This window comes from Trichocoleus sp. FACHB-591, from assembly GCF_014695845.1.
GTDB lineage: Bacteria > Cyanobacteriota > Cyanobacteriia > FACHB-46 > FACHB-46 > Trichocoleus.
This window is the reverse complement of record NZ_JACJPA010000119.1, coordinates 115,343-173,013: the sequence shown is the minus strand read 5'-3', so window position 1 is coordinate 173,013 and position 57,671 is coordinate 115,343. Positions and strand designations below refer to the sequence as shown.

51 protein-coding genes (2 of these 51 running past the window's edge) are annotated in these 57,671 nt (G+C 48.1%); 37 read left to right on the top strand and 14 right to left on the bottom strand.

What is annotated here, in order from left to right:
- The 11 genes from H6F90_RS27720 to H6F90_RS27670 form a co-directional block, all read left to right on the top strand.
- Positions 1 to 1,098: the 3' portion of a hypothetical protein gene (locus H6F90_RS27720; RefSeq protein WP_190555209.1), read on the top strand. The gene continues 669 nt to the left of window position 1, outside the view; 1,098 of the gene's 1,767 nt are visible here — the last part of the coding sequence; its start codon lies beyond the left edge, outside the window; the stop codon is at positions 1,096 to 1,098.
- Between the two features lie 410 nt (positions 1,099 to 1,508).
- Positions 1,509 to 2,969, top strand: a complete 1,461-nt coding sequence (locus H6F90_RS27715) for an FAD-dependent oxidoreductase (protein WP_190555208.1) — start codon at positions 1,509 to 1,511, stop codon at positions 2,967 to 2,969.
- Positions 2,970 to 2,983: 14 nt separating this feature from the next.
- Positions 2,984 to 4,042: a glycosyltransferase family A protein gene (locus H6F90_RS27710; protein WP_190555207.1), complete on the top strand. Its 1,059-nt coding sequence runs from the start codon at positions 2,984 to 2,986 to the stop codon at positions 4,040 to 4,042.
- Positions 4,032 to 5,189, top strand: a complete 1,158-nt coding sequence (locus H6F90_RS27705; RefSeq protein WP_199296222.1) for a glycosyltransferase family 2 protein — start codon at positions 4,032 to 4,034, stop codon at positions 5,187 to 5,189. The genes H6F90_RS27710 and H6F90_RS27705 overlap by 11 nt, the downstream gene beginning before the upstream one ends.
- An 82-nt stretch (positions 5,190 to 5,271) precedes the next feature.
- Positions 5,272 to 6,444: a glycosyltransferase family 2 protein gene (locus H6F90_RS27700; RefSeq protein WP_190555206.1), complete on the top strand. Its 1,173-nt coding sequence runs from the start codon at positions 5,272 to 5,274 to the stop codon at positions 6,442 to 6,444.
- Positions 6,445 to 6,467: 23 nt separating this feature from the next.
- Positions 6,468 to 7,772, top strand: coding sequence for a glycosyltransferase family 2 protein (locus H6F90_RS27695; RefSeq protein ID WP_190555205.1), 1,305 nt, complete (start codon positions 6,468 to 6,470; stop codon positions 7,770 to 7,772).
- Positions 7,762 to 9,027 (top strand): glycosyltransferase family 2 protein, encoded by a 1,266-nt coding sequence (locus H6F90_RS27690; protein WP_190555204.1) that lies wholly within the window; start codon positions 7,762 to 7,764, stop codon positions 9,025 to 9,027. Before H6F90_RS27695 ends, H6F90_RS27690 begins: the two co-directional genes overlap by 11 nt.
- Before the next feature lie 35 nt (positions 9,028 to 9,062).
- Complete coding sequence (locus H6F90_RS27685) at positions 9,063 to 9,815, top strand: ABC transporter permease (RefSeq protein WP_190555225.1); 753 nt, start codon at positions 9,063 to 9,065, stop codon at positions 9,813 to 9,815.
- A complete protein-coding gene (locus H6F90_RS27680; RefSeq protein ID WP_190555203.1) occupies positions 9,816 to 11,069 on the top strand; it encodes an ABC transporter ATP-binding protein in 1,254 nt (417 codons plus the stop codon).
- Between the two features lie 88 nt (positions 11,070 to 11,157).
- Positions 11,158 to 13,470, top strand: coding sequence for a phospholipid carrier-dependent glycosyltransferase (locus H6F90_RS27675; RefSeq protein ID WP_190555202.1), 2,313 nt, complete (start codon positions 11,158 to 11,160; stop codon positions 13,468 to 13,470).
- A gap of 131 nt (positions 13,471 to 13,601) precedes the next feature.
- Positions 13,602 to 13,817 (top strand): hypothetical protein, encoded by a 216-nt coding sequence (locus H6F90_RS27670; RefSeq protein ID WP_190555201.1) that lies wholly within the window; start codon positions 13,602 to 13,604, stop codon positions 13,815 to 13,817.
- 32 nt (positions 13,818 to 13,849) lie between these two features.
- On the opposite strand, the gene H6F90_RS31665 is transcribed toward H6F90_RS27670, so the two are convergent.
- The 5 genes from H6F90_RS31665 to H6F90_RS27645 form a co-directional block, all read right to left on the bottom strand.
- Positions 13,850 to 16,276, bottom strand: a complete 2,427-nt coding sequence (locus H6F90_RS31665; RefSeq protein WP_190555200.1) for a tetratricopeptide repeat protein — start codon at positions 16,274 to 16,276, stop codon at positions 13,850 to 13,852.
- 321 nt (positions 16,277 to 16,597) lie between these two features.
- On the bottom strand, positions 16,598 to 17,977 hold the full coding sequence (locus tag H6F90_RS27660) for a serine/threonine-protein kinase (protein ID WP_190555199.1): 1,380 nt from the start codon (positions 17,975 to 17,977) through the stop codon (positions 16,598 to 16,600).
- 48 nt (positions 17,978 to 18,025) lie between these two features.
- Entirely contained in the window at positions 18,026 to 18,997 is a 972-nt protein-coding gene (locus tag H6F90_RS27655) for a DUF4349 domain-containing protein (RefSeq protein WP_199296221.1), read from the bottom strand.
- Between the two features lie 93 nt (positions 18,998 to 19,090).
- The gene (locus tag H6F90_RS27650; protein WP_190555198.1) at positions 19,091 to 19,474 is read right to left on the bottom strand and encodes a hypothetical protein; all 384 of its coding nucleotides are present in this window, start codon (positions 19,472 to 19,474) and stop codon (positions 19,091 to 19,093) included.
- A gap of 166 nt (positions 19,475 to 19,640) precedes the next feature.
- Positions 19,641 to 20,222, bottom strand: a complete 582-nt coding sequence (locus H6F90_RS27645) for a metal-dependent hydrolase (protein ID WP_190555197.1) — start codon at positions 20,220 to 20,222, stop codon at positions 19,641 to 19,643.
- 49 nt (positions 20,223 to 20,271) lie between these two features.
- Here H6F90_RS27645 and H6F90_RS27640 point away from each other — a divergent pair, with 49 nt between their 5' ends.
- Complete coding sequence (locus tag H6F90_RS27640) at positions 20,272 to 21,279, top strand: aldo/keto reductase (RefSeq protein ID WP_370588112.1); 1,008 nt, start codon at positions 20,272 to 20,274, stop codon at positions 21,277 to 21,279.
- Positions 21,280 to 21,285: 6 nt separating this feature from the next.
- On the opposite strand, the gene H6F90_RS27635 is transcribed toward H6F90_RS27640, so the two are convergent.
- Entirely contained in the window at positions 21,286 to 22,596 is a 1,311-nt protein-coding gene (locus H6F90_RS27635; protein WP_242024653.1) for an FAD-dependent oxidoreductase, read from the bottom strand.
- A gap of 313 nt (positions 22,597 to 22,909) precedes the next feature.
- Between H6F90_RS27635 and H6F90_RS27630 the strand changes: the two genes are divergently transcribed.
- On the top strand, positions 22,910 to 23,599 hold the full coding sequence (locus tag H6F90_RS27630) for a WGxxGxxG-CTERM domain-containing protein (protein WP_190434727.1): 690 nt from the start codon (positions 22,910 to 22,912) through the stop codon (positions 23,597 to 23,599).
- Positions 23,600 to 23,683: 84 nt separating this feature from the next.
- Here the strand turns inward: H6F90_RS27630 and H6F90_RS31260 are convergent, their stop codons facing one another.
- Positions 23,684 to 23,809, bottom strand: coding sequence for a hypothetical protein (locus H6F90_RS31260; RefSeq protein ID WP_255525079.1), 126 nt, complete (start codon positions 23,807 to 23,809; stop codon positions 23,684 to 23,686).
- On the opposite strand from H6F90_RS31260, the gene H6F90_RS27625 reads away from it, so the two are divergent.
- The 4 genes from H6F90_RS27625 to H6F90_RS27610 all read left to right on the top strand — a co-directional run bounded on the left by H6F90_RS27625 (position 23,808) and on the right by H6F90_RS27610 (position 27,156).
- A complete protein-coding gene (locus tag H6F90_RS27625) occupies positions 23,808 to 24,668 on the top strand; it encodes a hypothetical protein (RefSeq protein WP_190555196.1) in 861 nt (286 codons plus the stop codon). The genes H6F90_RS31260 and H6F90_RS27625 overlap by 2 nt on opposite strands.
- A gap of 126 nt (positions 24,669 to 24,794) precedes the next feature.
- On the top strand, positions 24,795 to 25,061 hold the full coding sequence (locus H6F90_RS27620) for a DUF2584 family protein (RefSeq protein ID WP_190555195.1): 267 nt from the start codon (positions 24,795 to 24,797) through the stop codon (positions 25,059 to 25,061).
- 9 nt (positions 25,062 to 25,070) lie between these two features.
- Positions 25,071 to 26,123: a dipeptide epimerase gene (locus H6F90_RS27615; RefSeq protein ID WP_190555194.1), complete on the top strand. Its 1,053-nt coding sequence runs from the start codon at positions 25,071 to 25,073 to the stop codon at positions 26,121 to 26,123.
- The gene (locus tag H6F90_RS27610) at positions 26,107 to 27,156 is read left to right on the top strand and encodes a DUF1611 domain-containing protein (RefSeq protein ID WP_190555193.1); all 1,050 of its coding nucleotides are present in this window, start codon (positions 26,107 to 26,109) and stop codon (positions 27,154 to 27,156) included. Before H6F90_RS27615 ends, H6F90_RS27610 begins: the two co-directional genes overlap by 17 nt.
- Before the next feature lie 16 nt (positions 27,157 to 27,172).
- Here H6F90_RS27610 and H6F90_RS27605 read toward each other — a convergent pair whose 3' ends face one another.
- On the bottom strand, positions 27,173 to 27,355 hold the full coding sequence (locus tag H6F90_RS27605; protein WP_190555228.1) for a hypothetical protein: 183 nt from the start codon (positions 27,353 to 27,355) through the stop codon (positions 27,173 to 27,175).
- 373 nt (positions 27,356 to 27,728) lie between these two features.
- Between H6F90_RS27605 and H6F90_RS27600 the strand changes: the two genes are divergently transcribed.
- From H6F90_RS27600 to H6F90_RS27590, 3 genes are all read left to right on the top strand, one after another.
- Positions 27,729 to 28,628, top strand: coding sequence for an alpha/beta fold hydrolase (locus H6F90_RS27600; RefSeq protein ID WP_190555192.1), 900 nt, complete (start codon positions 27,729 to 27,731; stop codon positions 28,626 to 28,628).
- A 166-nt stretch (positions 28,629 to 28,794) separates the two neighbouring features.
- Complete coding sequence (locus H6F90_RS27595; protein WP_190555191.1) at positions 28,795 to 29,967, top strand: PEP-CTERM sorting domain-containing protein; 1,173 nt, start codon at positions 28,795 to 28,797, stop codon at positions 29,965 to 29,967.
- A 220-nt stretch (positions 29,968 to 30,187) separates the two neighbouring features.
- A complete protein-coding gene (locus tag H6F90_RS27590) occupies positions 30,188 to 31,018 on the top strand; it encodes a hypothetical protein (RefSeq protein ID WP_190555190.1) in 831 nt (276 codons plus the stop codon).
- On the opposite strand, the gene H6F90_RS31255 is transcribed toward H6F90_RS27590, so the two are convergent.
- On the bottom strand, positions 31,015 to 31,137 hold the full coding sequence (locus H6F90_RS31255) for a hypothetical protein (protein WP_255525078.1): 123 nt from the start codon (positions 31,135 to 31,137) through the stop codon (positions 31,015 to 31,017). The two genes, H6F90_RS27590 and H6F90_RS31255, sit on opposite strands and share 4 nt — an antisense overlap.
- 166 nt (positions 31,138 to 31,303) lie before the next feature.
- On the opposite strand from H6F90_RS31255, the gene H6F90_RS27585 reads away from it, so the two are divergent.
- The 5 genes from H6F90_RS27585 to H6F90_RS27565 all read left to right on the top strand — a co-directional run bounded on the left by H6F90_RS27585 (position 31,304) and on the right by H6F90_RS27565 (position 39,664).
- Positions 31,304 to 33,199: a potassium transporter TrkA gene (locus H6F90_RS27585; RefSeq protein ID WP_190555189.1), complete on the top strand. Its 1,896-nt coding sequence runs from the start codon at positions 31,304 to 31,306 to the stop codon at positions 33,197 to 33,199.
- 5 nt (positions 33,200 to 33,204) lie between these two features.
- Positions 33,205 to 33,366 (top strand): hypothetical protein, encoded by a 162-nt coding sequence (locus tag H6F90_RS27580; protein WP_190555188.1) that lies wholly within the window; start codon positions 33,205 to 33,207, stop codon positions 33,364 to 33,366.
- A 5-nt stretch (positions 33,367 to 33,371) separates the two neighbouring features.
- Positions 33,372 to 34,916 (top strand): hypothetical protein, encoded by a 1,545-nt coding sequence (locus tag H6F90_RS27575; RefSeq protein WP_190555187.1) that lies wholly within the window; start codon positions 33,372 to 33,374, stop codon positions 34,914 to 34,916.
- 114 nt (positions 34,917 to 35,030) lie between these two features.
- Positions 35,031 to 38,648, top strand: coding sequence for a chromosome segregation protein SMC (gene smc / locus H6F90_RS27570; RefSeq protein WP_199296220.1), 3,618 nt, complete (start codon positions 35,031 to 35,033; stop codon positions 38,646 to 38,648).
- A 53-nt stretch (positions 38,649 to 38,701) separates the two neighbouring features.
- The gene (locus H6F90_RS27565; RefSeq protein ID WP_190555186.1) at positions 38,702 to 39,664 is read left to right on the top strand and encodes a PRC-barrel domain-containing protein; all 963 of its coding nucleotides are present in this window, start codon (positions 38,702 to 38,704) and stop codon (positions 39,662 to 39,664) included.
- A 48-nt stretch (positions 39,665 to 39,712) separates the two neighbouring features.
- Here the strand turns inward: H6F90_RS27565 and H6F90_RS27560 are convergent, their stop codons facing one another.
- Positions 39,713 to 40,009 carry a peptidase gene (locus H6F90_RS27560; RefSeq protein ID WP_190555185.1) on the bottom strand — a complete coding sequence of 99 codons (297 nt, stop codon included), beginning with the start codon at positions 40,007 to 40,009 and terminating at the stop codon, positions 39,713 to 39,715.
- A 126-nt stretch (positions 40,010 to 40,135) separates the two neighbouring features.
- Here H6F90_RS27560 and H6F90_RS27555 point away from each other — a divergent pair, with 126 nt between their 5' ends.
- Positions 40,136 to 40,885 carry a DUF561 domain-containing protein gene (locus H6F90_RS27555; RefSeq protein WP_190555184.1) on the top strand — a complete coding sequence of 250 codons (750 nt, stop codon included), beginning with the start codon at positions 40,136 to 40,138 and terminating at the stop codon, positions 40,883 to 40,885.
- A gap of 123 nt (positions 40,886 to 41,008) precedes the next feature.
- Here H6F90_RS27555 and H6F90_RS27550 read toward each other — a convergent pair whose 3' ends face one another.
- Positions 41,009 to 41,224 carry a hypothetical protein gene (locus H6F90_RS27550; protein ID WP_190555183.1) on the bottom strand — a complete coding sequence of 72 codons (216 nt, stop codon included), beginning with the start codon at positions 41,222 to 41,224 and terminating at the stop codon, positions 41,009 to 41,011.
- A gap of 160 nt (positions 41,225 to 41,384) precedes the next feature.
- Here H6F90_RS27550 and H6F90_RS30930 point away from each other — a divergent pair, with 160 nt between their 5' ends.
- A complete protein-coding gene (locus tag H6F90_RS30930) occupies positions 41,385 to 43,820 on the top strand; it encodes an NACHT domain-containing NTPase (protein WP_190555182.1) in 2,436 nt (811 codons plus the stop codon).
- Between the two features lie 49 nt (positions 43,821 to 43,869).
- Here H6F90_RS30930 and H6F90_RS27540 read toward each other — a convergent pair whose 3' ends face one another.
- Positions 43,870 to 44,745 carry an NAD(P)-dependent oxidoreductase gene (locus H6F90_RS27540; RefSeq protein ID WP_190555181.1) on the bottom strand — a complete coding sequence of 292 codons (876 nt, stop codon included), beginning with the start codon at positions 44,743 to 44,745 and terminating at the stop codon, positions 43,870 to 43,872.
- Between the two features lie 351 nt (positions 44,746 to 45,096).
- On the opposite strand from H6F90_RS27540, the gene H6F90_RS27535 reads away from it, so the two are divergent.
- Entirely contained in the window at positions 45,097 to 45,582 is a 486-nt protein-coding gene (locus H6F90_RS27535) for a DUF4112 domain-containing protein (protein WP_190555180.1), read from the top strand.
- Positions 45,583 to 45,708: 126 nt separating this feature from the next.
- A complete protein-coding gene (locus tag H6F90_RS27530; protein ID WP_190555179.1) occupies positions 45,709 to 46,785 on the top strand; it encodes a hypothetical protein in 1,077 nt (358 codons plus the stop codon).
- A 123-nt stretch (positions 46,786 to 46,908) separates the two neighbouring features.
- Here H6F90_RS27530 and H6F90_RS27525 read toward each other — a convergent pair whose 3' ends face one another.
- Positions 46,909 to 47,175: a transporter suffix domain-containing protein gene (locus tag H6F90_RS27525; protein WP_190555178.1), complete on the bottom strand. Its 267-nt coding sequence runs from the start codon at positions 47,173 to 47,175 to the stop codon at positions 46,909 to 46,911.
- Between the two features lie 86 nt (positions 47,176 to 47,261).
- Positions 47,262 to 48,143, bottom strand: coding sequence for a carbohydrate ABC transporter permease (locus H6F90_RS27520; protein ID WP_370588111.1), 882 nt, complete (start codon positions 48,141 to 48,143; stop codon positions 47,262 to 47,264).
- Positions 48,144 to 48,470: 327 nt separating this feature from the next.
- On the opposite strand from H6F90_RS27520, the gene H6F90_RS27515 reads away from it, so the two are divergent.
- From H6F90_RS27515 to H6F90_RS27480, 8 genes are all read left to right on the top strand, one after another.
- Complete coding sequence (locus H6F90_RS27515) at positions 48,471 to 49,166, top strand: aldehyde oxygenase (deformylating) (RefSeq protein WP_190555177.1); 696 nt, start codon at positions 48,471 to 48,473, stop codon at positions 49,164 to 49,166.
- Positions 49,167 to 49,408: 242 nt separating this feature from the next.
- The gene (locus H6F90_RS27510) at positions 49,409 to 50,428 is read left to right on the top strand and encodes a long-chain acyl-[acyl-carrier-protein] reductase (protein WP_190555176.1); all 1,020 of its coding nucleotides are present in this window, start codon (positions 49,409 to 49,411) and stop codon (positions 50,426 to 50,428) included.
- Between the two features lie 89 nt (positions 50,429 to 50,517).
- Complete coding sequence (locus H6F90_RS27505) at positions 50,518 to 51,090, top strand: class I SAM-dependent methyltransferase (protein WP_242024652.1); 573 nt, start codon at positions 50,518 to 50,520, stop codon at positions 51,088 to 51,090.
- 12 nt (positions 51,091 to 51,102) lie between these two features.
- Positions 51,103 to 51,792, top strand: coding sequence for a glycosyltransferase family 2 protein (locus H6F90_RS27500; protein WP_190555175.1), 690 nt, complete (start codon positions 51,103 to 51,105; stop codon positions 51,790 to 51,792).
- Between the two features lie 24 nt (positions 51,793 to 51,816).
- Positions 51,817 to 53,706, top strand: coding sequence for a hypothetical protein (locus H6F90_RS27495; protein ID WP_190555174.1), 1,890 nt, complete (start codon positions 51,817 to 51,819; stop codon positions 53,704 to 53,706).
- A gap of 36 nt (positions 53,707 to 53,742) precedes the next feature.
- The gene (locus tag H6F90_RS27490; RefSeq protein ID WP_190555173.1) at positions 53,743 to 55,818 is read left to right on the top strand and encodes a hypothetical protein; all 2,076 of its coding nucleotides are present in this window, start codon (positions 53,743 to 53,745) and stop codon (positions 55,816 to 55,818) included.
- A 287-nt stretch (positions 55,819 to 56,105) separates the two neighbouring features.
- Complete coding sequence (accA, locus tag H6F90_RS27485) at positions 56,106 to 57,086, top strand: acetyl-CoA carboxylase carboxyl transferase subunit alpha (protein ID WP_190434653.1); 981 nt, start codon at positions 56,106 to 56,108, stop codon at positions 57,084 to 57,086.
- A gap of 420 nt (positions 57,087 to 57,506) precedes the next feature.
- Positions 57,507 to 57,671 carry the start of an SDR family oxidoreductase gene (locus H6F90_RS27480; RefSeq protein WP_190555172.1) on the top strand. The gene runs 561 nt beyond the window's last position, so the window shows 165 of its 726 coding nt (coding positions 1-165); it begins with the start codon at positions 57,507 to 57,509; its stop codon lies off the right edge, out of view.

Below are 57,671 nucleotides of genomic sequence, written 5' to 3'. Positions count from 1 at the left end.
CACTTGCTGTCAGTCATTTTGGTATCTCCCTCGCCAGACATCCCCGTCATTTTTTTAACGGGAGTCGTAGCTTGGAGTATTTTAGTGATTTCTGAGCAACGAACCGATTCTGTGAATGCAGGGCCAAAAAGTATTTTAGAGCCTGAACTAATTCCGCTAATTTTGGCAGCTGGAGCCGTCACGATTAAGCTGACTGCGTTGCCAATTTTATTAATTGCTAGCTTATTTTATCTAGTAGCTAAGCGCCCAAGCTTCAAGCGGTTACTAGTGGGTGGTGCGGTTTTGGCAGGTTTGCTGCTACCCATGTTGCTATTTAGCCTTGTGACTTCTGGATGTCCGCTTTATCCCTCTACTTTCCTCTGCCTTGATTTGCCCTGGTCCCAAACGGTGCAAGAGGCAAAGCAACTGGCCGAAGTGACGCGTGGGTGGGGGACTTGGTTTGGTTCAGCTCCTACCGGAGTTTCTGCGACTTTGTGGCTGTTTTGGCAGTGGTTCAATGCGATCGGCTCTAGCAAATTAATTGTTTTATTAATTGGGCTTTCGATCGTTTCCATGATTTATGTCTTTCGGACTGTCATCTCGCAACAAAATCAGGGACAGCTTTGGGTGTTGGGGTTAGCTGTAGTTGGCACCAGCTTCATGATGTTGCAGTCTCCCCTCTTAAGATTTGGGATTGGCTACGTTGTGCTTTTACCTGTCTTGTCCGTTGCCATTTTGTTTCATGCCAAGCTGCAAAACCGTTGTATTGAGCTGAACAAACGATTTACGGCTAATCCCCACCGCCAAAAATATCGATGGCAATCTTGGGTGTTGTTGTGTTCGGGCACCTTAGTACTCGTGGCTTTGAGTCAGCCCCCAGTGCGATCGCGTCTTGTCTTACCACCTGCACTGCCTAAGACCAAATTGACACAACAACAAGTTAACAATGTTGTTTATTTCTCGCCTCAAAACTCCAAGGGAGCTTGTTGGGCCGCAGAGATACCTTGCTCTCCCCAACCTGCTAAGAATATATGGCTACGTGATCCGGTCCGTGGTCTTCCTGCAGGATTCGTACGCAAGCCTGAAGTGCTTCCTAGCTCAGTAAATACCGTGCCTTAAGCATTTAATCGCAACTTTACATACTGAAAAAATATTCCAAAGAGCTTGAAGCTATGAATCAGTAAGAGCCTAAGCAATTTTTCCCCTCAGTATGTATGGCTAGGCATATTTCCTTTTAATAAACTTTCAGTAGCAGCCCTGTGAAACTCTAGAGCTTAGTGCCAAAGTTATTTCTATCAGCCCTGATAGGACTACAGAGCCTCACCCTATCGGTAGATTTATACCGAGGTCGGAGATTCAGTGATTAAGTCCCAGAATTCCTAAAAATTTAACGCGAGAACTCTACCCCTTAATGGAAGTTTCGGAGCAGGGTTGGCCTGTGCCAGAATTTCTGATGCTTTCGGGTTTAGCTACAGTCTCAGCGTGGACAAGTTGACTGTGAACACTGACTTTGCTGGAGTATTACCTGGATGATCGCCGCGAAAGTTTTGAGAGATGCCATAGATTCTGAAACCGTCTGCTTCGGAACGAGAGCTAGGCAAAATTTTGTGATTTTAGGGAGTGGTCTTGCAGGTCTGGCCGCAGCTCAGGAACTCTTAAAGCGAGGCTGCAAAGTCACGCTGATTGAGCAAGGCGCTGAAGTGGGAGGACTCGCACGAACCTTCGAGCAAGATGGCTTTCGCTTCGATATCGGTGGGCATCGATTTCACAGCAACAATCCCACGGTTGTGCAATGGCTCAAAGATTTATTAGGTAAGGATTTACGAGTAGTACCTCGCACTAGCCACATCTATTTAAACCAGCAATTTGTTAACTATCCCATTCAACTGCCGGGAGCGTTATCCATCTTTTCGCCGCTTAAAGCAGCCCAGATGGTGTTTAGTTACCTAGTAGCTAAATTTACTGAAAAGACTCGTCAGGATATTTCTTTTGAAGATTGGGTAATTAAACGCTACGGTCGGGCACTGTACGAAGTATTTTTTCAACCCTACACCGAGAAAGTTTGGGGTATTGCCTGCGACCAGCTCTCTGCAACTTGGGCTTCTCAACGGATTGGCATTCCTAGCCTATGGCGAATGGTGAAGCAGGCGATCGCTCCAGCTAAAGAAACGCCTGCCACTGCCATCTCTGAGTTCTACTACCCACGCGCTGGGTTTGGCATGATTCCAGATGCCTTGCGTGAGAACATCTTGGCAATGGGGGGTACAATTCATACCCATACTGCTTTGCTGAGCTGCACACCCCTCACTCAAGGTTTTGAAGTTAATGTTCGTCATCAAGACGGCACTACGCTGACCTTGAAAGCAGATCAAATTGTTTCTACGATTCCACTGAACTCTCTACTGCAAGCGATTCCCGAAAAGCTTGGTAGCCAGGAGATTTTGCAGAGTTATAACTTGGAATACCGAGACATCATCTGCTTGTTTGTAGCGCTCAAACGCCCACAAGTCAGCCAGGATAGCTGGACCTACTTTCCCATGAAAGACCTGATTTTTGGTCGCACTCATGAACCTAAAAATTGGTCGCCAGAAATGGTTCCTAGCAATGACTACACCTCTCTGGCGATCGAAATTTTCTCCAGCCGAGGTGAGCCGACGTGGGAAATGTCGGACGATGCCATCTTGGACCAGGTGATTGAGCAAATGCATCAGATTGGCTGGGTCAGCAAAGCAGATGTTCACAAAAGTTGGGTGATGCGCGTTCCCTATGCCTACCCAGTTTACCGAGTGGGTTACGAACCTACCCTTCGCAATGTAAAGGACTATCTCAATCAGTGGGATAACCTTCATTTGGTAGGTAGAACCGGATCGTTTCACTACATGAATAGTGACGGTGTCATTGAAGATGTATTCAACCTGATCGAAAAATTGTTTCCGGAAGGGGCTTTGGAAGTACAGCCCTTGGCTACTGCTGCGGGTCGCTGGATGTAGGAGTGCAAATAATCATGCGAAAACCAGCACCACTCAAAGGCATTTCTCACCCGTTTCTCTCCATCGTGGTTCCGGTCTACAACGGCGGTGAAGCTTTCCAGGCTTGCTTAAGCGCCATTACACACTCGCCCTTCCGAGATTGGGAACTGATTGTAGTTGATGACGGCTCTAGCGATCGCTCCGCTCAAGTGGCTCACCAATTTGGAGCCAAAGTTCTAAGGACTCATCGACCTAAAAGTGGCCCAGGGGTAGCGCGTAATTTAGGTGCGCAGGCTGCTCAGGGGCAATATCTGTGCTTCATTGATGCTGACTGCGAAGCGAATCTGAATACTTTAAGTCGTCTCGCTGAAGCTTTAAAGAGCCACCCAGATTTAGACGCTGTATTTGGCTCCTACGATGACGCTCCTAAAGCCCCTAACTTTGTAGCCCAGTATAAAAACTTACTGCATCACTATACTCATCAAACGGGATGTGAAGATGCTTCCACTTTTTGGGCAGGCTGCGGTGCGGTGAAGCGTTCTACCTTTTTGGCTGTAGGTGGATTTGACACTAAACGCTATCCTCGCCCCAGCATTGAAGATATTGATTTGGGCTACCGAATCAAGCAAGCAGGCGGCAGAATCCTTCTCGCTAAACAGGTACAGGTGAAACATCACAAAGCCTGGAAGCTCAACAGCTTAATTAAGACGGACTTGTTTGATCGCGGTATTCCTTGGACGCAACTATTGCTCAATAGTCGCTCTGGGATGGCTAACGATCTCAATCTTCAAGTTTCTAGCCGTCTTAGTGTTGTGGCAGTTTATTTACTTCTGTTGCTAGGGCTGAGCAGTTTTTATAGTCCTCAGGCTGTATGGGGACTTTTGCTGGTGACGATCGCCCTTCTCATTCTGAATCAAGACGTATATCGCTTTTTCAGACAAAAGCGGGACTTGAGTTTCACACTAAAAGCAATTTTGATGCACTGGCTCTATTACATCTATAGCGGCCTTGCTTTTCTAATAGGAAATTATCTGCATTGGCAAGAGCAACTCGGTAAGGACCGAGCTGTGACTAAAACACTTTTTGATCATTAATCAATCTTTTAATCAGGCTGCAAAGATGAGTCGCTGCCAGGAGACTGATACTCCTTTAGTGTCTGTAATTATTCCGGCTTATAATGCTGAACATTTTATCGCTAAAACGCTTGAGTCTGTAATCAACCAAACTTACAAAAGTATTGAAGTGTTAGTGGTTGATGATGGCTCTAGCGATCGCACTGCTGAGATCGTTAATCAAATCAGCCAAAACGACAGCCGCATTGTATTACTACAGCAATCCAATTTAGGAGTGGCAGCAGCTCGTAATCTAGCGATTCAAACAGCTAAGGGAGAATTTATCGCTCCCATTGATGCTGATGATATTTGGTATCGCACTAATTTAGAAAAACAGGTGTGCTGTCTTTTGCAGGCCCCTGCGTCAGTAGGTCTCGTTTATTCTTGGTCAGCAGATATTGATGAGGCTGACTGGCAAACTGGGGAATATCGAGCTTCTCTGATCGAAGGTTCTGTTTTTAGAACCCTACTTTGCCACTATTTTTTAGGGAATGCTAGCTCAACCTTGATTCGGCGCAGCTGTTTAGAGAGGGTGGGCAATTACAACTGCAATTTCAAGCAGCAAAATGCTCAGGGCTGTGAAGACTGGGATTTATATCTGCGAATTGCTGAACATTACCAATTTCGAGTTGTTCCAGAATTTCTAGTTGGATATCGCAAGCTTCCAGCTAGCATGTCCCGTGATTTTACTTCAATGGCCAAATCTCATGCCTTGATGCTACGGGCAATCCGTCAAAAATATTCTGATATCCCTGCTTTAATCTACCGCTTGTCGAGCAGTAGCTTCTATCTGTACTTAGCTCGTCAAAGCTACCAAGGTAAAAATTATCTAGCTTCGCTGTTCTGGTTGACAGCAGCTTTCAAGATAGACTTTACAACTTCTTTACTAAGACCAGGATTTTATATTTTACTGATGATGAATTTTTTCGGGATGATTACTGATTCACTTGCTACTAAGTGCTTCCGAGGAGCTAGATTAACAAGTTCACTTAGGCTTAACAGAAAAGTAGTCAGTACTTCACCAGAGTTTATTAATTCGAAGGCTGATATCAGGATAAAACTACTAATAGAGAGATCACTCCATCGGTGGATGCAAGGAAATCAATTCAATACGTCTTTAGATGGCTGAAGAATAAGTGAAATTTTTTAACTATTATCCGGATTTTTTGAAAACAGAATCTACTATTTTTGACTGCACTTTGGGGGAAATAATGGCGACCGCAGTCCTAGACATTGACTTAAAACAGTTACCCGCTGAGATTACAAATTTAGAACGATACAATCAAGCATTAGTTTTGATTCGCTTTAATGGCAAACCGCTAGGCAAAGCGCTCCTGCCTGTGGCAGAAGGACACATTAGTGGTCTGGAGTTGCGAGAACGGTTGGTCAATGCTGTTGGGTCTCAACTTTGGGAACAGTGGCTGCGGGAGTATCTAGACTGGGATGAAGTGCAGAGTAAAATTTCTGCTTTGCCTCTAGCTACAGTGGCCATCTGTACCCGCGATCGCCCAGATGACTTAAAGCGATGTCTGGATGCTCTGATGCAGTTGCCAGACGACGGTCAAGAGATTTTAGTTATTGATAACTGCCCTGCCACTAATGCCACTCAGGAGTTAGTTACCCATTACCCCACAGTTCGGTATGTGCGTGAAGATCGCCCAGGACTGAACAACGCCCGCAACCGAGCTTTACGAGAAGCTCGCCACGAGATTGTGGCTTTTACCGATGATGATGCGGCTCCAGACCCAAATTGGTTGCGATCGCTTTTAGTTAATTTTGACGACCCCCTCGTTATCTGCACCACAGGTTTAACCATGCCTCTGGAGCTAGAAACGGAAGCTCAAGAGTGGTTTGAAACTTATAGTCCCTTTGGCAAAGGCTTCCACCGAGTTGTGTTTGAGAGTGCTAAACAGAACCCATTGGCAACAGGCAGAGTGGGTGCTGGGGCTAACATGGCGGTACGCCGCAGCTTACTTGAACAAGTAGGTGAATTTGATCCCTATCTGGATGCAGGCACTGCTACGTGCTCTGGCGGTGACCATGAAATGTTTGCTCGCATCCTGCTGGCAGGTTACCGCATTGTCTACGAACCTACAGCACTGAGTTGGCATCGCCATCGTCGCACTTGGGAAGAACTGCGTCGAGCGCTGTATGGCTATGGTGTAGGCGTTTACGCCTTCTGGACTCGCACCTTGCTTGTGGAAAAAGAATGGGTGATGGTGCAGCCTGCGATCGCATGGTTTCTTCACGACCAACTCCCTAATCTATTTCGCGCTATCTTCCGACTGCCAAATAGCTTGCCCTTAGATCTCGCCCTTGCCGAACTCCAAGGTTGTCTCGCTGGTCCCAAAGCTTATTTAACTGCTCGCAAACAATCTGCCTAAGTTCTCCTTAAGCCGTTAAAACCATGCCGACTGTTAGTGTAATTATTCCCACCCATAACCGCAGTGCTGTTCTGAAACGGACCCTTGATGCCCTAGCTCAGCAAAACTATCCTTTGTCCGATATGGAAGTGATCGTTGCTGCGGATGGTTGTACCGACGACACCAGCGAGATGCTCAAGGCTTATCAAGCGCCTTATACGCTTAAGGTGATTGAGCAACCGAGCCAGGGACCTGCGGTTGCCCGCAATCAAGGGGCAGCCTTGGCATTAGCTCCGTTACTCATCTTTCTAGATGATGATATTGAGGCTTCTCCAGGGTTTGTCGCAGCTCATGTGAAAACTCACCAGAAACAAGCTAATCAAGTGGTATTGGGTTACCTACCCACTATCCTAAAAACTCAAACAGGCTTCTTCCGAATTACCTTACGGGGTTGGTGGGAAGCTATGTTTCAGAGAATGCGTCAGCCTGGATATCGCTTCGCTTACTGCGATTTGCTCAGTGGCAACTTCTCAGTCAGTGCAGATTTGTTTGCCGCAGTTGGCAAATTTGACCCTCAGTTCCGCTGCCATGAGGACTATGAGCTAGGCATGAGGTTATTGCAAGCTAAGGCAAAATTTACGTTTGCTGAAGCAGCGATGGGCTATCACCACGAGTTAACTGATCTCGATCGCTCGTTACGGCGCAAATATCAAGAAGGCAAGGCAGATGTTCAGCTGGGACAGAAATATCCAGAGCTAAAGCCCACCTTATTAGTGTCAACCATGATCGCTCGGTGCTCTTGGGTTGACCGAATGGCCCTGATTGTAATATTCAAAATGCCAGCCCTTGGCGATCTGCTGGCCAAAGGACTACGGCGATCGCTCGATCTTTTAGAGTGGATGCGCTTACGGAGCTACTGGCGCACTTTGCTCGATCGCCTCTTAGGCTACTGGTATTTGCGTGGCATCGCTGAAGCTTCTAGCACTCAACAGGCTCTAACTACCTTTTTACAAGGTTCTCGCCCTGTTTCCAGTCCCAACCTCTTAGATATCGAAATCGATCTCAAGGCAGGGTTAGCTCAGGCTGAGTGCAGATTAGAGCAAGAGCGCCCTACTGGAGTTCGTCTCCGCTATGGCAAACAAATCATCGGTCGCATTCCAGCCATCCCTGGAACAGAAAGGTTACATGCCGCTCACCTACGTCCGACATTAGCTACGACTTTGGCTCCAGCGTTGATCCCAGCATTGGTCCTAGACAAGGCTGTTAATGTCACTAACTCCTCGCCTCAAGTTACTTACGAACTTCCAGCTCAACCTTCTCAGTCTCCGGAGCTTGTTTATGTCAACTAAGGTACTTGATTTAGACTTTAGCCAACCGCTTTCTTCTGTTTGGAATCTGGAAGATTTTCATCAACTGCAAGTTTTGGTGCGTTACCACCAAAAACCGCTGGGTTGGATCTACTTACCTGTGCGTCATCAGATTGCTGTGACAGCTGAGCAATTGCAGCAAGCTGCGACCGAACAGTTGGGCTGGGAGTTGATGGCAGCGACAGTTGAGCAACAATTCCTAGAGCTTGAGCCACAAGCAACTATGGCTGAGCCAATTAGCATCATCGTTTGCACCCGCGATCGCGCCTCTGCCTTAAGCCAATGTTTACAATCCTTGCTGGCACTGGACTATCCCAGCTACGAAATCATTGTGGTCGATAGAACCCCTAGTAATGATGACACAGCACAACTCGTTGCTCAGTTGCCAGTACGCTATGTCCGCGAAAGCCAGCCCGGATTGGCATGGGCGCGCAATCGCGGCATTGCGGCTGCACGTCATGGCCTCGTCGCTTTTATTGATGACGATGTAACAGTGGATAAATTCTGGTTGCAAGCGATCGCGAGAGCTTTTGCTGATAGCAAAGTTATGGCAGTTACCGGATTGGCTGCACCTGCTGAACTACAAACTCAAGCACAATACCTGTATGAGCTGCACTATGGTGGCATGAAGCAACGCTTGCAGCGCCGTACTGTTTGCAAGACGGTGTTTTCAGAATCACGGATTGTGAATGCAGAGGTGCCAAACCGGAATTTGTTATGGACAAATTTGCTGGGTACAAGCGCCAATATGGCTTTCCGCCGTTCTATCTTTAGCGAGCTGGGCGGTTTTGATGGAGCTCTAGGAGATGGCACTCCTAGCCGTGGTGGCGATGAGTTGGAAATGTTCCACCGTCTTTTAGCCCAAGGGCATACTTTGGTATATGAACCTGCTGCGATCGCTTGGCATACGGCTGAACCGAGCCTAGCTCAATTGCGACGAGAGATTTTCAGGGATAACTGCGGTTTTGGTGCTCATTTAGTCGCTTCTACTAGTAAGGGTAGAGTGCATTGGTTGGCTGTTGGGCATGTCATGCTGTACCAATGGTTCTTACAATCAGTGCTGCGGCGCTTCCTGCGTCCCAATCGGCTCTCTCGTTCTCTGATTGCTTTAGAAGTTTTAGGTCTGTTAGTAGGAGCATTTTCCTACAGCTTTGATCGACTTCGCAGTCAACGCATCGAGAACATAGATGTTGAAGTACTGCTTGACTCAGCTAGCGCTCCAGAGGCAGTGTCGTGAGAACAGCTAGCCTATCACGCCGTCAGGGGAAGTTGATGCAGCGATTAGATCTCCTCCGCGAATTAGTAATTCGTGATATCCAAATTCTTTACAAGCGATCGGCTTTGGGTCTGGCTTGGACGCTCATTAACCCCTTGTTACAACTGGCTGTTTTTGCCTTTGTTTTCCAGCTTGTCTTGCCAGTTAATGTTCCTAAGTATTCCTCATTTGTGTTCAGCGGCTTATTGGTGTGGAACTGGTTCCAAAGCTCTCTCTTTCAAGCTACAGGTGTGATCACTAATAACCGGGCACTAATTCGACAACCTGGTTTTCCCGCAGCAATCTTGCCCGCAGTCACTGTCACGACTGGGCTGATTCACTTTACTTTAGCGCTGCCCATCTTGCTAGTGTTTATGAGTATTGATGGCATCGAACTCAAGCCAATTATCTTGGCGATGCCGCTGCTACTAGCGTTGCAGTTTGTACTCACAGTCAGCCTCACCTATCCTTTAGCCGCGGTCAATGTCACGTTTCGGGATACTCAGCACATTCTTGGGGTGATTCTGCAACTGTTGTTTTATCTCACACCCTTGTTTTACGACCTGAAAAGTGTACCGGAAAATCTACGTTTGGTTTATCACCTCAATCCGATTGTGCTTTTGGTGGAATCCTACCGAGATATTTTGATCCAGGGCGTACAACCAGACTGGATGGCGCTAGGAATTTTGAGTGCGTTGAGTGTGGTGCTGCTTCCCATTGGACACCAGATTTTCAGACGGCAGAGCGATCGCTTTGTGGAGGAGTTGTAAATGCGTTACGCAGTCTCGGTCCAGGGTTTAGGCAAGCAGTTCTCCCGATATCATGGCGATCGCCCACTAACCCTTCAAGAAGCAGTTCTATCTGGCTTGCGCCGCATGCAACCCGTTGAGAAGTTCTGGGCTTTACGGGATATCAGTTTTACCGTTCTGCCTGGACAAATGCTGGGAATTATTGGCAGAAATGGAGCTGGAAAATCTACCCTGCTCCAGCTAATTGGGGGGGTGGGCCGACCGGATGAAGGCAAAGTAAAAATCAATGGTCGGATTGGAGCCTTGCTCGACTTGGGAGCGGGCTTTCACTCGGATCTAACGGGACGCGAGAATGTTTTTGTCAGTGGGGTAGTCGCAGGATTAACTCGGCGGGAAGTGGCGCGTCGCTTCGATGCCATTGTTGAGTTTGCCGAACTAGCTCCCTTTATTGACAGTCCCCTCAGAACCTACAGTACTGGTATGCAGATGCGGCTTGCCTTTGCAGTTGCGGTGCATACTGACCCCCAAGTTTTACTAGTAGATGAATTTTTATCGGTTGGGGATATCTCCTTTCAAGCAAAATGCTTGGATCGCATTGCTCAGTTGAAAGAGCAGGGCTGTGCTATTATCCTAATTTCGCATAGCGCAGAACAAATTCAAGAACTGTGTGACCAAGCAATCTGGCTACGCGATGGCCAAATTATCGCCTATGGCGAGCCAGGAATTGTTGCAGGCCAGTACGTGGCTGAAATGCGATCCGAAACCCAGCGTCGAACTCCTACACGTCCTCCCAAACTCACTGATTCAGGCATTGAGTTGCGAGTCAACGAAAACCGTTTCGGTTCTTTAGAAGCTGAGATTACCAATGTACGCTTGCTACCTAAAGGTGAAATTGAGAGTGGAGCTCCCTTAGCTATCGAGATTCATTACCAAGCTGAGCAGCCAGTAGAATCTCCAATTATTAGCGTGACGATCAGCCGAGAAGACGGCCAAGCTTGTTTTGATATCAGTACCGAAACTTTAGGGCGATCGCTACCTCTGCTCGACGGCAAAAACCAAATCACATTACATCTCGATCGCCTTGATTTAGTAGGAGGAGACTACTTTGTGGATGTGGGCATCTATGAGCAGAACTGGGCTTATGCCTACGACTACCATTGGCATGCCTATCCTTTATCGGTTCGTTCACCCATTCAGCAAAAGGGAATTCTGTCTTCTCCTCATCGCTGGCGGCTTAGCCCTGCCCAAGTGCCAGCTTTAGGGACACGCTACTAGGCGATCGCGACTCGGCAACCTAAATCTAGCTCTTCTTTTATTCTCTCAGACTAAGCCAGCCGAGCATCCTAAGAGGAGCAAATCAGCTATGAGAATCCAAAGAGGGTCGCAGTACTGCCTACTTGCTCTATGGTTAGCTTGGACGGTGGGGCTACTTCTGATTTATTACCGCCAAGTCTGGTTGTCACCCACAGAAAATTTAGCCTTAGTTTGGTCCAATCTAGTCGATCTACTGCCACTGCTGGGGATCGGCTTGGGAGCAGCATTACTACTGTTTTTAGCGCAGCGAGTTGGCAGAAAAATTAGTCAACTGCTACGACAGGAAAAATTCACCCAGCCATCCCAACTGCTTTATGGCACTTTGCTTGAATTTGGTGGACTGACAATTTATGTGGCTCTCTCTTATCTCTTGATCCGCCGGGTTTTATTACCAGGTTTACCTTACTTTCATGAAGCCGTTGGGCGTAGTGTCCTAGGAATCGTAGGAGCTGGCTTGACGGTGGTAGCGGCTCAATTTCTGGGACTAGGAGTTTGTCGATTGCTGTTGCGTTGGCAGTTTCAGGACTGGCGCGATCGCTGGCTCTACCACAGTGCAATTGGCTTAGGTGCGCTGGCTTATCTCTCTCTAGGACTCGCGTTCCTAGGGATTTACTATCGTTTGAGTATTCAAATTTTAGTCGCAACTGTCTTGGCAGCAGGTAGTTTGTGGCTGGGCTACTGTTTCAAGTCTGACAATTCATTGCAACCTCGCTCAGCCGCTCAACCCCGCCTCACTCCCACCGTGACCCCTGCTGATCGAATTTGGCAAGGAGTTACTCTGATCGCGATCGCCATTGCATTTGTGTGTGCTTTGGCTCCAGAGCAGGAGTTTGATGCGCTCAGTTACCACCTCAGTTTTCCAGAAATGTGGCTGGAGGCAGGATATTTAGTAGACCTGCCAGCTCAGTATGTTTCGCTTTACCCAATGACTTGGGAGTTGATTTTTGGGGCAGGTTTGGCCCTAGGCGGACCGATCACTGCCAAATTACTCCATTTTGTTTCTTTGCCCCTGACCGTTCTTCTGACTTACCAGCTCACACGCCGCTTTGTTGCTGGAGTTTCTCCGTGGCTCGCTAGTGCTTTCTTAGTAACTGTTCCAATTGTTTTGTGGGAGGCCACCAGCGCTTATGTTGATTTAGCCTTAGCGTTGCATGTAGGACTCGTGTTATATGCTCTGTGGCAATATGTACAAGAGCGACATTGGCAGTGGTTAGTCTTAGCAGCACTGAACCTAGGCTTGGCATTGGCTAGTAAACACTTGGCGCTCTTTGTGCTGGCACTAGCCGCGATAGGGCTATTTCTACAGCTTTGGTTCCAGACGAAAAACTTTCGACAAGCTGTCATCCCCGCGATCGCTCTTAGTGTAGGCAGCCTAGTGTTACCGTTTCCTTGGTATCTCCGCAGCTGGCTCGCTTCAGGAAATCCAGTTTTTCCAGAACTGTTCAGTCTGTTTGGTGCCCCTGCCGATCGCTGGGATGCAGTTTCCGAAAGAGGATTAGATCATTTCTTAGAGCAATTTGGGCGTCCCGACTCTGTCTTAAATCTGCTCACCTTGCCTTGGGATATGACGGTGAATGCGGCTGATTACGGTGGTACCCTCGGCCCTTTGTTTCTCTTGTTTCTACCTGGATGGGTTTTTATCCGTCGCTACTCTTCAGCTGCGTCCTGGTTTGCAGGCTTCGTCTTGTTGTACGTTGTCCTTTGGGCTTCTCCTTTTTGCAGCTTCCAAATGCGCTTTTTAGTGCCGATTACTCCGCTTCTGGCAATTCTGGCAGCAGCATCGTGTGAAGGGCTTGCCCATTGGCTCAACTCTTTTGCGAGAGGGGGTGGTCTAGCTTTGTACACAGGCTTAGCTGTGCTTCTTCCACTCAACTTGCCGCCATTTCTACCCTTCCACGAAGGCAATCGCGTCGGTTGGACTGGTTGGTTAACCCATGTGATTCGTGAGCTACCTTTGCCAGTAGTAGTAGGACAAACATCAGAAGCCGCTTATTTACAGAAAACAGTCCCTTCCTATTCGGCTTGGCAATATATCAATGCTCACTTACCCAAAACAGCTAGAATTCTCACCTTTAGTGATGGTGACCAATTCTATAGCGATCGCGATCGCTTGTGGAGTGACGCCACGATCGCCCGCCCAGCGACTTGGGGAGCAGCACGAGGACAGGAAAAACAAGCCTTTCAGTCCTTACAGAAGTCAGAAATCTCCCACATTCTCTTCGATAAGCAACAGCTCAAGTCACTGCCTCCAGATACTCTGGCAATCGCCCAACCCGAAGCAGTAAAAACTTGGTATGAGGAAGTATATGAGGATAGCCGTTATATTCTCTACCGAGTGCAGTGGGAGAAATCAGCGCTTTAATCAAAAATCACCCTCACTCCGCCCTGAGTCTCACCCTTTTGATAGTAATTGAGGTGGCAACTGCAAAGGTAGCCTGATACAGCGGATAAAAACCGTTTACTGGATTACAAGACGCAGCTCAGGTTGACTCAATGCTTGAAACAGTTAAAAAGCCCCAACTTCCCCAAGAACAGCCACCTCAACTGTGGTCGCTGGGCAGAGTAGTACAGATGGGCTTAGCTGGATTTGCCTTCCTATACTTATTGGGCTATGGCTTTGCAGGTCAGATGATGCTCTCACCCTCGCCTGCTCAGCAAGTAACTTCTAACGTGACTGATACTGACGATGCGCTTACGATGGTTCCCTAGCATCAACTTGAGCCATTGTTCAGGTCAGTTATTTAGCAGTTAATCAGGTTGGCATCTACCACGGCTTGTTGTAGTTTTTTCAGAGTACCCTGAGCTTTACGACGATTAAGTAAATCACCGCGATCGATAAATAACTGTTCTGCCTGCTGTAAATCGGCGATCGCTCCTGGGTTATCACCTAGCTTGGCACGAGCTAGACCGCGATAGAGGTAAGCAGTGGCGTCTTCAGGATGGAGTCCAATCGCCTGACTGTAGTCTTCAATTGCGCCTAGTTTGTTACCAATGCGGGTTCGAGCTACTCCCCGGTAGAAGTAAGTAGTCGCATCATCGGGAGACAGTGCGATCGCCTGGCTGTAGTCTTCAATTGCCCCCAGCTTGTCGCCTAACTCAGCACAGATAAAGCCACGATTGCAGTAAGCAACATTGTTGTCAGGATTTCGCTGAATTGCTTGGTCAAAGTCTGCCATTGCCTCTGCTGAGTTGCCTAAGTCATAACGAGCCACGCCCCGGTTGGTATAGGCGACATCGTTATGTGGATCAATCTGTAAGACTTGGGTGTAATCGGCGATCGCCCCTGATTTATCACCAATCTCGTATCGGGTAGCCGCCCGCTGAAAATAAGCCGTAGCATCATTGGCATCTAACAGCGGTTGGTCAAAGCGATCGATTAACCCTTGGATAGTTTGAGTATCAGTGGTGCGAAGTCCGAGTTCTAGTTCTGGAAAGACGGTGCTAGAGACGGGTAGGTTAGGAATTTTGAGAACGGCTAAGCGGCGATCGCACACTAAAAAATTCTCATCTGCTCCCAAGATTTTGAACTTAAATTGTTGCGGAAACTCCTGCTTCAGTTGCGCCAGTTGCTTCAGCGTGTTGTGGAGCCAACTTCTTTCGGGGGGTGATATGGGCGATCGCGGACTGATATAGCGAGGGGCGTAGCTTTGATGGGTCATGCCTAAATGGCTCCACCCCATCGATAGGCAACCGTCGCGTTGCAAGAACGCTCTAAACTTCTCTAGCAAGGCAGCATCTAAACTAAACGGGTTGGGCCATGGCCAAACTACAATCACTTGATTTTCCGCTTGGTCGAGTAATTCTTCTAAAAAGGCTCGGCTACCCGCTAGTGGTTCCGGGCGATCGCTGGGTGCTGGCAAGGTAAAACGCAGCGCCATAACTAGCTCATGGTTTGGCATTCCCGGCAAAGCTTGCAATTGCTGATTGATACCGCCCAACCGCTTTTGCAACGTTGCTTCTAGCTCGCCTCGGACTTCTACCATGTTGCCCTCCACACCTTCCAGGCGAGTCGCTAAGCTTTGGAGTTGGCTTTGCAGGGCACTGTTGTCTAACAGTTGCGGTAAACGATGAATCCAGTCGCGCAGGGCTTTGTGCTGTTGGTATAGCGCTTCTGTATTGCGTTGTACGGTGGTGACTTGTTGGCGGAGCTGAGCCACCTCAGGGCCTAAACTTGCCTGAGATTGAATCTGGTCTTGCAAATTTGCCAAGTCAGGCAAGGTTGGCAACTGGCTCAGCCGAGCCTCCATTGCAGCGACCGTCTGGCTCAACTCCTCAAGGAGGTGGGCTTCGCCAGGGGCATGAACTTTACTGTGGAGGACATCTAGTTGTTTGCGGAAAATAGTGATTGCCAGCCGCAAAGGGGCGACAGACTGCTCTAAGCCTTGATACTTGTGCTGTAGATTTTCTAAATCTACTAAGGCGCGAGTAAATTCTCGCCGGGGTACTAGCCCGGCAATGACTCGGATCAGGGATTCTACATCTTGCTTGAGGGAACTGGCATCAAAGGGAGTGGGTAAATGATTCAGGCGACGGTTGATGTGGTTAACCTGATCTTGCAACCCCTTTACCTGGCTCATAGGCTCGTTGCTGAGGAGCTTCAGATCAGCCTGGGCTTGTACCATGTCTGCTTGTAATCGGGCGATCGCGGCTTCTGTCTGCTCTGCTTGAGGATGCGCCGTCAACTGAGCCAATTGGTCTGTCACCTGTTCTAAGGCAGTGGCAACTTGACTATGCTGAATTTGCATCTGCTCCAAGTCCTGACGCAGCCCTGCAACATCTTGAGCTTTCAGGGGAGCCAGTTGGCGTTGCATTTCCCATTGCAGTGTTTGTAACTGTTCTGAGAGTCTGTTCAAAGACTCACGGTGCCGCCGAAAGAAGTTTTGCTTGAGGCTGTCTAGCTCTACGACGCTGGGTAAGCCTTCAATGTGCTCTTGGAGGTAGGCTATTTCTCTAGTAACGCGACTGTCCAGTCGGGTGATGGTCAACTTGGTCAGTTGCTTGGTTTCTTGCTCAAACCGTTGTCGGTTGACTAGATTGAGAGCCAGCAAGCAAGAAATCGGGGCAGCCGCAAACAGAAATTGCTGCGAGACAGCCGCCGCAACTGCTCCAACCCCTGAGCTTGCAAGCATGAAATATTCGGCAGTTTCGCGCCAGCGACGATGATTCACAGCGTTTCCAGATAGCTGAGGTGAACAAGTCAGAAGGGTCTGCCTAAACTGGGTGGCCTAAACCTGGGTATAAGAGTAGATTGCACCGTGACAGAACAGCACCTTATTTCGCTTTTCAGCTCGGCTCAAGTGAATCAGGAACGTCTACGCATGGCGATGGTGATATAAAGCACGAGTTGCGGTGATACGGTGCAGCTCTCTAAACCAGCGATCGCCCCACATCTTTGAATAGCAGCCTGCTGAAGCTGACTTGGCTTCTCCGTACCTCGCTCTTTAAAGATTGATTGAAGTAAAAAACTGTCAGCAGAGTTAAATATTTGGCTAAGCCTTTGGCGATCGCACCTTGGCTAAAAAGGTTGACAACTCCTGTGCCAGCCACTTTTGCTCTGTATGAGTCAGCGCCGAGCCAAATTGGTGAGTTCGCACTCCCTCGATTAAGGCACAGGTATACACAGGCTGATCGTTGATTCGCATTTGGCTATCGAACCATTGAATTGTTTCTAAATCCTCCGTGTTGCCTTCCACCTGACGGTATCGCCAACCCAAGCACTGCTGCTGGAGCCGAAAACGATGGCGATTGATTTCTACATACGTCTGGATGGTAATGGGGCCTAAAGCGTTGCCTAGTAAAGTTAAACCTGCCATCCAGAAGGGAATGGAGAAGAGAGGAAAAAAGATGGGCGCACGCATCGCGATCGCCGAACTTGTCCAAAAAAAGATAAAACCATTCCAAACCAACGCAAAACCGAATAAACCGAGATTGCGAGATAAGAAACGTTGGGGTGGGATGTCAACTAGCACCTCCTGGGCTGTACGCTTTAGCTGAATGCGACTGCCAGCAGGTTGCCGCTCGATCTGGAACTCGGAGCTTGCTAACTCAACCTGATGACGAGGTGGCGCTTGTAATGCAGCCAAAGCTTCCTTGGCAGACGGAAAGCGATCCTCCATCGCAGGCTCTAGCATTTGGTCTAGCCAATTGGCAAAAGTGGAGGAGAGCTGTGTACAGGCACGAATATCGATTTTGAGGCGGCGCTGAGGCAAATCAGCGGGAGATTGGTGAGTGAGCAAAAACAATAACGTGGCCCCCAAGCCGTACAGATCGGTAGCGAGAACGGCTTTACCCCGAAACTGCTCTGGGGCCATGTAGCCATAGGTGCCTACAACCGTGCTGCCTTGAGTTAGTGTGTCTCGGTAGGTATCCTGAACCGCTCCAAAATCTACCAAGAAAATTTGCCCGTCAGCGTGTCGTAGGATGTTTTGGGGTTTGATGTCGCGGTGAATCACAGGTGGAGTAAGCGAGTGCAGGTAACTCAGCACCTCAAGGACTTGTATCGCTAGCTGCTTAGCTTCGGCCTCTCCAATCCGCCAGCCTTCCTTGACCCACTGCGCCAGCGATCGCCCCTCTGCCAATTCTTGCACCAGATAAAACCAGCGATTCTCTGGCGTATCCACCTGGAAGTAATTGAGATAGCGCGGAATAGCGGGATGTTGCAGGTAAGACAGCACTCTGGCTTCTCGCTCAAACAGTTCCAGCACTTTCCAGTCGGTGATGCGCCGGAGGGAGAGGGCTTTGAGGGCGACTTGCTGCTGGGTTTGTAGATCTTCAGCTTTGTAAGTGGTGCCAATGCCCCCCTGACCCAAGACTTCTAGGATGCGGTAGCGATCGCCAATGACATCCTGCGGTTGATGTAGTGCCTCCATCCACCCTGCTCCTCAAGCTGCGGTTCTGCTTTAATTGTGGCCTATCGGCTAGAGCGAGTCAGAGGCTGGAGGAGTTTCTGCAACTGGGGGCGAGGGAGGTGTGGGTTTTTGCCAGCGGTGGTAAGCGATCGCCCCTAATCCGCCAACTAGCAAGAGATAAGGGCTGTAGACAAACAACCAAATACTTAGGTTCAGCAACCCAACGGTTAGCTTGCCCATCGAATGAGTGGCTTGGCCCCAGGTTTCCTGCATGCGTAAACCGACTGGGCTTTCGGCTGGCGGCGAGGCGGCGATCGGCTCGGCCAAATTCAGGTTAATCGTAGAGAAGGCAACTTGACCTTGGAGGCTTTTGAGTTGTCCGTCTATTTGCTCAATTGATTGCCGTACGTTACTCAACTCTTGGGTTACACGCAGCACATCATTCATTGAGCCAGAGCGCTCCATAATCTTGAGCAGCATTTCCTCAGAGCGACGGAGATTGCGTAACCGAGACTGAAAATCTACGAGCTGAGTGGAAACATCTTCTACGGTGATGGAGCGAGACTGCACATTACCCAATTCTGCCAATGCCGCTAGCGTTGCTTCTAGACGCTCTTGGGGCACCTGAATCTGCATCGAAGCGGTGTGGCGAGTACTGTTATCCTGCGGTTTTTGGTCTTGTAGACCGACGACATCGCCTTGCTGACGTTGAGCGATCGCTGCGACTGACTTTAAGCTCGCGTCAATTGATTTGACCACCACGCTCAGCTCGGCCCGCTTGATCAATTGGGGTCGAGCTTGGGGAATTGCGGCGATCGCTTGTCCTGATGTTGCTTCTCCTCCAGAGCCGCTGGTGTTGCTATCACTGCCAGAATTACCACTGGCAGAATCGGTGGCCGTTTGTTTTTGGGCCATCATTGGCGCTGAAGCCGACTCCATCGTCTGGTAAGGTGCTGAAGCACAACTAACAAACAAAGCGCTGCTAAACAAGGTACTCAACAGCAACGAAGACTTAGGTTTTAGGTGAGATAAGCGGTTCACAGCCTACCCTCTCAGTAATTTTTGTTACTGCTAGTATGGCTCCGACGTTAGCTCACTCAGGATTGTGTAGCAATTTGTGTAACAGAGTGGTAGTTACGCCTGCTCATGCTCGATGAGAATTCTATGTTCTACCCACTCCGATTCTCTCTGTCTTAAATTTTCCTGGGCTACAGCAAGATAAGCTTTGACGGCTGCTACATGTTCCTCAACCGCTTTTCCATGCTCACTCGTAGCCATGACATAAGCTTCGGTAGAGGCAGCTTTGTTGATTTGGGCGAGCTTAGCATACTCCTTAGACGCTTGGGCATGCTCCTGAATCCACTGCCCCCGCTCTTCAATGACCTGTCCTACGTCTGCGCTCGCACCCTCTTGGCCTTGCAAAATCTTGCCGACCGTCTCGATCGATTCCCCATGCTTTTTAGCAATTTCTGCATGTCTCAATGCAGCTTCTGCACTTTGTGGTGATATTTCATGCATAGATTGCCATTCTCCTCTGGGCGGTGGGGCTCTTTGAGCGCTCTCTCTAGATCATAGAAACATTAGGGCTCATTCTCACCTATCCTGAGACCCAGGCTAAATATGTGATGAGCAGCACTTTAGTACCTTAAACAATTTCAGGCTGATAGAGCGATCGCCACTGAGATCAGACAGGTTTCCATCGGCGTAAATATTGGCAGAATTGGCAGACCCTTTCACGCAACAAATAGACTAACAGAACGAGATCTAAGGTCTGCTCAAACCACTGAAATTCGTGGCCGTAATAGCGAGGGTCCCAATAGCTGATGGCACTGTGGAAGCGAACAGTCCAGTTCAGCGGGAAGAATAACAGCGGTCCATCATCCACGTGAGTCAAGATGTCTACGGTTGTGTGAAATAAACAGGCGAGCAGAAACCAAAACAGCCAGCGAGTGCGAGAGCCAATGTTCCGTCGCCGGGGCCACACATAAGCTAGCCCCAGCAGCAACAGCACTGGAGCGTGCAAGGTATTATGTGCCGCGATCCAAAAAGGGTTGTGAAAATATAGCTCGTCAAACAGGAGATGAGCCGTATCCGCCAAGCTCCAACCTTTGATGAAGTGATAGTAGACAATGCCCCCGATCGACAGCACCCACAGAGGCAAATCGGGAGCTACAGAACCCAGCAAGAAGGCTCGCTTAACGATGGGTACTCGTGGCAGCGTTTTGTCCAAGGCAGCCGTCATCAAAAAGTGAGAATAGGTGTTCATAGGGCGATCGCACCACATCAAGAGCAGGTTGTTAGAGTGAGAAGGAATTTTGTCAGCAAACCAATCCGTTGTAGCAACTCAGGGAGCCCACATGGAGACGCGATCGCTCGGTAACTCTGACATCCAAATTTCACCCATTCTCATGGGTACCTGGCAAGCGGGCAAACGCATGTGGGTAGGGATTGAGGATGCAGACACAATTAAAGCAATTCGAGCGGCATTTGAGGCAGGCATCACCACCATTGACACCGCCGAAGTTTATGGAGAAGGCCACTCAGAGCAAGTCGTCGCGGAAGCCCTCTCCGATGTGCGAGATCAAGCGGTCTATGCTACCAAAGTTTTTGCCAACCACCTCAAATATGACCAAGTGATCGAAGCTTGCGATCGCTCCCTCAAAAACCTCAAAACCGACTACATCGACCTGTACCAGATCCATTGGCCCTGTGGAGCCTTCAACAGCGAGCTAGTGCCGATTGAGGAAACGATGCGGGCGCTGAATGACCTGAAGCAACAAGGCAAAATTCGGGCGATCGGGGTGTCGAATTTCTCGCGCGCTCAGCTAGAAGAAGCCTCCCAGTATGGCCGCATTGATAGCTTGCAACCGCCTTACTCGCTGTTTTGGCGCTATGTCGAAACTGATGCTGTGCCCTACTGCATTGAGCACAACATCTCGATCTTGGCCTACTCTCCCTTAGCTCAAGGCCTGCTCACTGGTAAGTTTGGGCCAGGTCACACCTTTGACTCCGCCGATAATCGCGCCAAAAATAAGCTATTTCAGGGCGAGAACTACGAACGCGCCCAAACCGCATTGGACAAACTCCGCCCGATCGCCGAACGGCACCAATGCACACTATCAAACCTAGCCTTAGCTTGGTTAATCGCTCAACCCCAAGCCAACGCGATCGCGGGTGCCCGCAACGCCGAGCAGTCGGTACAAAATGCTCAAGCCGCAGAAGTGAAGCTCTCGGCGGAAGAACTGCAAGAAATTGACGCGATCGGTCGAATCGTCACCGATCAACTAGCCAACGAAGGCCCCGTGATGTGGAGTTGGGGTTAGTTCTAGCTACTGCCTTACATGCACAGGCCACACCCCGAACCCAATGATCCGAGGCGGCAGATCCCGCAAAAATGGCCACTGGAGGAAGGCGGGTGGCTGGAAGGGCTGGCTAGTATCAAGCGCCCGCGCAATCAGTCGTTTTTGAATCAACGCTTGCAGCGCTTGGATGATCCGAGTGGGCCATTCCCGTCGTGCTTGCACTTTTGCCAGATGCCGCACCTCTAAATGCTTTGTCTGCAACGGCTGGGTCAGGATATTGGCTGCCACCACGGCATCTTGGATCGCGTAGTTGATGCCCACGCCGCCCACCGGAGACATGACATGAGCCGCATCGCCAATCAGTAGCAATCCAGGGCGATACCAACGAGATAAGCGACTAGACTCTACTGAGAGAAACGCCACCTGAGACCACTCTTGCAAGTGATGGACGCGATCGCTCAATTCTGGCACCACTTCCGCGATCGACTGGCGCAACGCTTCCAAACCTGCTCCCCGCAACTGCTGATACCCGCCTTTAGGAAAAATGTAAGCAGCTTGCCAAGTTTCAAAGCGGTTGAGCAAGGCCATCATCTTGCCTCGGCCAACTTTGGCAACCACGCCTTCCGGTTCGTCTGCGTGTCGAGGTAGACGAAACCACAGCACATCCATAGGTGGTGAGGTGCCGACAGCGGTAAAGCCTACCAGTTCGCGGATGCGAGAGTGACGACCATCTGCACCTACGGTTAGCATGGCTCGGACTTCGTGCCAGCCTCCCTGACCTCGATACCGCACCCCTCTAATCTCACCATTCTCCTCAATCAGCTCTTGGACATTTGCCCCTAAGACGAGCTGGAAGTTAGGGTACTGTTTCGCTTCATCCGTAATAAATTCTAGAAACCGTGCTTGCGGCATCATCGTGATATACGGATAGTGAGTTTTGAGGCGGCTAAAGTCCAGCGTTAGGAAGGCTTGCCCTTGCGCCGTAAACGTTCCCGTTCGCATCTTAGTATGGGGCAGTTGTAACAAGTGTTCTGCCAAACCCAGTTCTTCCATGATCTCCATCACCGAAGGGTGCAAGGTATCACCCCGAAAGTCGCGCTCGAAATCTCGATGGGCTTCTAGCAGCGTCACAGCAATGCCTCGACGTGCCAAAAGTAAGCCGAGGAAAGCACCCCCAGGCCCACCGCCCACAATGCAGCAATTTGTGGGTCGCACATCTAAGATTTCGTGAGTTCCCGGCGTTGGGAGAGCAACCGGGACTTCTGAAGTCGCATTTGTCATGCTCAGCACTCCTGCAATCTGCAAATAGTTGAGGCGCGATCGCCGACTACAGGGCATTTGGTTCAGTTGTTTCCCTCTAGCTCAACGGTAAGCGTGAAGGGGGTTGCGTTACTTGACCTGAAGCGGCTTGAACTCACCCTAACTCAGGCAACTTGAGAGGTTCTATAGATGTAAGAAAAAGTTTCTTTCCTTGGGGGGAGTTTAAGCCAGCGCAACTTCTAGCTCAAGGATGACTCCCAAATCCGTTAAAACTCTTAATGTTCTACGAGAGGTGTGTCCTGAACTGATTCAAGCGGACCTCAAAGAATTCAGAGCAAGGATTCAGAGTTTGTCCAGGCTGTAAACGCTTTACAAAAAAAGGAACTTTAAGATGAAATCTTCAGGCTTATCCAAGGTTGTTGGGGCAGGTGTGCTCACCCTCAGTTTGGCAGTACTCCCCATTACTCTTCCTGCTGCGGCTCAAGATGCAACAGGCGGAGCGACTGGCACCGCTGGCACCACAGGTACCACCGGAACTGGAACCGATGCGACTGGTACTGCTGGCACCACTGGCACAGGTACCGATGCGACTGGCACGGGCACCACAGGCACCACCGGAACTGGCACGGGTCTCGGTACTGATACGACTGGCACCACCGGAACTGGCACCACTGGAACTGGCACGGGTCTCGGTACTGACACGACTGGCACCACCGGAACTGGCACAGGCCTCGGCACTGATACCACCACTGGTACAACTGGCACGGGCACCACAGGTACCACCGGAACTGGAACCGATGCGACTGGTACTGCTGGCACCACTGGCACAGGCACGACTGGCACCACTGGCACTACCGGAACTGGAACAGATACCACCACTGGTACAACTGGCACCACTGGTACTACCACCTCTCCTAGCACCACGACCACGACCACAACCACAGATACTGCTGGCGATCGCGACTTCGACTGGGGTTGGTTAGGTCTGCTCGGTCTGCTCGGTTTGGCTGGTCTAACTCGCAAGCCTGAGACCACCACGACCTACCGTGATCCTGCTGAGACCACTCGCACTCGCTACTAAGCTTTGATATAGCACCGTTCTAGGTGCATACAAGCTAGAAATCAACTGGAGTCGGAGCCTTGGGTGAACGCCTGAGGCTCTTGTTTATTGGGTCCTTATTGGGGCGATCGCATTGTCAACCGTAAGTTTTCCGATAAGCGGGGTACGAGTTGTGAAGCTTGAATTAGCCAACTCAGGCGCGATCGCATTCAGCAGGGAAGAGAGCCCCATGAACGAAACAGCCAACAGCCCCAACTTGGAAAAGATTGCCAGCTTAGAACAACAAAATGCTGAACTGCGCCAAGAACTAAAAACCCTCACTGAAGAAATTTATCCCTACCGTCTTTATATTGAGGCCCGTAATAAACTATCTGCCTTGATGGTTGGATTAGTGACAGTTGTGGGCTTATTCGGGTTTGTTTCGGTCCAATCCTTAGTCAAAGATATTGAGAAACATATTAAAGAGAACGAAATTCAAAATATTGGTCGAGAAGTTAAAAATGATTTAATCAGAGATCAAGATTTCCGTAACCAAGTGTCTGATGATACTAGAAAAGATATTAAGCAAGAAGTGTTGCAAGACCAATCCTTTAAGGACAGGATTGCCAGAGAAGTCATTACGTCATTAAATCAAGATCAGGCATTTCAAGACAAAGTTGCTAAAGCTACGATTGATAACCCTAGAATTCAGTCATTGATTGAGGAATCTGTTCGAGCTTCCCTACTTCCCGTGGCAACCAAAGCCCAACAAGCGGCGACGACTGAGAGTGGGTCTCAATTCGCGCAAGCCTTAACCCAGTCTTATAAAGACAAGCGCTACTTCGTAATTGCAGCCTCCTCGCTGAGAGCTAAAGATGTGCAAAACGAACTGAGCCGCGTCCAGAAACTGGTTGGTGAGTCATTTAATCAACAGTTTCCCAATGCCAGAACTTGCGTACCCAGAGCTAGCAATTCTAGACATGCCTTAGTAGTAGGTAGTAATCTATCTTTTTCCGAGGCAGAAGCACTTAAAAAGAAGGCGATCGCTAATAAGTTTCAGAGTGACACTTATGTTTTACCCGCCAACAAAATCTTCTTTAATTGCAGCTAACCTGTCATAGCTTTGGCACCCTAGCGGGGAGCAACCACTCAGACGGAGTATCACTCATCGGTTTTCAGGACAGGCAGTGGGTAAAATCAAGTTCGACTGTCTGTAATGGATTGAACGGTGAAAGTGATGGGAATGCCCTGTGAAGTAAACAGTATTTTGAAACTCAACTTGAATCAGGGCTATCCCGCTGAATTGGTACCGCGATCGCAACATCAAACCGTCAAGTCAGGGTATCGCATTCTGCCGATGGATGTGCCGCTACCGTTGGTGGATGAACAGTGGATGGCTTATGCGGATATTGTGATTCGTCAGCTAACCTGGGAAAACGGTGAAACGAAGCTTATGTTTGAGATTCATCGAGTCTATGAAAGCCCGTTTAATCTGAAGGGTTAGCAGCCGAAAGTGCGAATTTACGTCGAAACATTTACTGTTCACAAACGATTTCCGCTCACTATTAGCCGAGGCACAACGGCTCAAACGACAAATGTCTGGGTGCGAGTGGAAGCAGATGCCATTGAAGGCTGGGGAGAAGGGTCTCCTTTTTCAGTGGGAGAAACGCCACAAACCACAGAAGCGATCGCTCAACAGTTGCAGCAGATAACACCTGCCTTAGAACCGCTTCATCCCCTCGATCGCCAGAAAATTGAAAGTGTTTTGCAGGAAGCTCAACTTTCTTCCGCTGCTCATGCTGCGCTAGATATCGCCTTGCTAGATTGGCTGGGTCAAAAAGCGCAGTTGCCGCTGTGGCGAATATGGGGCCTCAATCGCGATCGCATTGTTCCGACCTCGGTCACAATTGGCATTAACCCGCCAGAGGTAGCTCAGCAACGAGTGAAAGATTGGTTACAGCTCACCTGTGCTAAAGCGCTAAAAGTCAAACTAGGGAGTCCCGATGGCATTGCTGCTGATCAAGCCATGTTGCTAGCTATCCGTGAAGTTGCTCCTCCCCAGGTGAAGCTCAGCATCGATGCCAATGGGGGTTGGAGCCTGACTGATGCGATCAAAATAAGCCAGTGGCTAGAGCAGCAAGGCGTGACTTATATCGAGCAACCACTGCGTCGGGGGCAAGAGCAAGACTTACCCAAACTGTACGAGCGATCGCCTTTGCCAATTTTTGTTGATGAAAGTTGTTTTACCAGTCGAGATATTCCTGCTCTCAGCGATCGCGTCCACGGCATTAATATCAAGCTGATGAAATCGGGTGGGTTAAGTGAGGCGATGCGGATGGTGCATACAGCGCGTGCTTGTGGCCTCCAGATTATGTTTGGTTGCTATTCTGACAGTGGCTTGCTGAATACTGCCGCCGCTCAGCTCTCACCTCTGGCGGATCACTTGGATCTCGATAGCCACTTGAATCTACTCGACGGTCCTTTCTCCGGTGCCAGCTTGCAGGATGGCCGCTTGCTACCCAACGATTTGCCTGGTTTAGGAGTTTACTATGCGCCTCAATCCTGAACATCGCGTCGCGATTCTGCTCCACGAGGGGATTCGCGGCTCTCAGGGAAAAACAGGGCTATCTCTACTGCGCTACAGCGATGCCAACATTGTGGCCGTGATTGATCAGCAGTGCGCTGGAGAATCTCTGCCCGATCTAACTGGCATTCAACGTTCCGCCCCCATCGTGGCATCTGTCGCTGAGGCTCTACCTTACAAACCGGATGTGTTGGCGATCGGGATTGCGCCTTCTGGTGGCATTTTGCCAGAGGCTTGGCGACAAGAAATTCAACAGGCGATCGCGGCAGGTATTTCTGTAGCGAATGGCTTGCATACTCCCTTGGCTCAAGACCCAGAACTCAAAGCTCTCCTCGGCCCAGATCAGTGGATTTGGGATATGCGCCAAGAACCCACAGGTTTAACGGTTGGTACGGGACAGGCGCGATCGCTGGATTGCTTGCGGGTGCTGCTGGTAGGCACCGACATGAGCGTGGGCAAGATGTCTACCGCCTTGGAGCTGCACCAAACGGCTTTACAGCGAGGATTACGAGCTAAATTTCTGGCGACGGGGCAGGCTGGCATGATGTTGGCAGGAGACGGCATTCCTCTTGATGCGATTCGGGTGGATTTTGCCTCTGGTGCTGTGGAACAGTTGGTACTGCGTTTGGGTGCCGACCAAGACATTGTGTTTGTGGAAGGCCAAGGTTCGTTGCTCAATCCCGCCTCTACCGCCACTTTGCCATTGTTGCGTGGCTCTCAGCCGACTCATCTGGTGCTGGTACATCGGGCAGGACAGACTCATATTCGCAACTTCGCACATGTGCTGATTCCACCCTTACCACAGGTGGTGGAGCTGTATGAAACCGTGGCAACCGCCGGAGGAGCCTTTGCGCCCGCCAAAGTGGTCGCGATCGCCCTCAACACAGCTCACTTAGATACAGCCACTGCAAAGCAGTTTATTGAGCAAACTCAACAAGAAACAGGTTTACCTTGTACTGATCCAGTACGGTTCCGCGCCGATTTATTGTTAGATGCAATTCTGGGCGATCGCTAATTTGCTAGCAATGCCGTTAATCCACCACTCGGATCAAGCCCGTCTGCAAACCATCGAAAACGCGAGTAATTTGCTGTTGGTCTTCTGTGCTCAAAGAATTTTTTGCGAGTAGTGCTGACATGAAGCGATTTTGGTCAGTACGGCTAATGCGACGGGATACCAAAATCCGATCGGCGAGTTCCTGAATTGCCATGTTCACGAAATGACCCTGATGCAGATAACGATCTGAACTATTTTCTGCGTATAAGAATATTAGATTTTTCTTAATTTTTAGCAATTTTATTCCAAGAACTTTATCTACTCAACTCAGGCTCTTAAAGCCCAAAGCCCTAGTAACTTAAGCTACCCAAAAGAGCCTTACTTTATCTAACTCCCATCCCTTCATCCTTCTTCCCTCGCCCCTCATCCTTCCTAATCCGTAGGGATCACCATTGACTCAGTCCTACAGCATCTTATAGAGTCGCGAAAGCAGGTCTAATTCTCTGCCTTTAGAAGGTGGTGCAACCGTTACAGTACCAAGCCTTTAGGCTTAAAAGTTAAGATATTTAAAGATACTTTACAGCTTCCTCACCATGCAAGTTACCCAAGCCAGCAGCATCGCTCCCGTATCTGGTCAGTATTGGCAGTGGCGGGGCCAGCCAATCTACTATGTCCGAGCGGGCGATCGCCAGCCTCACCGTCCTCCGCTGCTGTTGATTCACGGCTTCGGAGCCTCAACCTTTCATTGGCGCAAAAACGTGGTGGGGTTGAGCAACGACTTTGAAGTTTGGGCGATCGATTTGCTGGGGTTTGGGCGATCGGCAAAACCCAACATGCAATACAGTGGCGAGCTGTGGCGGAACCAAATCCACGACTTCATTACCGAGGTGATCGGCCAGCCGACCGTTTTAGGGGGGAACTCCTTGGGAGGCTATGCTGCCTTGTCTGTTGCCGCCCAACACCCCGAAGATGCCGCAGGTTTGGTTTTGTTTAACAGTGCGGGGCCTTTCAGCGATGCTCAGCCTGCACCTAAGAAAGACCCGATCCGGGAAGTGTTCGGCAGTTTTGTGCAGTCGTTATTTCAGCAACCTTGGGCCAGCTATCTCGTGTTTCAATACACCCGCCAGCGTTCTGTGGTGCGCCAAACGTTGCAGAAAGTGTATCTCGATCAAACTGCCATCACCGATGATTTGGTCGATGATATTTTGCGAGCAGCCAATGACCCTGGTGCCGCAGATGTGTTTGCGGCGGTCTTCAAAACGCCCCAAGGTGACAAGGTGGATGTCTTGCTAGGACAACTCCAGTGCCCTTTACTGATGCTCTGGGGCGAGCATGATCCTTGGATGAACGCCAGATCCCGCAGCGTCAAGTTCCGCCAGTATTACCCGCAACTAACTGAGCATTTCCTCAATGCTGGGCATTGTCCCCACGATGAAGTGCCGGATCAGGTCAACGATCTAATTCGATCCTGGATCAATTCGTTTGCAAGTTAGTTTTCAACAGTGGCGATCGCTCTTTTTGTTCTCTTTTTGTTGTAGCAGGGCGATCGCAGCATCTAGGCAGTTAACCAAAAGAGAGTGAAGAATTTATAGAAGTTCTCCTGCTGCTTCCATCCATTCCTTAATAATGAATTGACTTTGTGAATGGAGGAGTGGGTTTATGCAATGGAGAGCGATCGCGTATCAAGCTGCTACAGTGGTCAGCGCCTTGACCGCTTGGGGTTTACAACAGACCTCAGCTCAAGCTGCTTTGCTAGTAGGTAACACCGCTGGAAACAATGTTCTCATTTTCGATGAGCGCACAGGCAAGCTAGGTGGTGAATTTATTGCCGCCAGCAGTGGGGGTCTGATTAGCCCAGATGATCTCACCTTTGGCCCAGATGGCGATCTCTATGTCAGCAGTGGCAACAACTTCTCAGGGGCAATTCTGCGCTACGACGGCAAAACGGGGCAGTTTCTAGGTCGCTTTGATCAAGGAGGAACGCTCATTCGTCCCTACGGTTCTGCGTTTGGGCCAGATGGCAAGCTGTATGTCAGTAGCTTCTTAAGCGATCAAATCCTTCGGTATGACGGCAAAACAGGAGCTTTTATCGATGTGTTTGCGGTGGGAAGTGGCCAAGTCAACAGCTTGAATGGGCCTAACGATTTGCTGTTTGATGCGGCTGGTAATCTCTATGTCACCACGCAGGGTAGTGTGGCCGTTTCAGGCGATGGTGATGGCGATGGCGTTGTAGAACCCGGTGAGGTTGCAGCTAACTTCCCTGGTTTGCCTAGCCAAGTATTGCGCTTCACCAATCAGAATGGCGTGCTAGACTCCACTCCAACTGTTTTTGCTGACCAACCGCAACCGCTGCCTCTCAGTTTTGGCTTTGTTAGTTTCTTAGGACTGGCGATCGCCCCTAACGGAGATTTAGTCACTACCGATTTCGCCAATGGCATTCGCAGCTACGACTTAGCCACGGGTATGCTCAAATCAACGATTGCTACCAGCTACGCCACCTTTAACGACAACGGCCAAACCCGCAGCAGTAACTTCATTGGCAACCTCACTTTCACTCCCGACAACAAACTCTACACGGTTGGTTTTGATTTCTTAAACAACAACTTCGGAACCATCCTCCGCTACGACGGCACCACAGGCCAACCTTTACCCAGTTCTGGCAACACTAATGCAGTCTTCGTTGCCACCAACTCCAACCTCAAGCGCCCGATCGGCATCACCTACACCCCCATCAGCGTCCCTGAACCTACCAGCATAGTTGGCTTACTATCATTCGGCGTTGTAGCAACAGCGTTATCCCCCAAGCGCGATCGCAAATCTTCTAATTCTTAAAAATAACGAGGCGATCGCTCTTTTTGTCAGGAGAAGGGCGATCGCTCTCTAACTATTTGGTCAGTCTTATAAATGGTTGCCAATTCATCATTTGGGGGCTTAATAAAGCGGCAAACCTGTTTAGAACGTCTGAATCCTAGGGAACACTGTGAGCTACACGCTAGGGTATCAATCCAGATAGAACTCTAGATACTTCAGTAGGCGTAGCACTGGCAAGGTCATGCAGCAGAAAGGAACCGTTAAATATTTTCATAAGAGTGAAGGAAAGAAGGGAATAGGCTACATTACACCTAAATTTCCAATTCCTGACTATGACAAGAATGTCGTCTTTTTCGAGGGTGACTTGGAAGAGTTGGATTTCGAGTCACTGCAAAACGGTATGGAACTAGAGTTTGTCTTAGATCAGAAGCAAGACAAAAATGGAGAGATAGAATGGATCGCTCGTAACATACGCAAAAAAAAAGTCATCCAAACTCCTCCTAAGCCTGGACCTACTCCAGAACCTGCATTAAAGGTTCGCTCTCCTTCGTATAAAATCTTTTTGGAAGCATTAAGCAATTCTCTAAACTTAGTAGAAGAAATTAATGACAGTGGTGAGTTTGAGGATGCTGTCTTCTCGCTGCTAAGACTTCTTGGAATTCACTCTGTATATCAATACGACAGAAAAACACAAGCTGGAAAGGCTGATGGATTCTTTATTGTAGAGAATTTAGCTGTTATGTATGATTGCACTTTAAGAGATTCATTTGAAGAGTATAAGAAGGATCAAATCGAAAATTATATTAATAAGCTGAGTAATAAAGCTCAACTAACTATAGAGACCAGAAAAGCTGACGGAGGGCATGGATCGAAAACACTTCAAATTCTGGGTAAATCTCGCCATGTTTGGATTGTTACGCGGGGTGTCAGTCGTGAACTTTTGGTTTTTAATGACATTAGAGTTAAAGAAATAGCTATTAAAGATTTGATTGCGATCGCAATTGAGCGTTGCAAAGTACTGAATTATAATGCTGAGCATCTTTCAAGCAGATTGGTTAGCTTGGGAGATTAAGCTAGAAAAACCTTGCGGGTGACATAGGTTAGTAGCAAAGCAGCGACGTAACCTGAATTGCCACAAACGCGATAGGTAGAATTGCGATCGCTCTCACCCCCCTGGGCGTAAAGGAGCATTACAAACTCTCAAGAATTGCCCTAGCTGCGTGGAAATGAGGATGATACAGGGAATACTTTTTACACTGTTTGATCTTTTAGAGCACCTGTAACACTAGCCAGCGTCTAGTGTCTTAAGGTCAAACGTGTAAAACTCCCTCGCAGCTGTTAAGGAATCGTTATCACAATGGGCAAGACTGCCATCACAGACCGCTTGCGCTACAGATTCGACAACTTCATGTCCAGAGGTACCGTATCCCTCATTAGTGGACTGGCGTTGGTGTCTCTGGCATTTATCCTGTTGATGGCATTCCTGGTTAGCTTGAGTGGGATTGCTCCAGAGGGTGGCGGTCGCCTTAGTCTCCCCGAAGCCATCTGGGGAGTTTTGATGCGAACCTTAGACTCAGGCACCGTAGGCGGTGATACAGGTTGGGTCTTCCGCTTCGCAATGCTGTTTGTCACCTTTGGCGGCATTTTTGTGGTCAGTACCCTGATTGGTTTGCTTAGTAGTGGTATCGACACCAAGCTAGAAGACCTCCGTAAAGGGCGATCGCGGGTAATTGAGACTGACCATATTGTGATTTTGGGTTGGTCGCTTCAAGTCTTCACACTGATCTCGGAACTAGCTTTAGCTAATGCCAATCGACCGGATACCTGCATTGTCGTTTTGAGTGAAGAAGACAAGATGCAGATGGATATTGCCCTAGTTGATACGTTGGGTAAGCTGCCTCGGATTCGCCTGGTTTGTCGTACGGGTAGCCCTAGTAGCATGGCAGACCTAGGCATGGTGAGTATTCAAACCGCACGCTCCATCATTATTCTCAGCCCCCACAACCAACGGGCGGATACGCAACTCGTTAAGACTCTGCTTGCCATTACTAATATTCCGCGATCGCTGCCTCAGCCTTATCACATCGTTGCCCAAGTTCAGAATCCCAAGAGTCTGGATGTCATTAACTTGGTAGGGCAGAACGAAGTAGAGATACTGCTGACCAACGATCTAATTTCGCGCATCGTGGTGCAAACTTGTCGGCAATCAGGCTTGTCCCTTGTTTACATGGATCTGCTCGATTTCAGCGGCAACGAAATCTACTTCAGAACCGAGCCAACGCTGCAAGGACAGCCCTATGGTGAAGCGCTTCTGGCTTACAACGATTCCACGGTGATTGGGATTAAACATACTGATGGCACCATTCAGCTCAACCCCCCTGTAGAAACACCGCTCCAACCAGGTGAGCAACTCATCTTGATTAGCGAAGATGACGACACCATGCAGCTCTCTACTCACTCAGAGCCACTCATCAATGTATCAGCGATTCAGTTGAGTAATCGTCCTCCAGCTGCCGCCGAACATACCTTAATTTTGGGTTGGAACGATCGCGTCGTTGAAATCATCCAGCAGCTCGATCAATACGTTGCCCCTAGTTCTACAGTGACCGTGGCTCCTGGGTTTCCGGAAGCAGAGGTTGACCTCTCAGCGGAAACCCTCAAGTTGCAGAAACAAACGATGCAGTATCGCGCTGGAGACCCCACCGATCGTCGGGTCTTGGAGAGCCTGAACTTGACTCAATATGACCATGTCGTGGTTTTGTGCAATCCGGATCTCGATCCTGAGGAATCGGATGCCGAAACGCTTGTCAGACTACTGCACCTGCGGGATATCGCTAATCGCCACAACCACGATTTCCAAATTGTCACAGAAATTTTGGATGTACGGAACCAAGCTTTAGCTCAGGTGGCGCGGCCCGATGATTTTGTCATTAGTGAGCAGATTATCAGCCGAATGCTGGCTCAAGTGGCAGAACAAAAAAGCCTGAATGCTGTCTTTGCTGACCTCTTCAACCCAGAAGGCTCCGAGATCTACCTGAAGCCAGCGGATGACTATGTGGCGATCGCTCAACCTGTGAATTTCTACACCGTGGTTGAGGCAGCCAGACAACGAGGGGAATCGGCCATTGGTTACCGTTGCAAAGCTGATGCTAATAATGTGGCTAGAACTTACGGTGTGGTAATCAATCCCAAAAAAGACCAGCCCATCACCTTTTCGTCTCAAGACACTATCATTCTCTTAGCTGAAAGCTAAAAGCTATGCGATTAGGAGATTGGGGGCGATCGCTCTCTATAGAAACACTCGACGTAGCCACTAAATCTTGCTCACGAAAATTCACGATTGTTAGTACACCTAAACGAGAATTTTTCCGTTCTCAGAAGTTATTGGCTTGTAGCACCTACCAACTTCAAGCTCCCTAAGCTCTATGGAAACAGTTGAATACGTAGAATTGTTTTGGGATTGCCCTCATTGTGGACAACTTCATATCAGTGCTGTCTTCAACTCTCAGGGGAATCGCTGCCCCAGCTGTTTCTATTGGCGTACAGAAGCCGTAAAACTGTACGAAGCGTCAGATAGTCAGCTAATTACGGACCCCAGTTTAATCAATCGCCCGCCTTTTTGGGTTTGTAAGGTCTGTGAAGCCGTCAATGAAGATGTAGGGCTGTCTGCCGAGCTTTTACAGTGCAGTAATTGCAACAGCTATCAAATCTCTGCGGTGGGAGACATTACCGGCGATTCAGCAGCAGATCAGCAAGCCCCAAGTTTATCCGTGATTGGAGAGCTAGTACAGCGTCAGAGCGAGCCTCCTACCATTGCTCCCTCACGTTCAATGGACCACTCACCCTCCAACGGCTTTAACCCTTCAGGAAACAATAGTCGATTAGGTTGGCTAACAGCTGGAGCCCTAGGACTGACTGTAGTAAGTGGCGTTTTCTGGAATAGTGCAGTTGAGTCTGTGGGCACCAAGGACCCTACCTTGCTGAAAGTGCAGGTCACTGACTTGCAGTGGACCGTCGAGGTAGATGTGCAAACACAGAAGACATCTACTCGCCAAGGCTGGGATGAGTCGGTTCCAACCAATGCCACTATTCTCAAATCCATTCGGAAACAGCGAGGGGTAAGCCAAAAACGGCAAGGTGTGCGTACAGTCATGGTGAGCGAGCAGTACCAAAGTGGCACTCGCACCGAGACTTACTACGAACCAGAGCAATATCAGAGCGGCACTCGTACTGAGATTTATACTCAACCAGAACAATATCAAAGCGGTACTCGCACCGAGACTTATTACGACTCGGAAGAATATCAAAGCGGCACTCGTACTGAGACTTATTACGATTCGGAGCGCTACCAATCGGGTACTAAGTCGGAGTGTAAAGTCACCAGTCAAGGTAACGGGCTGGGCAAGCGAGTTTGCCATGAGATTCCGGTTTACAGTACCCGCAAAATTCCCCGCACTCGCACTATTCTGATTTATAGCACTCGCAAAATTCCCCGCACTCGTACCGTCCCAATCTTTAGCACTCGCCAAGTGAAGCATAGACGCGAAGTCCCAGTCTACAGCACTCGCCAAGTGGAGCATACGCGTGAAGTTCCAATCTTTAGCACTCGTGTCGTGCCTGTGCAAAAGCCCATTATGGCAACAGTTCCAGTGCATGACACCTGGATGACTTATCGTGTCAAAGAGTGGGTGCCCCAACAGACCCATCAGCGAGTGGGTCAGGATGCGGCTGAGCGACGTTCCATCGACATCAATCTAGTACAGTTGCCTCCTCAAAGAATTTCAGCTACTCGTGCCACTTGCCGTTTATCTGGGAGCTACCTAGTGAAAAACGGTTGGTTTCAAAAACCTGAAGCCAAATCAGGAGCATGGAATCTGCCTTGCGAGGAATACGATCGCCTGAAGTTAGGAGAGCGAGTACAGATTCGTCTCACAGATGCCAATTCAGCTCAGTTGGCGCGATCGCTGTAAGGCTCCAGGAAATTGTTGAATTTTTGACTGCTTCTGAATAGCCTCGTGCTACTCTGTTGGACATTATTGTCATCTGGTGATTGTCATCTGGTACAGTAGTTAGTAAATTTGTACTTGCTAGAAGCTTCGCTAGTGGTGTACGTCAAGCGGGTAGAACTCTCTAATTTCAAATCTTTTGGCGGCACGACCCCAGTTCCGTTGCTCCCTGGTTTTACTGTGGTTTCAGGGCCAAACGGATCGGGGAAATCTAATATTTTGGATGCGCTACTGTTTGCTCTGGGTTTGTCTAGTTCCAAGGGAATGCGGGCTGAGCGACTGCCTGACTTGGTGAACAACCAGCAAACTGCACGCGGACGCTCTACCGTTGAAGCCAGTGTAACTGTCACTTTTGATCTCGAAGACGAGCTGTCGAATCTAGCGGCTGAGAACCCGAACTCGGAGAACAAGTTTAAGCTGCAAAGTCCGGAGTCGAGTGACTGGACCGTAACGCGAAAGCTCCGGGTGACGCAGCAAGGCACCTACACTTCCAACTACTACATCAACGGAGAACCTTGCACCCTCACTGAACTGCATGAGCATCTAAATCGGCTACGGATTTACCCGGAAGGCTACAACGTGGTGCTCCAAGGGGACGTAACCAGCATCATTTCGATGAACCCCCGCGAGCGTCGCGCCATCATTGATGAGTTAGCTGGGGTGGCATCCTTCGATCGCAAGATTATTCAAGCCAAAGACAAGCTGGATGCGGTTAAAGAGCGAGAAGACCGCTTTCGCATTGTCGAAAATGAATTAGTAGTGCAGCGCGATCGCTTGGCGCAAGACCGCGTCAAAGCTGAGAAATATCAAAAATTACGGAAAGACCTGCAAGCCAAAGAACAGTGGGAAGGCGTGTTGGCTTGGCGCACGCAGCAACGGCAGGCACAGCAACTACATCAGCAAATTGAAGCAGGCGATCGCCAGACAACAGAACTGGCCGCACAACTGACTACGGTTGCGGCTGAAGTACAACAAGCCACAGCAGAATTAGAAGAACTTAACAGTCGGGTGAAAGCCTTAGGCGAGGAAGAACAACTCGCCCTCCAAGCTACCCTTGCTACCCGTGAAGCTGAGTTACGGCAACTGCAAAGACAAGAGCAAGATTTGACCAAAGCCAGTCAAGAAACGGCGGCAAATCTGACTAGAACGCAGCAGGAAATCCAGGAACATCTCAAGACCCTAGAGAACCTGGCTCAGCAGCAAACCGCAGGAACGCAAAGCCTAGCCCCTCTACAGAAAGCGCGGGATGAGGCTGAAAGTGCCTTAAATCAAAACCGCGAAGCAGCTAGTACGATCGCCTCTGCCTCTGAAGTTTGGGTGCAGCAGCAAACCAGTCTGCACCAACAAATAGATACGCTGCTGCAAACTTTGGAGCCGCAACGCACCGAACAAGCGCGGTTACGGGAACGGACGACGCAATTAGAGCGGCAGATTCAAGAACAGACTCAGTTATTGCAGTCGGTCGTTCAGGAAATAGCTGAGAAGGAAGCGATCGCCACCCAGCAGAGCGAAATCCGTGATCGCCTTGCTCAGCAGGTACAGGAGCTTTCTCAAGCCGTTGCCAATACAGAGCAAAATCTACAAATCCAAAAAGAGACCGAAACCCGCTTATTACAAGAGCAACGAGAGAAGCATCGCCGCTTGGACAAACTAGAAGCCCAAGCTCAAGCCGCCCAGGAATCTCAGGGAACCCATGCGACTCGGCTGATTCTGCAAACGGGGATGCCTGGTGTCTGTGGTCTGGTGGCGCAACTGGGTCGAGTAGAGCCACAGTATCAGTTAGCGCTAGAAACTGCGGCAGGTGGTCGCTTAGGCCAGTTAGTTGTGGAAGATGATGCTGTGGCGGCGGCTGGAATTGAGCTACTGAAGCAAAAACGCGCCGGACGAGCCACTTTCCTACCGCTCAACAAAATTCAAGCCCCTCGGATTTCCAATGCGCCTTGGGAACGGATTGGTTCCGGTTTTGTGGACTACGCCGTGAATCTGATCGAGTGCGATCCGCGCTATCTCGATGTGTTTGCCTATGTGTTTGGCTACACAATCGTCTTCGAGACTTTGAAGGATGCGCGGCGTCATTTAGGGAAGCACCGCATAGTGACGCTAGATGGCGAATTGCTAGAAGTTAGTGGTGCGATGAGCGGGGGCAGTAGCGATAGCCGTTATGCGATCCATTTCGGTAAGGCTGATCCTATGGAATCGGCGGAAATTATAGAGCTGAAAAAACGCTTACAAGAGATCGATCGCATCCTCAACCGTTGCACCAATGAGATCGCCAAAGCCTCAGTTGCCGTGAAGCAGCGATCGCAAGAACTAATTGAAGCTCGCCAAGCCCACCGGGAAAACCAACTGCAAGTCGAGCAATTGCAAAAAGAATTAAAGAGCCTTGCACAACAGCGATCGCAACTGGAAACCCAGCTTCAGCAAAACTCTCAAGAGTTAACCACAGCTCAAACACGGCTACAAACTCTAGAAACTGACATTCCCACCCAAGAAGTACAACTGCAAATATGGCGGCAAACCTTGGCTGAGTTAGAGCAATCACAGACGCATAGTGAGTGGCAACAAATCCAGGTGGCAATCCGCGCTCAAGAAGCCCAATTGCATGAGCGAGAGTTAGCGTTGCGTGCTGCGGAACAGCGACTCAAAGATTTGGAAAATCAACAACAACGTTTGCAAGAAAAAGTACAGCAAGGCCAAACCCGCCTGCAAGAGTATCGCACTCAGCAAACGACCCAAGTAAATCAGCAAGCTGGCCTAAGCGAACAACAAGCCGCGCTCCAGCGACAGATTGCCCAAAGCCAAGCTGAACTCGCGACCCTAGAGAAAACGTTGGGGGTTTCTAAACAAGCCCGCGATCGCCTAGAGCGACAACTGCGCGAACGACAAACCGCTCAACAACAACTAGAGTGGCAGCGGCAAAAACTGCAAGAAACCCTCCTCGCCCAGCGGCAACAGTTGGCAGAACTTCAGCAACAGCTCACCGAACAACAAGCAGACCTGCCCGATCCATTACCTGAACTGCCGGAAAATCTAGGTTTAGAGCAATTACAGCAGGAGTTGCGATCGCTGCAAAAGCGGATTCAGGCAATGGAGCCTGTCAACATGCTGGCTCTAGAAGAGTACGATCGCACTCAAGCTCGCTTGGAAGAACTAACGCAAAAGCTCACCATTCTGGAAGAAGAACGCACCGAGCTGTTATTGCGGATTGAGAACTTCACTACCCTACGACAACGAGCCTTCAAAGAAGCGTTCGATGCGGTGAATGCGAATTTCCAAGTGATCTTTGCCGAACTCTCCGATGGCGACGGGCATTTGCAACTGGATGATCACCAAGATCCATTTAATAGTGGCTTAAATCTAGTTGCACACCCGAAAGGCAAACCTGTGCAACGACTCGCCTCGATGTCTGGGGGTGAAAAATCTCTGACAGCCCTCAGTTTCATCTTTGCTCTACAACGTTATCGTCCCTCGCCGTTCTATGCCTTCGACGAGGTGGACATGTTCTTGGATGGAGCAAACGTGGAGCGATTAGCTAGAATGATTAGGCAACAGGCCCAACAAGCGCAGTTTATTGTGGTGAGTCTTCGCCGTCCTATGATTGAGTCTGCTGAGCGCACGATTGGCGTTACCCAAGCTCGTGGGGCGCATACTCAAGTTATAGGCATTAAACTAGAGCCTCAAAGTGCCTCGGTATGATTTAGTAATATTGATACTTAATAGCTAGGATTCACGATCAGGACTCGGACATAATGACATCTGACAAAATCTGGCAACGCTCCGATCTCCTTGGCACTCAAGTGATTACCCGCGATACCGGTAAGCGTTTGGGAGTCGTCAGTCAGTTGTGGGTTGACGTGGATCGGCGCGAAGTCGTCGCGCTCGGCCTCCGGGAAAACCTGCTTTCCGGCGTCCTAGGTAACATGCCTCAGTTTATGAGCTTGAGCAGCATTCGTCAGATTGGCGATGTGGCCCTGGTCGATAACGACACCGTCCTTGATGACATCAATATTGACGGCTATAGCACCCTGATCAACAGTGAAGTGATTACAGAAACGGGTGAAATGCTGGGTCGGGTACGCGGTTTCCGCTTCAACGTTGAGGATGGCAAAGTTTATTCCCTGATTATTGCCACCTTAGGAGTGCCGCTGATTCCTGACCAAGTCGTTAGTACCTACGAGTTGCCGATTGAAGAAATTGTCAGCAGTGGTCCCGATCGCCTGATTGTGTTTGAAGGAGCAGAAGAACGGGTGACTCAGCTCACCGTGGGTCTGCTAGAGCGCATCGGCATTGGTCGTGCCCCCTGGGAGCGCGAAGAAGAGGAAGATTACATTCTGCCCACTACTCCCGCCGAAAACCAGTTGGGTAGTGGCGTGCGGATTCCCACGATGCAGCAACCGCTGCGGACGCCTCAGCCTGTAGTGGAAGAAGCTTGGAGTGAAGATGACTGGGGAAGTCAACCCGCTCCGAAGCAACTGCGCCAGCAACGCCAAGTCGAGCCTGCTTACTACGACGAAGAGGACAACTGGAGCGAAGCCACCGATCGCGATCGCTATACCTCCAGCTATGACGATGACTACGAAGATGATTTTGCGGGCACCTACGAAGAAGAGCTAGTAGAAGATGCCTGGGCCGATGACAAGCCCTACAAGCCTCAAAAGCTAAACATTCCTGAGAAGACCAAAGCGCCTGAGTACGAAGAAGAAGGATTCTAAGCCCTCGCTCCTTTTTCTCCTCAATTTATGAATGAAATGCCAAGGAAGCTAGCGATCGCTGGCTTCTTTTTGTGTGCGCCGTTTGGAAAACAAACTGCTCATGGGTAAGCCTGTTGCCAGCAACCCTAACAACCCCAAACCGTTCAGAATCGGGTAAATGCCGCCTAAACGAAAAATCTCACCGTTATGCAGACTGAGAATAGTTGGCGCGATCGCTCCTTGCTGAAACCATTCCACCAAGATCGTGTACGCCATCCCTGTTAGCACCGTCAGGAGCAGGGGCAAAGCCGAAACCAAAGCAATTTTGCGGTGATATTGCCGCACCAAACGATTTAAGCGATTCATAGAGTAGCTCCTGCCCTATAGGGTGGGAATATTCAGCCTGCTTGTAATGTAACTTTCAGCAGGGACTAGTATCCAGCTACTAGGAATGCCAAAATGATCCATACGTTTTTTACCTTGAGATGGATCATGACCATTCTTCCCACGCTACAAAGCGCTTTCGAGCAAGGCCGTGCGCTCAAAATTATCAGCGGTTTGCATAATTTTGATGCACAGAACGTTTTAGCAGTGGCTAAAGCGGCTGAGCTAGGTGGCGCGACGTTCGTTGATATCGCTGCTGATCCTGAACTCGTGCGCCAAGTGCGTCAAGCTATCAGTCTGCCGATCTGCGTTTCTGCGGTAGAACCTGAGCAATTTGTAGCCGCAGTTGAGGCAGGTGCTGACTTAATTGAAATTGGCAACTTTGATAGCTTCTACGCTCAAGGTCGTCGCTTTGAAGCAGAGGAAGTGTTGGCTTTGACTAAAGCGACCCGGGCGCTTCTGCCTCACATCACTTTGTCTGTCACCGTTCCCCACATTCTGCCCCTCGACCAACAAGTGCAGTTGGCAGAAGAATTGGTGAAAGCTGGCGCAGACATCATCCAGACCGAAGGCGGCACCAGCAGCGCTCCTGCTCACCCTGGCACCTTGGGCTTGATCGAGAAAGCAGCTCCCACCCTGGCAGCCGCCGCAGAAATTTCTCGTGCGGTTAGCGTGCCTGTTCTCTGTGCCTCTGGTTTGTCTAGCGTCACCGCACCTCTGGCGATCGCGGCTGGGGCGGCTGGTGTTGGTGTGGGTTCTGCGGTGAACCAACTCAACAGCGAAGTTGCCATGATTGCAGTCGTTCGCAGCTTGGTAGAAGCACTAGCGACTGTGAGTCGCGCTCAAGTAACTGTGTAAGCGCGATCGCAACTTATCCTTAAAAATCGTAGCCAGAGAGGAGTATCTGCAAACTTCTTCTCTGGCTATGTTTTTGAAGGCGATCGCCCCTTGCGTATTTGGAGGAGCGATCGCCACAGTTGCTTAATCATCTGCTTTGGACTGAGGTGGCAGAGACTTGAGCGAAGTTTTTAGTAGCACCCAATCGAGATAGAGAATCAGCAGTTGCATTTTCAGGTAGTTGCTGGAGTATTTGAGGTTGCGATCGCTGAATGCCCATTCCCAAAACTTCTTGAGCAGCAGACCGAAAACAACTTCAGCAGATTTTCGCAGCGTTAGATAAACCAAACTTTCAACCATTGCCGTGACCTCGGTGAACTTATTGAAGTCACTGTCTCAATTCTCTTTAGTAGCTATTCATTGCACATACGCTGACTTGGGCTGACTTGGCGTGACTTAAGTCCAAACTTGCTGAGAGGCTTTGGTTACACTGGCTTTAATGTGATTGCAAACCCCGCAAATGCCACTTCCTCGTGAATTTCTGGCTCTGACTGCTCGTGAGAAAGAACTGTCTGTAGGTGAAACCGAGGTACTAATTGAGCTATTTGGTAGCAACAAGAGTCGGCAGGAAGTTGCAGATAGCTTGCATATCTCTGACAGTGCGTTGAGTACCAGACTCGGTAAGATTTACGGGAAATTTGCGATAAAAGGAAGCGGCCCCGTCAAACTGCAAAAGCTACAAGACTATTTGGTTGGGCAACTTCAAAAATGGAAGCCTGCTGGTAATGCCCAACAAGATGAGGCAGGTAATGATATTGATACTTTGGTGCAAGCGGTACGGGAGCAGATTAAGCCGCTAATTAAAGAGCGATGCGGGACAATGCGGGTGCTGGACATGACCCAGCCAGTCGCGCTAACCGGGAAGCAGGGGATTTATACCAACGTCAATATTTTGGAGAAGATTACGGGGCGCAGGCGGTTAGGAATTGAGGAACTGCTGAAAGGGTGTGATCTCGAAGAGTTCGATCGCTTGGGTTTAAGCCGAGTCACTGAAAAACGCGTATCAGGCTTAACAGCAGTGGAGCATTACTCGAAGTTGATGGTGTTGGGCAAACCTGGAGCAGGGAAAACCACCTTTTTGAAATATCTGGCGATGCAGTGCATTGTAGGGAATTTTCTAGCTGATCGCATCCCAATTTTTATTACTCTTAAAAGCTTTGCTGAGGATGAAGCTCAACCAAATTTGTTGGCTCATATAGAACGGTCAATAACAGCCGATCCTGTTAGAACCAATCAGCATTTATTTCAACGATCTAATTTAGAATCCTGCCAATCGATTATTCAGAAAGGACGGTTGTTAATTTTGCTGGATGGCTTGGATGAGGTGCGAGAAGAAGATACGACGAGAGTTTTACGACAGATTCGGGATTTTTCTGAGAAGTTTTATACTAATCAGTTCGTAGTCACTTGTCGGATTGCTTCCAAAGAATACACGTTTCAACAGTTTACTGAGGTTGAAGTTGCAGATTTTGATGATGAGCAGATTCATACCTTTGTAGAGAATTGGTTTAAGTGCCGAGAGCCACAGAGCGCTAAGAATTTAACCCAAAAGCTAATTGAGAGACTCGAAGAAAGTAAGCCAGTCAAGGAATTGGCTACTAATCCATTACTTTTGACCCTCTTATGCTTGGAATTTGAAGAGCTACTTGGATTTCCGACAAATCGGGCTGAATTATACGAGAGAGGGTTGGCGGTTTTATTAAGTAAATGGGACACCAGTCGTCGAATTGAGCGTGACCAGATTTATAAACGGTTGTCTCTCAAAAGAAAGGAAGATTTGCTCAGTCAAATTGCGCTCATTACTTTCGAGCAGAAGGACTACTTCTTTAAGCAGAAGACGGTTGAGGGCCATATTGCTGCGTATATTAGCAACTTACCCGATGCCCAAAATGACCTAGAGATGCTCATACTCAATAGCGAAGCGGTATTAAAGTCGATTGAAAGCCAGCATGGTCTTTTGGTGGAGAGAGCTAGAGGAATTTATTCTTTTTCACACCTTACTTTTCATGAGTATTTCACTGCCAGAGAAATAGTTTTTAATAATGTATACCAGAACTTAATAGTTCATGTTACTGAAAGACGTTGGCGAGAAGTTTTTCTACTTGCAACAGGCATGATGAGAAAAGCTGATGATTGGCTCCAAATGATGAAGAGGAATATTGATCAACTAATAAATCATGAAAAAAAGTTACAAGATTTTCTATGTTGGATTGTCACAAAATCCTTTGATACACCTTATAAATCAGCTGCCATTCGATTTTTCTATTTTAATATTGGTTTTAATCGTGGCATTTCATATAATGCTTCTTCCGACATGGACCGTTTTTTAACATATTCAAACAAAATTGATAATAGCATTCAGTCAATTGATCATATCCCTAAACTTGTTCTCGATCATTCTCTAAGCCACGCCCTAAGATTAATTGAAACCATCAATATTAGATCATTGAAGCAATACGATAGCAAGCATTCGCATCCATTCAATATTCCCCCTGATCAAGGTTTATATGTAGATATTGAAACTGCATCCAGACTTGATCCTACGCTTGGAGACTTGTTGCCAAAGTTAAGCAAGCAATTATATAACTCGTTTAGGCATAGTCATATTGGTATTGATTTCTTAAACTGGTGGAGAATTAATGGCAAGGATTGGGCCAATCGATTTACAAGTGTAGTCATAGAGAATTGTGACATTGGGCACAACTGGCAATTGAGTGAGCAGCAACAACAGCTTTTGAGGCAGTATTATGATGCGAATGAACTATTAGTCGATTGCCTCAACAGCGATTGCTACGTTAGCCGGGAAGTACGGCAAGAAATTGAAGATACCTTGCTTTTACCGATCGCAGAACTTGAAAAATACAAAGCCGCGAAAGCTGCTCAACAAAGCGGTTAAGGGTACAGATCCGCTTCATGCTTGTGATAGCAGCCCCTAACGCGATCGCCTAGACCTTACCTCTTAATGCCTCTAATTCTGCTCGCAGAGACAATGGCGCATAGCCGAGCGAAAATGCCAGTGAACTATCAAGCGAAACATCGGGTGGTCTAGGCGCAGCCATTTTTACATCTTGTTGGCGGCCCGCTTTGAGTCCTGTCTCTGGTAATCCCAGCACTTCTACTAGTAAGCGGCCAAACTCATAACGGGAGATGCGTTCTTTCCCACCCAAATGCACATAGCCTTGCACCTTTTCGAGCGCTAGCAGGAGTCCTTGAGCGGCTGTCGTACCACTGGCAGGCGTGCGAAACTCATCAGTAAACAGGCGTAGCTCTTGCTCATCCCGAAGCATTTGGATAAAGGGTTGCATGAAGCTGTTGGCAGTGGGGCTAGCGGCTCCAAACATCAGGGGCATCCGGCAGATAGCAGTCTGAGGATAACGCGATCGTATTCCTGCCTCAGCTAATACTTTTTGCTCCCCATACAGATTCACCGGATTAACTGGGTCGGTTTCGCGGTAAGGCGGATTGAGGCCATCAAACACTAAGTCAGTAGAAGAGAACACACAAGGAATGGCGCGATCGCTACAAAGCCCTGCAATGTTGCAGGAAGCCGTAACGTTAATTGCATGTGAAGCTTCAGGATGGGTTTGGCAATAGTTGGGGCTAGATTGCGCCGCTAAATGGATGACTGCATCCGGTTGGACGGTTTCAAACAAGTGCTTGAGGGCGACAAAATCGCTGATATCGACTTTGAGAGCCGTGACTCCAGCCATTGCGATCGCTTGGGAACAGTAAGTGCCGTAGACATCCCACTGGCGCTGAGCAATTTGGCACAGGTGCCATCCTAAAAAACCGCTGGTTCCGGTGATTAACAGTTTTTTCAAGCTTTATTTCTCAGTAATCTCGTACGTCTTACCACTAATTACTACACTAATTTTCTTAGTTTCTTTGGGTGGTTTGTAAGTCGCAATTTGTAGAGCAATAACAGTAGCTGCTGCGATTAGCGCACCTAATAAAGGGTCCATAATCTTCCCTGATGTTTGACTTAAGCTGTTTTATATTCTGACTCGAGAAATTAAGTTATGCCAAACATTACTAGTGTTTCTTGATACAACCTCTTGCTATGTGTTGTTTGCATGAGTTGGTATCAGAAATGTTAATAATCCTAGGATGGCGACGTGACAAGATAGCAGGATTCTAGTACTCTAAATTGCCAACCTAATTGGCTACCTCTCATGCGTCTCGATTCGGATGCCAAAACTGCTCGACTCAAGCGAATTCGTAGCCTGAGTCACCTGCTCGACAACTCTATTACGATTCCGGGGACTCGCTACCGTTTTGGCCTTGACCCCATCCTAGGGCTTTTACCCGGTGGCGGAGATTTAGCGAGCTTCTTATTCTCGGCTTACATTATTTGGGAAGGTGCCAAACTGGGCGTGTCTCAAGAAACCTTAACCCGCATGGTATCCAACGTGCTATTTGATACGGTAGCTGGCACGGTGCCTGTACTGGGGGATTTCCTAGACGTAACTTGGAAAGCTAATACCAAAAACGTCGCATTGCTTGAAGATCACCTCAGGGTTGCTCCCGCTAATGCCCGCTCAGTGAACCGCTGGGTTGTCGTTGCAGCACTGCTGGGACTGCTCATTGTATTTATTGGCGTGGTGACACTGAGCTTTTTAGTCTTCAGTTGGCTCTTCCGACAACTAACAGGTGGCTAAGGACAAGTGATGGGTTGTTAATGGGGCTGAGCGATCGCAGACTCACCAACTTTGGTCAGTTTTTCTCATGGCAACCCCTTGTAGGCATGTCATAATGATCCGGCTGTTTTCTGCACATGGTTTCTCATGGTTCAAGCTCCTCAATTTCCCACCGACCTTGCCGCTGCTGCTCTAGAAGGTGGACTAGAACTCAATTTCGAGCTGCCTGATCCAGAAGATGAGCAGATTCCAGATTTAGAATTTCAGCAACGTGTAGAAGCCGCTTGGCAAGTTTGCGATCGCTTTGACCTCCAGACTGACATTTGGCGAGGTCGAATTTTGCGAACCGTCCGCGATCGCGAAAAACGGGGAGGTGAAGGACGTGGCACCGGATTCCTCAAGTGGCTGCAAGACCGAGAAATCAGCAAAAGCCAAGCCTACTCCTTGATTGAGGTAGCCGATAGCGCCGACACTCTCTTAGAAGGCGGCTATCTCGACACCGACTCCGTCGAGCGCTTTAGCAAACGCGCCTTTGTCGAAACAGCCCAAGCTGCTCCGGAAGTGCAACAAATGGTCAGTGACGCCGCGAGAAGGGGCGATCGCATTACCCGGCGCGAAGTGCGGCAGCTCTCCGACGAATGGACCGCCATGACCTCCGATTTGCTACCAGAAGTCATCAAAGAAAAAGCCGCCGCCAACTCCATCCCCTCGCGTTATCTAGCGCCATTCGTGCGGGAAATGGAAAAACTGCCAGAGTCGCACCAAGCGGAACTCCGCGAAGCGGTAGCCGAAAGCCCAGACGTAGACACCCTCAAGCAAGTCACTTCTGAAGCCAAGTACCTAGCCAAATATCTAGAAGCCGCCACCAACGTCCAAGCCCTCAACAACGAGTCCCTAGACCTAGAAGCCGCTTTAGAAGAAGCTCTCCGCATCGGCTCCCTTAGCTCCACCGCTGATTTAGTCAACCAAGCCGCTCAGCTCGAACAAACGATTGCCAAGCTTTACACCACCTGGAAACGAGTCACAGGCTTAGTCGATCGCCTCTACGTAGACAGCGGAGCCAGCACCCCCCACCTGCGATCGCTCCTTAGCTGCCTCAACCACCTCTCCGGAGAAGTCGTCGAAACCCAAATCGGTAGCCTAGAATCCTCCCGAACCATCCGCCTCACTATTCAAACAGACTTGAGGGATGAGGAAGGGGAAGGGGTGAGGAGTGAGGAGTGAGGAGTAAGACACAGAAAGAGCAAGAGCATCGAAACACTCATACTTAGATTCGTTTGGAGGGGGCCTGGGGGACGCAACCGTCTCTCAGCGGGGGTTTGGGAGCGAGTGCCCCCAAGGATCGGATTACCTCAAACTGCGCCCCAACCGATTAATTCCCCGCTTCAGCGATCGCCACATAGCCTTGAAATTAAAAAACTGTTTATAGCGCTGCGCCGCCTCCTTCCCCACAATCAGCAGCCCCAGCCAAAACAAAATCTCTGCTAATACCAGCAGTGCAGGGATCAGTAAGGTTTTTTGCGTTGTCGTGATTGGTAGCTGGGGTAAGACCAACGGGATCGCGGCCCAGGGCAAAAACGACACCCCTACTAAAACCCAGCCTAACTTCTGCATGATCTGACTCCTGCAACCCCAGTCTTTCAGTATAAGGGCCGCTTCATGCACTGTTGAAGATTCAAGTCTGTAGTAGAAACTACCATCTAGCTTTTGATTCCTGTAGTGGCAATACCTTGGATGAACTGCCGCTGCCCCACCAAAAACAGCAGCACCACTGGAACAGTTGCGATTACCACCGCTGCCATCATCAAAGGCCAATTGTTTGTAAATTGCTCTTGAAAACTGGCCAAAGATAACTGGACAGTCTGTAATTCTGGACGAGTCGTAAACACGAGCGGCTTGAATAAATCATTCCACTCACCAATAAAAGTAAACAGGAATAGCGTCACCAAGGCTGGACGAGCCAACGGCAGCATCACTCGCCACAAAATTTGCCAACGAGTCGCTCCATCTAAAGCTGCAGCTTCTTCTAGTTCCACCGGAATCGTTTGGAAATACTGGCGCAGCAAAAAAATGCCAAATCCGTTGGCTGCTGTGGGTAGAATCAGCGCTCCGTAGGTATTAATTAAGTGACCCCACTTCAAAATCAGGAAAACCGGAATCACCAACAGTTGAAACGGAATCACGAGTGTAGCCAAGACGAGCAAGAGAATTGCCTGCCGCCCCCAAAACTGGAAGCGAGCCAAAGCGTAACCTGCCAAAGCGGATGTGAGAGTCTGCAGCCCTGTTACGGCGATCGCCACCAACGTCGAATTGGCGAAAGCCAACAGAAAGTTGCCTCGTTGCCAAGCTTCCCGATAACTGTCCCAAGACCATCTTGAGGCGAGGTTTTCACCTACGTTGCTGAGTGCGGGAGTCGGTGTCAAGGAAGTCCAGAAAACGATGGCAAGGGGAGACAAAATAACCGCAGCCCCAGTGAGCAGCAGCAGGCCATTCAACCACGCTAAAGTCCGTTCCCAACTCCAGACAGGTTTGACAGAGGGAGAGACTGGGACATTGAGTTTTTTAGGTAAATTCTGACTCACGCTCGGTTCGCCTCGTGCGCTGGTTTAGGAGTACTGTACGCTTATAGTTATGGTAAATATGACCATTGGGTGAGTTTTCTTACTTATTCATGCTGTAAGGTCATAAATAGACAGTAGCGTGAGTCTCGATGCAACTGCTTAGTGATCGACTCACGGGTCAACTTGTGATATTCCCACTTTCTGCTTGGTCGATCCGCCATTAAAAAAGGTTAAAGTAACTTAAGGTTGTAAATTAATAATTTACATTCTGCCGTCACAATCTTTAGTCCATAGTTCTACCAAGTCGAACTATCACCGACTGATTCATGATGAGGAGACAAGAGATCCATGCCGCAGCTTGAGGCCAGTCTAGAAATTGACTTCCATAGCGCAGCCTACAAAGATGCCTACAGTCGGATTAACGCGATTGTGATTGAAGGCGAACAAGAGGCTCACGAAAATTACCTAAAGCTGGCTGAAATGCTGCCGGACAATCACGATCAATTGGTGAGTTTAGCCAGAATGGAGAATCGCCATAAGAAAGGCTTTGAAGCCTGTGGTCGTAATCTCCAAGTCACGCCAGATATGGATTTTGCCCGTCAGTTCTTCTCTGACCTGCATGGTAATTTTCAGGTCGCAGCGGCAAACAACCAGATTGTGACTTGCTTGTTGATTCAATCCCTCATTATTGAGTGCTTTGCGATCGCAGCTTACAACATTTATATTCCCGTTGCCGACGACTTCGCGCGTAAAATCACTGAAGGCGTAGTCAAAGATGAGTACAGTCATCTGAACTACGGGGAAGAATGGCTCAAAGCTAACTTTGAAACTGCCAAAGCTGAGCTAGAAGTAGCGAATCGGCAGAACTTACCCTTGGTTTGGCGCATGTTGAACCAAGTCGCAGAAGACGCTCAGGTTTTGGGCATGGAAAAAGAAGCTTTAGTAGAAGACTTCATGATCCAGTATGGCGAAGCGCTGAGTAACATTGGTTTTAGCACTCGCGATATCATGCGTATGTCTGCTTACGGTCTTGCTGCTGCCTAAGTTAGGAACATTCAGGCAACCTCAGGAGTCTGATGAGGCAACCCATTGCCAACCTTTCCTTTTGATCAGAGTCAGTTGTTTTCTACTGAGCGATCGCTATTTAGTACATGCACGAATTTGCCGATCAGAACCTACCAACTGATCGGCAAATTTATGTAGTATTTTTGAGTGCTTTGAGCAATCACCCGTTTCAATTACTACTAACCTAAAGCTAGCCTGAATCGTAGGCTCCCCAACCGTCCATGTTTGGTCTTATCGGTCACCTCACTAGTTTAGAACACGCCCAATCTGTTGCCAGAGAGCTAGGCTACCCAGAGTACGCTGATCAAGGATTAGATTTTTGGTGTAGTGCTCCCCCGCAAATTGTTGACACTATCACGGTCACCAGCCTAACGGGCCAAAAGATTGAAGGCAAGTACGTTGAATCTTGCTTCTTGCCTGAAATGTTGGCCACACGACGCATCAAGGCAGCCACTCGCAAAGTGATTAATGCCATGGCCCACGCTCAAAAGCATGGCCTTAACATCACGGCTCTAGGTGGATTCTCTTCAATCATTTTTGAGAATTTTAATCTAAATCAAATTCAGCAGGTCCGGAATATCAAGCTGGAGTTTGAGCGCTTTACCACTGGTAACACTCACACCGCCTATATTATTTGTCGTCAAGTTGAACAGGCAGCAAAACAATTAGGGATTGAACTCTCGAAAGCGACAGTTGCGGTTTGTGGAGCTACTGGAGATATTGGCAGTGCCGTGTGCCGCTGGCTAGATGCTCGGACAGATGTGGCAGAACTGTTGCTCATTGCCCGCAATCAAGAGCGCTTATTCGATTTGCAAGCAGAATTGGGTCGTGGCAAAGTCATGGAGCTGGACGAAGCCTTACCCTTAGCGGATATTGTCGTTTGGGTGGCTAGTATGCCCAAAGGTGTAGAGATTGATCCGTCTGCCTTAAAGCAGCCTTGTTTGCTGATTGATGGTGGCTACCCGAAAAACTTAGGGACTAAGATTCAGCATCCTGGTGTGCATGTTTTGAACGGCGGCATTGTGGAGCATTCCCTCGACATTGATTGGCGAATTATGCAGATCGTCAGTATGGACGCTCCTGCACGTCAACTGTTTGCCTGCTTTGCAGAATCTATGCTTCTAGAATTTGAGAAATGGCATACCAATTTTTCCTGGGGGCGCAACCAAATTACGGTTGACAAAATGGATCAGATTGGAAATGCCTCAATGAAACATGGATTTCGCCCTTTACTACTTTAAATGGAATAATTGGCTCAGATCTTGAGATAATTGATGCGCTGTCGGATGTTTTTTGCCTTTCCAAAAAGCATCAAAATATCTTGGGAGAAATGCTCTCTAAAATTATGAGTGAACCCTTTTTAGAGCCTATACTGCGATGGATGCGGCTTCAGAGAGTCGTTTCTCGAATTGCTCCAAACTCCACGGTTCTGGATGTAGGATGTGGTAGAGCAGCAGTTTTCTTAAAAGCGATCGCTCCTCGTATTGCCCAGGGCTTTGGAGTAGACTTCAAAGTAGACACTGTAGAGTTCAAAAACATCAAAACTCTACAGTTCAAATTTGATGGTTCCTTGCCTTTCGCAGATGCCAGTTTTGACGTAGTAACGATGCTAGCTGTGCTAGAGCATATCGAATACGAGCATCAAATCTTGCAAGAAATTCATCGGGTTTTAAAGCCTGACGGTAAGCTAATAATCACTGTACCCTCCATTTGGGCACAACCCATTCTGGAGTTCTTAGCATATAAATTAAAAATTGTATCTGAAGCAGAGATTAGAGATCATAAAAGGTACTATAACCGACAAAAGTTGAGGAAGGTGCTTGTGGGAGAAACTAACTTTCGTAGCTTCCATCACCAATATTTTCAGCTTTGGATGAACAACTTCTGCACTGTTGTTAAATAGAACCGTCAACAGATGAAGCTAACTGTAGTAATCCCTTGCTTTAACGAATTAGGTAGTATTGAGCAGATCGTTAAAGCAGTGAAGGCCTCTCCAATCAAAGACTTAGAAATCATCATCGTAGATGATTGTTCCACTGACGGCACTAGGAATCTATTAGCGTCCGCTATAGAGCCGCAAGTTGATCAGGTGCTCTACCACAAGAAGAATTATGGCAAAGGAGCCGCCCTACGTAGTGGTATTCAAGCGGCTACTGGAGACATCGTCATTGTGCAAGACGCAGACTTGGAGTATGACCCTCAAGAATATCCTTTGATGATCCAACCCATCCTAGACGGCAAAGCAGATGTAGTCTTTGGATCTCGTTTTATGGGAGGCCGACCCCACCGAGTTGTCTACTACTGGCATATGTTAGGGAATAAGTTTTTAACTACTCTCTCTAATATGCTGACTAATATTAATCTCACTGATATGGAAACTTGTTATAAAGCTTTCAAACGTGAGGTAATTCAGGCGGTCAAGATTGAAGAGAATCGCTTTGGCTTTGAGCCTGAAGTGACTGCAAAGGTTGCTAAGATGGACTGCCGTATTTACGAAGTTGGCATATCCTACTATGGTAGAACCTATAAAGAAGGTAAAAAAATTGGCTGGAAGGATGGGTTTCGAGCCATTTACTGTATTTTGAAGTACAACCTATTTCGTTGATTCTAGCTCTGAGCTAGTCAGAAGATGCAGGCTGAAAAATCAAAGAATATTTTATATATTGAGTGCCTCCTTGTTTTTACGCTTTGTTGTGTCGTTTATCTAGCCAATAAAAAATTAATAAGTACTGGAGATTCTTTACCTAATTCATTACTAGCGTTGAATTGGCTAAAGAACCATACTCTTTACTTTGATTCTTTTAGAAATAACTATTTTTTTGAAGACTATGATGGTCTACCGTATTTTTTTGCAGAGTCTAAAAGCAATCATCTAGTTTCTGTCTACCCAATTGGCGCTGCTATTGTTAGTTTGCCAATTTACTTAGTTTTTTCGATTTACTTAGATGTAATAGCTTTTATAAAAACTAACATTACAGGTATTCCCTTTGATTTTAATTTAGCTAATGCAAGCTTTGAACCTTATAGACAAGCTTTTGAAAAACTTGCGGCAACACTAGCTACTTCCCTGTCAGTTGTCATCTTTTATATATCTAGTCGTCTGAAATTTCCTCTTGCCACCTCTCTTGTTTCTACTTTCATATATGCTTTTGCCACAAACACTTGGATGACTAGTTCTCAAGCTTTATGGCAACATACTGCGACTAACTTAGTGCTGGCAAGTCTGCTCTTATGCTTGCTAAAAGCTAATCGAACCGAAAAAAAACACCTCAGATTCCTGCTGTTTTTAGCAGGTTTTTTTTGTGGATTGTTACCTATTATTCGACCTACTAACTTACTTTTTTCTATTGCGGCGATATTGTATTTAGTCTCAATATATAGAAGAACAGCATTATTTCTACTTTTGGGTCTTCCTGTTAGCCTCTTGGGAATGGCTTGGAACTTCTACAATTTTGGTGATTTCCTAGGTGGATATACAGCTTTAGGAAGTGCTTACGAGGTGACATTTTATAGATTTAGTTTTAATCAGTTTCTACAAGGGTTTTTGGGATTGCTATTTAGCCCTAGTAGAGGTGTTTTTGTCTTCTCACCCATAGTCATATTTTGTATTCCTGGCTTCTGGCAAGTTTTCAAGAAATCCAAAAACTGTCAAGATGAAAGACTAATTGCATCTTTAGCTATTGCTGGGATAATTTTGTTTTTTAGTTATTGCTTTTATACAATTTGGTGGGCTGGAGGTTCATATGGCCCGAGATTTATTAGTGATATAAATCCAATACTTTGCTACTTGATAGGATATTTTATTGATAGCCAATTCAACTTTGTTTCAAGCAATCGAAAAATATTCATTTCAAGTCTAACTGTTTTTCTGATTTTTTTGGTGGTTTCTACGTTCTCTCAAGTGCTAGGTGCTTTTAGTAAAGCAGAATGGAATGGATTGCCGATTAATGTTGACACTTATCCTGTGAGACTTTGGGACTTGAAAGATACTCAGTTATCTAGACATGCCAAAAGTTTGTTCTTTCAGATTGCTAAACCCATTGAAAACATAGCAATATATTCTCAGAAGCTAGCAGGAACGATTGAAGAAGTTGAGAAAATTGATACGCAACAGTTAAATAAATATGTTCCCATACCAGATATTTCCACTCCAGGTGAGTTGATAATTTTAAGGGCTAAGCTGAGAAATACTGGACTGTCTAGATGGCTTGGTTATGAAATCGGGGTTATACCAGGGGAGACAAGAGTTCGCTTAAGGGTATTTGATCATATTAATACCCAGGTGCTCGAGACTCGCCTTTTTGTGAGTGGTATCGTAGAGCAAAACCATATCGCTGAGGCGATCGGTGCTTTAGCATTACCTAAAGAACTAGGTTCATATCGACTAGTTTTTGATCTGATTGCAGAGGGAATTGGAGAATTTCCAAGCAGCTCAAAATATGAATCTTATGAAGCCAAGATTATAATTAAATGTCAAATTACTGAAGAAGCTTTAAAGGAATTTTGTGCAAAGCGTTGATTTTTACTGTACTTCTAAATAGGTAGGCCTTAAACTGTGAATCATTTACTAGTGTTCTATAGAAGGATGATTTCCTTCCTTCCTTACGGCATAGGAATAGTTTTTGGTGTTCTTACAACTTTTTATCCAACACTCATAAGCAGATTTTCACGCTTGCAGCCTGACCCAGGCGATACTCGATTCGTTAACTATGTGTTGGAGCATTCTTTTCAGCTGTTAGTGAACAAAGATTACGTTGGGGAATTATGGTCTCCTCCTTTCTTTTTTCCCTTGAAAAATGCTCTTGCTTTTTCAGAGAATATGTTTGGTTCAGCACCTATTTATTGGTTATTCAGAGCCTTGTTTGACTCTGTATTAGCATTTCAATGGTGGATGATTGTAGTTTTAATACTGTGCTTCGTTTGCTTTGCATTATTAATGCAGCATTATAAGGTGAACTCTTGGTTGTCAGCTTTTGGAGCTTTCTTATTTACTTTTGGTATGCCAAGAGTTTCCCAGCTAGGTCACCAACAGCTACTACCTCAATTTTTTACACCCCTTGCTTTCTGGTTTTGTTGGGATTTTATTCGTCAACCAACCAACAAACGTTTAATTTTAACGCTATTATTTATTTACTTTCAATTATTGGCTTCAGTTTATTTAGGTTGGTTTCTATTATTTAGTTTAACTTTTGTTTTTTCAGTTGCCTGGTTTCTAGATAAAAATATTAAACAGAACTTATTTGAGTATCTTAGAAAAAACTACAAAGTCTTTATTGCCGCAGTTTTAGCTTGGTCTATCTTGATTGTTGGGTTATTCGCCCCCTATCTAGAAACGAAAAGGCTAATTGGGGGAAGACCTTATTCAGAAGTAGCAGATATATTGCCCAAGTTTACTTCTTGGCTACGTCCTGCTCCTGGTAGTTTATGGTGGCCTTTATTATCTTCCCAGCCTGAGAATTTTCTGCCTTGGCCTGTTGAGCATCATCTATTTTTAGGTTTTGCAGTTGTCCTATTAACAGGGTTTTCACTTTATGTTCTTTGGCGAAAGAAAGAAGTACTGACTTTCGAAAGGGAACTGCTAATTAAGACCTGCTTGGTAGTCGTTGCTATTCTCTTTATTCTGTCGCTCAAAATTGGTAATTTCTCTCTTTGGCGAACTATCTATGAAATTGTGCCTGGAGGCTCTGCAATTCGAGCAGTAACTCGAATATCGCTTGTTCTTTACTTCTATCTATTGATTGCGGTAATTGTCTGCTTTGATTCGTACATTAAAAAAGCAAGTCAATCTCGAAGATTGCGAGTATTGCTAGCAGGTGTGGTTTGTCTTTTGGGCTTGTCTGAGCAAATCACTTTAAGCCTAATGAGCTATGAAAAGGCTCCTTTTACCCAAGTGGAACTAGAAATGCAGGAGGTGATGAAAAAAGGATGTGATGTTGCTTATGTCTCAGCTACGACTGCAGACCCTAGTTTTTGGTCGCAACAGATGTTTGCGATGGCAGCAGGTATTCGAGCTAATGTCCCTGTGATTAATGGATATTCAGGCTGGACGCCTCCTGGCTATGACGGTTCTATGGCGAATGAACCTCGTAAGAATTTAGACCAGGTTGCCAAATTGTTACCCAAAAACTTTAAGGGGCAGTTGTGCGTTATTCTTCCAACAGATTACACAGAAGTGAAATCTGTAATTGCCCCCCATGGAAAAATTCAATACCGGAGTTTTGCGGGCAATTTTACTTCTTATTCAGCTCAGCTCCCCTTTCAAATCTTTGCGCAAGCTATAGAAGTGCTTAATCCTCCTAATAGTCTGAAACTGGGTTCAGTGATGACGCTGCCCGTTAGGGTCAAAAATACCAGTAACTTCCTTTGGTCGGCTAGAGGCTTAAAGCCTGTGCGTTTTGCCTACCACTGGATTGAACGGGATGGCAAAGTAGCGGTATGGGATGGAGAGCGAACTGAGCTGCCTTTGGAGGTTTCGCCTCAAGAATCCATTCTCTTGAATGCAAAAATTAAAGCTCCTGACGTTCCTGGAAAATATATATTGCGCTTGACAATGGTGCAGGAGGGAGTAGCTTGGTTTGATGATAAAGGTGCTGAAACTGAAGATCTTGCCGTGAATGTTGCTGCGCAGTAAGGTGATTCTGATATGCCAGTCATGTAAAGTAGCTGGTTTCCCTTGTCGATGTTTACGAGTACCCTTTTGCATCCACAAGAATGGAATCTAGTAATAATTTTAGAGCCAGGAAATTCAAAGACACTAAGTAGTAGATATTTCGCTACTGAACTGTATTTAAAGGTGATTGGGAAGTGCGAACCACATTTAATTAAGGGTGCAAGAGGGTGTAGCCTGGTTTGAGAGGCAGGGTAGCGAAGCCTCAGGATCTTTCTGTAACTGTTACTTCGGAGTAGTGTGGCGCTGGCATGGCAACGACTGAACGCAGACCTATTCTTTTAGATTTCGAAAAGCCCTTGGCAGAGCTAGAGGCCCGGATTCATCAGATTCGTGAACTTGCAGAAGAAAATGACGTCGATGTGTCTGATCAGATCCGTCAGCTTGAGGCGCGAGCTTTGCAACTTCGCCAAGAAATTTTCAGCAGTTTGTCTCCTGCCCAAAGGCTTCAAGTAGCACGTCACCCTCGTCGGCCTAGCACCCTCGATTACATTCAAGCGATTAGTGACGAGTGGATGGAGTTGCATGGCGATCGCGGAGGCACCGATGACCCTGCTTTGGTCGGAGGTGTAGCTCGGTTCGCGGGTCGGCCTGTGGTGATTTTGGGGCATCAGAAGGGGCGAGATACTAAGGACAACGTGGCTCGCAACTTTGGTCAGGCAGCACCCGGTGGCTATCGCAAAGCCATGCGATTGATGGAGCATGCCGATCGCTTTGGCATGCCAATTTTAACCTTCATTAATACACCTGGAGCTTGGGCTGGGTTGGATGCCGAGCGGTTTGGGCAAGGGGAAGCGATCGCCTATAACCTGCGGGAAATGTTTCGGCTAGACGTGCCAATTATTTGTACCGTGATTGGCGAAGGCGGATCTGGTGGTGCTCTGGGAATTGGCGTCGGCGATCGCCTATTAATGTTCGAGCATTCTGTGTATTACGTGGCTAGCCCTGAAGCTTGTGCTTCAATCCTGTGGCGGGATGCTAGTAAAGCTCCTCAAGCCGCAGAAGCCCTAAAAATTACGGCCTGGGACTTGAAGAGCTTAGGCATTTTGGACCAACTCTTGCCAGAACCCATTGGGGGCGCGCACTCTAGCCCCTTGGAAGCGGCGGCAACTTTAAAGCAGGCTCTCCTACAGCATTTGGAAGATTTGAGCCAAATGACGAATCAGCAACGGCGAGAACTGCGTTATCAAAAATTCCGTAATATTGGTGTTTTCTTAGAGGCCACGGCATAGTTGATTCCAGATTGATTAGCTCAACCTTGATTCTGAATTTAAGGCACAAATCTGCCCTAACCACTACCTAGCTAGGGAGCTTAGATCGCCTATGAGTAGGCGGCCTTGATTCTGAGTGATATAATTCACGAGGTAACATTTTTTTACATTTCCTCGGTGGCCTCTAAATGCTTCACCATGGAAGTGCTCGTTCTGGTCGCGACCTGCAACCACTAACTGCTTAAAGACAAGAGAGATTCTCAAAATTCAACGGGAGTGAAATGGTCTCAAACAGGGAATCCCCTCGGTTGGTTTTAAAGCTGTGGTTGTGCTGCGGCAACGATTAACTTGCTTACTAACTACTTAAAAATTGCATCAGCGAATCTCAAGTTTCCGATAGCTTAGATTGCTGGAATTGATGAGAGCGAATCAGGATATTTCATGGCTTCTCTAATAGAACGGCACGCTCTGATTACAGGAGCGAGCAGTGGAATTGGCAAAGCAACGGCCTTAGCGTTTGCCGAAGCTGGGATTCATTTGGCGTTAGTCAGCCGCTCTGAATCGAAGTTGGCGGCGGTCGCCGATGAGGCGAGACAGGCAGGCGTT

Coding starts and splice junctions, on each gene's coding strand:
- H6F90_RS27715 (WP_190555208.1), top strand. CDS start 1,509: ATGATCGCCGCGAAAGTTTTGAGAGATGCCATAGATTCTGAAACCGTC.
- H6F90_RS27710 (WP_190555207.1), top strand. CDS start 2,984: ATGCGAAAACCAGCACCACTCAAAGGCATTTCTCACCCGTTTCTCTCC.
- H6F90_RS27700 (WP_190555206.1), top strand. CDS start 5,272: ATGGCGACCGCAGTCCTAGACATTGACTTAAAACAGTTACCCGCTGAG.
- H6F90_RS27695 (WP_190555205.1), top strand. CDS start 6,468: ATGCCGACTGTTAGTGTAATTATTCCCACCCATAACCGCAGTGCTGTT.
- H6F90_RS27690 (WP_190555204.1), top strand. CDS start 7,762: ATGTCAACTAAGGTACTTGATTTAGACTTTAGCCAACCGCTTTCTTCT.
- H6F90_RS27685 (WP_190555225.1), top strand. CDS start 9,063: ATGCAGCGATTAGATCTCCTCCGCGAATTAGTAATTCGTGATATCCAA.
- H6F90_RS27680 (WP_190555203.1), top strand. CDS start 9,816: ATGCGTTACGCAGTCTCGGTCCAGGGTTTAGGCAAGCAGTTCTCCCGA.
- H6F90_RS27675 (WP_190555202.1), top strand. CDS start 11,158: ATGAGAATCCAAAGAGGGTCGCAGTACTGCCTACTTGCTCTATGGTTA.
- H6F90_RS27670 (WP_190555201.1), top strand. CDS start 13,602: ATGCTTGAAACAGTTAAAAAGCCCCAACTTCCCCAAGAACAGCCACCT.
- H6F90_RS27660 (WP_190555199.1), bottom strand. CDS start 17,977: ATGGAGGCACTACATCAACCGCAGGATGTCATTGGCGATCGCTACCGC.
- H6F90_RS27650 (WP_190555198.1), bottom strand. CDS start 19,474: ATGCATGAAATATCACCACAAAGTGCAGAAGCTGCATTGAGACATGCA.
- H6F90_RS27645 (WP_190555197.1), bottom strand. CDS start 20,222: ATGAACACCTATTCTCACTTTTTGATGACGGCTGCCTTGGACAAAACG.
- H6F90_RS27635 (WP_242024653.1), bottom strand. CDS start 22,596: ATGCCCTGTAGTCGGCGATCGCGCCTCAACTATTTGCAGATTGCAGGA.
- H6F90_RS27630 (WP_190434727.1), top strand. CDS start 22,910: ATGAAATCTTCAGGCTTATCCAAGGTTGTTGGGGCAGGTGTGCTCACC.
- H6F90_RS27625 (WP_190555196.1), top strand. CDS start 23,808: ATGAACGAAACAGCCAACAGCCCCAACTTGGAAAAGATTGCCAGCTTA.
- H6F90_RS31260 (WP_255525079.1), bottom strand. CDS start 23,809: ATGGGGCTCTCTTCCCTGCTGAATGCGATCGCGCCTGAGTTGGCTAAT.
- H6F90_RS27620 (WP_190555195.1), top strand. CDS start 24,795: ATGGGAATGCCCTGTGAAGTAAACAGTATTTTGAAACTCAACTTGAAT.
- H6F90_RS27610 (WP_190555193.1), top strand. CDS start 26,107: ATGCGCCTCAATCCTGAACATCGCGTCGCGATTCTGCTCCACGAGGGG.
- H6F90_RS27600 (WP_190555192.1), top strand. CDS start 27,729: ATGCAAGTTACCCAAGCCAGCAGCATCGCTCCCGTATCTGGTCAGTAT.
- H6F90_RS27595 (WP_190555191.1), top strand. CDS start 28,795: ATGCAATGGAGAGCGATCGCGTATCAAGCTGCTACAGTGGTCAGCGCC.
- H6F90_RS27590 (WP_190555190.1), top strand. CDS start 30,188: ATGCAGCAGAAAGGAACCGTTAAATATTTTCATAAGAGTGAAGGAAAG.
- H6F90_RS31255 (WP_255525078.1), bottom strand. CDS start 31,137: ATGCTCCTTTACGCCCAGGGGGGTGAGAGCGATCGCAATTCTACCTAT.
- H6F90_RS27585 (WP_190555189.1), top strand. CDS start 31,304: ATGGGCAAGACTGCCATCACAGACCGCTTGCGCTACAGATTCGACAAC.
- H6F90_RS27580 (WP_190555188.1), top strand. CDS start 33,205: ATGCGATTAGGAGATTGGGGGCGATCGCTCTCTATAGAAACACTCGAC.
- H6F90_RS27575 (WP_190555187.1), top strand. CDS start 33,372: ATGGAAACAGTTGAATACGTAGAATTGTTTTGGGATTGCCCTCATTGT.
- H6F90_RS27565 (WP_190555186.1), top strand. CDS start 38,702: ATGACATCTGACAAAATCTGGCAACGCTCCGATCTCCTTGGCACTCAA.
- H6F90_RS27560 (WP_190555185.1), bottom strand. CDS start 40,009: ATGAATCGCTTAAATCGTTTGGTGCGGCAATATCACCGCAAAATTGCT.
- H6F90_RS27555 (WP_190555184.1), top strand. CDS start 40,136: ATGACCATTCTTCCCACGCTACAAAGCGCTTTCGAGCAAGGCCGTGCG.
- H6F90_RS27550 (WP_190555183.1), bottom strand. CDS start 41,224: ATGGTTGAAAGTTTGGTTTATCTAACGCTGCGAAAATCTGCTGAAGTT.
- H6F90_RS30930 (WP_190555182.1), top strand. CDS start 41,385: ATGCCACTTCCTCGTGAATTTCTGGCTCTGACTGCTCGTGAGAAAGAA.
- H6F90_RS27535 (WP_190555180.1), top strand. CDS start 45,097: ATGCGTCTCGATTCGGATGCCAAAACTGCTCGACTCAAGCGAATTCGT.
- H6F90_RS27530 (WP_190555179.1), top strand. CDS start 45,709: ATGGTTCAAGCTCCTCAATTTCCCACCGACCTTGCCGCTGCTGCTCTA.
- H6F90_RS27525 (WP_190555178.1), bottom strand. CDS start 47,175: ATGCAGAAGTTAGGCTGGGTTTTAGTAGGGGTGTCGTTTTTGCCCTGG.
- H6F90_RS27515 (WP_190555177.1), top strand. CDS start 48,471: ATGCCGCAGCTTGAGGCCAGTCTAGAAATTGACTTCCATAGCGCAGCC.
- H6F90_RS27510 (WP_190555176.1), top strand. CDS start 49,409: ATGTTTGGTCTTATCGGTCACCTCACTAGTTTAGAACACGCCCAATCT.
- H6F90_RS27505 (WP_242024652.1), top strand. CDS start 50,518: ATGCTCTCTAAAATTATGAGTGAACCCTTTTTAGAGCCTATACTGCGA.
- H6F90_RS27500 (WP_190555175.1), top strand. CDS start 51,103: ATGAAGCTAACTGTAGTAATCCCTTGCTTTAACGAATTAGGTAGTATT.
- H6F90_RS27495 (WP_190555174.1), top strand. CDS start 51,817: ATGCAGGCTGAAAAATCAAAGAATATTTTATATATTGAGTGCCTCCTT.
- accA (WP_190434653.1), top strand. CDS start 56,106: ATGGCAACGACTGAACGCAGACCTATTCTTTTAGATTTCGAAAAGCCC.